We start from the raw sequence: 57671 nt of genomic DNA, 5'->3' as shown, positions 1-57671 counted from the left end.
GCCAGCGCGGCCGCCGCCTCGACGCCGTCCGCGCGCCGCTGCACGCGAAGAGCCGCGTGCCGTTCCTCGTGCTGTGCGCGACCCTGATGATCTGCTCGCTCGTGGCGGTGCTGGTCCTGAACACCACGCTCGCGCGTGGCTCCTACGAGATGTCCAAGCTGCAGGGTGAGGTCGCGCAGACCGCTCAGGACGTGCAGGGCCTCCAGGAGGAGCTGAGCGCCGCCGAGACGAACCTGGACGACAAGGCCCGCAGCCTCGGCATGATCCCGGCGGAGAACCCGACGATGGTCAGCATCGAGACTGGCAAGGTGGTGAAGGGAACGGGTCAGTGACCCGCCCGACGTCGGACCCGGGCCGGCAGCGCACCCCCACGGGGCGCGCTGCCGGCCCGCGTTCCACGCAGCCGCGCGCTACCCAGCCCCGCTCTGCGCAGCCCCGTTCTGCGCAGCCCCGCAAGCCGCAGGGCGGCAAGCCTCAGCTCAAGAAGGCCCAGCCGAAGCCCCAGGCCAAGAAGCCTCAGGCCAAGAAGCCGCAGCCGAAGGCTCGGCCCAAGGCCCAACCTGAGGTCCAGCCCAAGGCCCAGCCGAAGAAGTCCCAGCCCAAGAAGCCCCAGCCCCGTGCGACGAGCACCCGGCTGGGATTTCAGGCGCCCGCAGGGCCCGGCCGGAGTGCGGCAACGACACGTCCCGCCCAGTCGCCCGCCCGCTCGAGGGTGGCGCGCCCGCTACCGCCCCGGCCGGGCCGACCGGAGGTGCGGCAGCGCTGGCTCGTCGGCATCGCGGCGCTCGTGGTGCTGATCTTCCTGGTGCGGCTGGTCCACGTACAGCTCATCGAGGGCCCGAGCCTCGCGGAGAAGGCGCAGGCGGCCCGCACGGCGACCGCCGTCACCCCGGCACACCGTGGTGACATCACGGACGCCAACGGCGTGGTGCTCGCGACGTCGGTCGACCGGTACACGGTGATCGGTGACCCGGTGGCGATCAAGGAGTTCCGCGGCGCGGCGCGCGGCGTCGAGGACGGCGCGCTCGGCATCGCGCACCTGCTCTCGCCGATCCTCGACATACCCAAGAACGAGCTGGCGGCCCAGCTCGTGGGCAAGTCCCGCTACAAGGTGCTCGCCAAGAACGTGGTGCCGGAGGTGCAGCGTGCCATCGCCGCGCTGGAGGTCCGCGCGTACGTCCGGACCGATCTCACCTCGCGGCGCACCTACCCGTCGGGCACGGTCGCGGGCTCGCTGGTCGGCTTCGTGAACGACGAGCAGACCGGCCAGGGCGGCATCGAGATGGCGTACGACGACATGCTGGCAGGCACCGCGGGGTCGGACACCTACGAGCGCAGCCTCGACGGCCTGCGGATCCCGGCGGCGGGGCAGGAGTCGGTCCCTGCGGTCCCGGGCAGCGACGTCATGCTCACGCTGGTGCACGACATCCAGTGGAAGGCGCAGGACGCCCTCGACGAGGCCAAGCGGAAGACCGGCGCGGCCTACGGCATGGCCATCGTGGAGGACGTCCGTACCGGCGAGATCCTGGCGCTCGCCGACTCGGGCTCGGTGGACCCGAACGACCGCTCGACCGCGGCGGTGGCGGACGGTTCGCGCGTCGTGAAGGACGTCTTCGACCCGGGCTCGACCGGCAAGGTGATCACCACGGCAGCAGCGCTGGAGGGCGGCTACTGGACCCCGGAGAGCAGGTTCACGGTGCCGGACACGTACACGGCGCCGAACGGCCAGACCTTCCACGACTCGCACGACCACCCGGTGCAGCGGCTCACGCTGACGGGGATCCTTGCGCAGTCGTCGAACACCGGGACCGTCCAGGCGGGCGAGAAGATCCCCCTCGAGGAGCGGCAGGAGTACCTGGAGAAGTTCGGTCTCGGCCAGCCGACGGGCCTGAACCTGCCCGGCGAGTCGGTGGGCTTCATGCCGCCCGACGACGTGGACGACTGGGACGGTCGCACCCAGTACACGGTCCTGTTCGGCCAGGGGCTCTCGGTGAACGCCATGCAGGCCACCAGCGTCTTCTCGACGGTGGCGAACGGAGGGGTGCGGATGACCCCCACCCTGTTCGAGGGCTCGACGAGCCCGGACGGCACGGTGACACCTGCCGAGCGGGAGCCCGGGAAGCGCGTCATCTCCGAGAAGACCGCCGACATGGTCGTCGAGATGATGGAGACGGTGACCGAGGACGGCGGTACCGGCACCAACGCCGACATCCCCGGATACCGGATCGCCGGCAAGACCGGTACCGCGCAGATGCCCGCGGGGAACGGCTGGACCATCATGGCGTCGTTCATCGGCGTCGCCCCGGCCGACGACCCCCGGTACACGGTCGCCGTCTTCCTCAAGAGCCCGAAGAGCTCGATCTTCGGCGGCGACGTCGCGGCGCCGGTGTTCAGCGACATCATGGGGTTCACCCTGCAGAAGATGGACGTGCCGCCCAGCAAGAACGAGCACCGGCGGCTCAAGACCGAGTGGTAGCCCTTGGGCTCACCGGCCCGTGATCAGGCGTCGCTGATCAGGAGCCGGTGATCTCCACGGTGCTGCCCAGCGTCGCCGTCAGTATCGACTCGATGGCGAACCGGGTGGCCTCGGCGAGGTCGACGGCGTCCGGGTCGAGCAGCCACTGCAGCTGAAGGCCGTCCATCAGCGCGATGACGGAGCCCGCCGCGCGCTCGGCCTCGCCGTCGGGCAGCCGCACGTCCCGTTCCGTGGCCAGCTCCACCACCGCCTGCGAGATCTCGCCGCGCAGCACCGAGAACCGGTGGGCCACCCAGCTCGACGCCGGGTGCCCGTCGGTCACCGACTCGCCGGTGAGCACCGCGTACGCCTGCACGATGCCGCGCCGGTCGGCGTTCAGGCGTGCGGTCGTGACCAGGTGCCGGAACAGGTCCATCCCGCCGGGGATGTGCTTGCCCTCCAGGTGCTGCACGTCCACGCGGTCGCGGTACTCGAGCACCTCCCACAGCAGCTTGTCCTTGCTGCCGAAGTGGTGCAGCACGCCGGCGTGCGTGATCCCTACCTGCGCGGCGACGTCGACCAGCGAGCCCTGGTGATAGCCCTTGGACCCGAAGACCCGCGTGGCCGCGGCGAGGATCTCCTCCCGCCGGTGGGCACGGGTGGGTCGCTTGGTCTTCGGGGCAGCCTGCTCGGTCGCTTCGGACATGCCCATACGATACGGGGTGAACTGGCTTACTAACCAGTAAGTAAGTGTGGTTGAATGCGTGGCAGCCGTCCGACGCTGAACGGAGCACACGTTGTCATCGCAGGCAATCACCAGGCAGGCCAGCACCACGCAGGCAGCCGCCACGCAGGCCCCCACCGCGCAAGCCATCGCCCCGGAGCCCGAGCTGCTCCGCCTTCTCGACGCGCTGTCCGCCGAGGAGAAGGTGTCGCTCGTCGTGGGCGCCTCCATGTGGGCGACCACCGCAGTGCCGCGCCTCGGCCTGGAGCCGGTGGTGATGTCCGACGGTCCGGTCGGCGTGCGCGGCCCGGGCGGCGGGACGTCGGCGATGTTCCCCGCGCCGTCCGCCCTCGCGGCTACCTGGGACCTGGACCTGGCCCGCCGGTCGGGTGCCCTGTTCGCCGCCGAGGCGAAGCGGCACGGCGTCGACGTCGTGCTCGCCCCGCAGGTGAACCTGCAGCGCACGCCGGTGGGCGGCAGGCACTTCGAGTGCTACTCCGAGGACCCGCACCTGACCGCCGAGATCGCGGTGGCTCTCGTGGGCGCAGCGCAGGAGCGGGGCGTCGGGATGTGCGTCAAGCACTACGTCGCCAACGACTCCGAGACCGAGCGCACGCGCTACCTCGCGCGCCTCGACGAGCGGACCCTGCGCGAGGCCTACCTTGCGCCCTTCGAGCGGCTCGTGCGCGACGTCGGCCCGTGGTCGGTGATGGGCGCCTACAACGGCGCCGACACCGGCGGCGTCTCCGCCAGGCTCCTCGAGCACCGCCCGCTGGTGGTCGACCTGCTCAAGGAGGAGTGGGGCTACGACGGCCTGTTCGTCAGCGACTGGGTGGCCACCCAGTCGGTGGCGCCCGCGGTGCGCGGCGGCCTCGACCTGCAGATGCCCGGACCCGACGGCGCGTGGGGCGACGGCCTGCTGGACGCCGTCCGCTCCGGCGAGGTCGCCGAGTCCGAGCTCGACGACAAGGTGCTGCGCCTGCTGCGGCTCGCCCACCGCACGGGGCGGCTCACGCTGCCCGACGACGGGGCGGGCGACCGCACGGGTGCGGCCGCTGCCGGTGTCCACGCCGCGATCCACCTCGCCGCCGCGACCACCGGCGAGCCTCCGGCCGAGCTGCTCCTGCGCGAGCTCGCCGCGCGGTCCGTCGTCGTGCTCAAGGACGACGCCGGGCTGGTGCCGTTCGGGCACGACCCGGCCCGGCCGCTGCGTGTCGCGCTGCTCGGACCCGCGGCCGTGGAGCCGTTCTTCCAGGGCGGCGGCTCGTCGTTCGTGCACCCCGACCGCCTCACGTACCCGGCCGACGAACTGCGTGCCGCGCTGCCGCAGGGCTCAGAGGTGACGGTGCTGGCCGGCGCTCGCGCTCTGCACAACCCGCCGGAGCTCGACCTCGCCCGGTGCACCGACCCGGCGACGGGCGAGCCCGGCCTCCACGTCGAGCTGCTCGCCGCCGACGGCAGCACGCTCGAGGAGTACACGGCCCGCGAGTGGACCGGCTGGCTCCACGACGTCCGGCCCGACGCCGACGCCGTCCGGCTGCGGGCGCTCGTCCGTCTCGACGAGGCGGGCGAGCACGAGCTCGGCGTCGGCACGGTCGGGGTGCACAGGGTGCAGGTCGACGGCGCCAGCGTGGCCGAGGGGGACACCCGGGTGGACGAGGGCATAGTGCTCTCCTCGGGGCACAACCACCCGATCGCGGAGCTGGTCACGGCGAGCGGAGCCGCAGAACTCGACGCGACGCTCCAGGTGGTGCACGCGGTGGGCTACGGGCACTTCGTGCGCGCCGCCCTGGTGCACCGGCTGCCCGGCCCCTCGGTAGCGGACGAGCTGGCCCGGGCGGTGACGGCCGCCGCGGCCGCTGACGTCGCCGTCGTCATCGTCGGTACCACCGCCGAGGTCGAGTCCGAGGGTTACGACCGCCCCGACCTGAACCTGCCGGGCAACCAGGACGAGCTCGTGCGCCGCGTCGTCGCGGCCAACCCGCGCACCGTCGTCGTGATCAATGCCGGGGCCCCGGTGCTGCTGCCCTGGCTCTCCGACGTACCGACCGTGCTGTGGGGCTGGCTGCCCGGGCAGGAGGCGGGCACCGCGCTCGCCGACGTGCTGACCGGCGTCACCGAGCCGTCCGGGCGCCTGCCGTGGACCCTTCCCGCGCGCTTCGAGGACGTCCCGGTGCCGCACGCGCGGCCGGTCGACGGGGTCGTCGACTACGCCGAGGGCACCGACATCGGCTACCGGGCCTGGGAACGGCGGCTTGCAGCTACGGCCGACGGCGGCCCTGCCGCCGGGGGCGCGGACGCCCCCGTCCCGGCCGCCCCGTTCGGGCACGGCCTGGGCTGGACCACCTGGGACTACGAGGACGCGGTCCTCGCCCGGGGCGAGGCCCACGACTCCCCGGCGACCCTGACCGTGTACGTGACGGTCCGGAACACCGGACGCCGCGCGGGCCGTGAGGTCGTCCAGGTGTACATCGAGGCGCCCGACGGCGGCCCGAGCCGCCCCGTGCGATGGCTCGGCGGCTTCGCGGTCGCCGACGTCCCCGCCATGGGGAGCGCCACCGTCCGCGTACCCGTCCCGGCCCGGGCGCTGCAGGTCTGGGACCCGCAGACCAAGGACTGGGTCACGCCGCCGGGTGTCTACCGGCTGCGTACCGGCAGGTCCGTCGCGGACCTGCGACTGACCAACGAACTGACCACATAACCATCCGTCCCGCACACGCGGGAGGAGTGCAAGGAGGCACACCGTGAGGATTCACAAGCACGTCGCCGCGGCGGCAGCCGCGGCAGCCATCGCGCTGCTGGCCACGGCCTGCGGCGGGGGCGGCGGAGGCGAAGGCAGCACCCAGACCGGAGGCGGGGAGACCCTGACCGTCGGCATGCCGAACGGCGTGCAGACGGAGAACCACAGCCCGTTCGCCACGGGCTCGTCGGCGCTGTCGCTCGGCTACGCGTTCACCATCTACGAGCCGCTGATGATGCGTAACCAGGCACGGCCGTCGGAGGAGCCGTCCCCCTGGCTCGCCGAGAGCGTGGTGTGGAACGAGGACTTCACCGAGGCGGTCATCACGCCCCGCGAGGGCGTGACCTGGTCCGACGGCGAGGAGTTCACCGCGGACGACGTCGCCTTCTCGATCCAGCTGCGCAAGGACTTCGACGCGCTCAACGCCGCGGCCCTGCCCTACGACACCATCGAGACCGACGGCACCACCGTCACGGTGACGTTCACGGCCGGGCAGTTCGTGAACCAGTCCAAGCTGTACGACCTGGTCATGGTCCCGGAGCACATCTGGGCCGACGTCGAGGACCCGACCACCGACACCAACCCCGAGCCGGTCGGCACCGGCCCGTACACGCTCGAGTCGTGGACGCCGCAGGCCGCCACCGTCGTCGCCCGCGACGACTACTGGGGCGGCGAGCCTGCCGTGCCCGAGATCCGCTACTCGTCGTACAACGACAACAACGCCCTGACCACGGCGCTCACCACCGGTGAGGCCCAGTGGGGCTGGACGTTCATCGCCGACTTCGAGAACGTCTACATCGCCCAGGACCCCGAGCACTACAACCAGTACGCCGCGGGCGGCCTCGGCATCGACGTCCTCTACCTGAACAACGAGACCAAGCCGTTCGACGACAAGGCGTTCCGGCAGGCGCTCAACATGGTGATCGACCGCCAGGAGCTCGTCGACGTCGCGACGTCCGGCGTGAACCCCCCGCTGACCAGCGTGACCGGCCTGCCCCTGCCCGCCGGTGAGGAGTTCCTCTCGCCCGAGTACGCCGGCCAGGAGTACGAGGTCGACGTCGAGGGCGCCCGCGCCCTGCTCGAGGACGCCGGGTACACCTGGAAGGGCGAGAAGCTCGTCGACCCCGACGGCGAGGACGTCACGTTCGAGCTGGTGAACCCCGCCGGCTGGAACGACTACCTGACCGCCCTCGACCTCATCAAGAACTCGGCAGCCGAGCTCGGCGCCACCGCGACGGTCAACCCCGTCAACCAGGACGGCTGGTTCGCCGACGTCATCCCCGGCGGCGACTTCCAGGCCACCCTGCACTGGACCGACGGCGGCGCCACCCCGTGGGACATGTACTCCGACATCATGGACGGCGCCCACTACAAGAAGCTGGGCGAGCCGGCCACGTGGAACTTCGGCCGGTTCCAGAACGACGACGCCACCCAGGCGCTCGCCGACTACGCCGCGGCGCCCGACGAGGCCGCCCGTGCCGCCGCGCTGGAGACCGTCCAGAAGGTCTTCGTCGAGGAGGTGCCGGGCATCGCCATCTGGACCCGCCCGGCCACCGCGCAGTACTCGACGCAGAACTACGTGGGCTGGCCCTCCGAGGAGGACCCCTACAACCAGCCGCAGCCGACCGGCGTGCAGGCCGCCCAGATCCTGATGAACCTCGAGCCCGCGGAAGGCTGATGAGTCAGAGCACACCGGTGCTGGCCGCGCACGGCCTCACCAAGCACTTCCGGGCGGGTGGACGCCGCATCGCCGGCCGTCCGCCCGCCCGGGCGATCCACGCCGTGGACGGCGTCGACCTCGAGCTCCACCGCGGCCAGGTCCTGGCCGTCGTGGGGGAGTCGGGCTCCGGCAAGTCCACGGTCGCCCGGCTGCTGGCCGGGTTGATCCCGATCACGGCCGGCCACGTCCTGCTCGACGGCACCGAGGTCCAGGTGCGCGGCCGGCGGGCATTCCGCGCGTACGTGCGACGCGTGCAGATGATCTTCCAGGACCCGTTCGCCTCCATCAACCCCGTGCATCCCGTGCGCTACACCCTGACCCGTGCGCTGCGGCTGCACCGGGGCAGGCTGCAGGGAGCGCAGCTGGAGGCTGCCCTGACCGAGCTGCTGGAGCGCGTGCACCTCACGCCCGCCGCGCGGTACGTCGACAAGTACCCGCACGAGCTGTCCGGCGGGCAACGGCAGCGCATCGCCATCGCGCGGGCGCTCGCGGCGGAGCCCGAGGTGCTGCTCGCGGACGAGCCCGTCTCGATGCTCGACGTCTCGATCCGGCTCGGCATCCTCAACCTCCTGGCCGATCTCCGTGACCGGCTCGGGATCGCCGTCCTGTACATCACGCACGACATCGCCTCCGCGCGGTACTTCGCCGACCGGACCACCGTGCTGTACGCGGGGCAGGTCATGGAGACCGGGGACAGCGAGTCGGTCACCCAGGAGCCGCTGCACCCGTACACCCGGCTGCTCGTGGCCTCAGCGCCCGACCCGGACGACCTTGCCGGCGCCGGTGCGGCGGCCGTGCGGGACCAGGGGACCGGCGGCGAGCCGCCGAGCCTGGTGGACCCGCCGCCCGGGTGCCGGTTCGCGCCGCGCTGCCCGTACGCAACCGACCTGTGCCGGCGCGAGACGCCGGAGCTGATCGAGGTGTCGGCCGGCCGGTCGGCGGCCTGCTGGGGGTACAGCGACCGGGAGGACCGGCCGTTGGTGCCTGCGGGTTCGGGGGTCGCAACAGGCTCGACCGGCGGTGCGGGCTCGATCGACGGTGGGGTCTCGACCAGCGGTGGGGAGGGGAACGCATGAGCTTCCTGCTGCGCCGGGTCGCGTTCTACGCGCTGACCGCGTGGGCCGCCATCACTATCAACTTCTTCATCCCGCGCCTGCTGCCGGGCGACCCGGTGACGGCTCTGCTGGGCCGCATGCAGGGCCGCATCGACTCCAATGCCGAGCACTCGCTGCGCGTGCTGTTCGGGCTGGACCAGGACACCAGCCTGTGGCAGCAGTACGTCGACTACTGGGGCCTGCTGTTCCGGGGCGACCTGGGCCTCTCCTTCACGCACTTCCCGACGCCGGTCGCGGACATCGTGAGCCAGTCGCTCCCGTGGACGGTCGGGCTGGTCGGCGTGGCGACGATCATCGCGTTCGTCATCGGCTCGCTCATCGGCACGTTCCTCGGCTGGCGCCGCGGTACATGGGCCGACGGGCTGCTGCCCGTGGCGACTTTCTTCCAGGCGGTGCCGTACTTCTGGCTCGGCCTGATCACCATCGCGGTCCTGTCGGTGAACCTGGGCTGGTTCCCGTCCAGCGGCAGCTACGACCGCGGCCTGGTGCCCGCGTTCACGGGCGAGTTCATCGGCTCGGTCGTCTACTACGGCTTCCTGCCGGCCCTCACCGTGGTGCTGTCGTCGGTGGCGGGCTGGGTGCTCGGCATGCGCAACATGATGGTGACGGTCTCCTCGGAGGACTACGTCACCGTCGCGCACGCCAAGGGCCTGCCCGAGCGCCAGGTCATGCTCGGCTACGCGGCCCGCAACGCTGTGCTGCCACAGGTCTCCAGCTTCGCCCTGTCCCTCGGCTTCGTCGTCGGTGGCACGCTGATCATGGAGATGGTCTTCTCCTACCAGGGCATCGGCTACACGCTCTACCAGGCGGTCTCCACGCACGACTACCCGCTGATGCAGGGCTGCTTCCTGGTCATCACCCTGTCCGTCCTCGTGGCGAACATGGTGGCCGACCTCGCCTACGCCCTGCTCGACCCCCGCACCCGGACGGAGGACCGATGAACAACCGGCTGATGTTCCTGCGCAACGGCAAGGTGATCACGGGCCTGGTCATCCTCGGCTTCTTCACGCTGCTCGCGCTGCTGGGCCCATGGATCGCGCCGTACGACCCGAACCAGGTGAGCGACGCGCTGCTCAGCCCGCCGTCGGCGGCGCACTGGCTCGGGACCGACCACACGGGCCGCGACATCCTGTCGCAGCTCGTGGTCGGCACGCGTGGCGTGCTCGTCGTCGGCCTGGTCGCCGGCGTGAGCGCCACGGTGGTGGGCGTGCTCGTCGGCGTGACCGCCGGTTTCGTCGGCGGCATCGGCGACGAGTCGCTGTCCGCGCTGTCGAACATGTTCCTCGTGATCCCGCAGCTGCCGCTGATCATCCTGATCGCCGCGCAGCTGCCGTCTGCGGGCGGGCTCACGGTGGCGCTCGTCATCGGCGCCACCGGCTGGGCGTGGGGCGCACGTGTGCTGCGGGCCCAGACGTTGTCGCTGCGCAAGCGCGACTTCGTCGAGGCGGCACGGGCCAACGGTGAGCGCACGTGGCGCCTCGTGCTCGCCGAGGTGATGCCCAACCTGACGGCGGTGATCGCCTCCGGCTTCGTCGGCACCGTGACGTTCGCCGTGCTGTCCCAGGTCACGCTGTCGTTCATCGGCATCACGCCGGTCAGCGAGTGGAACTGGGGCACCATCCTGTTCTGGGCGCAGAACAACCTCGCGCTGCAGCGTGGCGCGTGGTGGTGGTTCGTGCCCGCCGGCGCGTGCATCGCCCTGCTGGGTATGGCCCTGACGCTGGTCAACTTCGGTATCGACGAGATCGTCAACCCCCGCCTGCGGTCCACCGGCCTGCACGCACGCTCGCTGCGCCGCCGGGGCATCCGACCGCGCGTGGGGTTCACCCCGGTGGTGCGGGAGGCACGGTCATGAGCCAGACGGACATCAGTACCCAGACGAGCGCGCAGGCCCAGGCGCCGACGCCGTCGGACCCGGTCCTGGAGATCCGGAACCTGAGCGTCGACTACGGGTTCGGCGACGATCCAACGCACGTGCTGCGGGAGGTCTCGCTCACCCTGAACCGCGGCGAGGTGCTGGGGCTGGCGGGGGAGTCGGGCTGCGGCAAGTCCACCCTCGCCTACGCGGCTACCAGGCTCCTGTCGCCGCCCGGTCTCATCACGGGCGGCGAGGTGTGGCTCACGGGCCGCGACGGCAAGCGCGCGGACCTGCTCTCCCTGTCCGACGCCGAGCTGCGGGCCGCCCGCTGGCGCGACATCGCCATCGTGTTCCAGGGCGCGATGAGCTCGCTCAACCCGGTGTTCCGGGTCGACCGCCAGCTCATCGACGGCATCCTCGCGCACCGGCCCAGGATGCGGCGCGAGGAGGCCAGGGAGCGGGCGGCCGAGCTGCTGCGGCTCGTCGGCATCTCGGCGGACCGGCTGCGGTCCTACCCGCACCAGCTCTCCGGCGGCATGCGGCAGCGCGTCATGATCGCGATGGCGCTCGCGCTGGAGCCGCAGGTGCTCATCATGGACGAGCCCACGACGGCACTCGACGTCGTCATGCAGCGCCAGATCCTGGAGCAGGTCATGGAGCTGCGCGAGCGGCTGGGGTTCTCCGTCGTGCTCATCACGCACGACGTGTCGCTGCTCGTCGAGGTCGCCGACCGGATCGCCGTCATGTACGCGGGCGAGATCGTGGAGACGGCGGTCGCGCGGGACGTCTACGCGAAGCCCCGGCACCCGTACTCGGCAGGGCTGCTCGGGTCGTTCCCTCCGCTGCACGGGCCGCGGCGGGAGCTCACCGGCATCCCGGGCGCGCCGCCGGACCTGTCCCAGCGTCCGCCGGGCTGCCCGTTCGCGCCCCGGTGCCCGCACGCCATGGACGTGTGCCGCACGGAGCTGCCCGTGCTGGGGCGGACGGCGCAGGCCGAGGAGGGGCGGTTGGTGGCGTGCCACCTGCACACGTCCGGGCTGGTGGACGGCGAACTGCCGGACCTGGTGTCGCGGTAGCGGATTGCCTCCGCCGGGACCGACCGGCAGAAGGTGTTGGTCTGCGAGGTGTGTTGCTGTGAGTAGACATCGTCTACTCACAGCAACACACCTCACCTGCGTAAACAGTGCTGGGTCAACAGTGCCGCCAGCTCCGGACCGCCGCTAGCCTGCAGCCATGTTCGAGACCCCCTTGTTCTGGCTCGTGATCCCGCTGGGCGCGCTGCTCGCGGTGATCTTCGGCGGCGTGCTCATCAGGCGTCTGCAGAAGAAGCTCCGTGAGCCGCTCTTCCCGAGCGGTACGGAGCCGACGGGCGCGGGCAGCCGCCCGGAGCCGACGGGCTGGGACGCCAGCCCCAGCACGTTCCAGCAGGGAGCCGGGGAGAGCCGTGAGGACTTCGTCCGGCGGCACCGCCACCGGCCGGGCGTCGTTGCCGACGGCGTGACCCTGGTGGACCTGTACGACCGGATCAGGCGGCTCGAGCACCGCATCGCGGTGCTCGAGGGCGACCGGGACGAGGGCCTGCGTGGCCCTCGTCCGTAGCCTCGAAACATCACCCTCAGCGGGTAATAGTTCACCCGCAATTCGGTAAGATTGGTTCCTTCTTACCCCTTAATCTCCCCTATGCGGATGTTTTGGGCATGGGTGGGGCGCGTCGAACGGCGAGTGCGGTGTGGGAGCGTTCGGCGCGAGGGATCCGGACGCGTGCCGGCAGCGCGGTAGCCGCGATGACGGCACTGTTGGTGCTCGCGACGGGTGCATCAGCTCTGGTCGCGACCGGCGCTGCCGACGGGATGCTGTCGGCGATGAGCCTGGGCGACGAGCCCGTGCTGGAGTGCCCCGTCGAAGAGCCCACGATGTCGGACGCCCTGGCCACCGCCGCCCGGTGCGGCCACGAGGTCGAAGCGCTCGACGAGAAGACGCCCTGGCAGTCGTTCTTCGGTCAGCCGTCGGGGCAGGTGAGGCTGGAGGTCGGGAGTGACCACGGTGCTCAACGGGCAGACCGGGGTCTCCAAGACGATCACCATCCCCGAGGCAGAGGAGACGGCGAGAACGGGTAGTGCCGGGACGGATGACCTGCTGGTCGCCACCCGGACCACCCGGATGGACGTCTACACCGCGTCGTACACGGCCGACGGCTCGCAGGAGTACGTGACGCGCACCGATACGGAGTACGGCGAGCACGGAGAGGTCACCAAGGTCAACGACTACGGGGCGTTCTCGGAGACGGCTGACGACAACACGACGTCGGACGACATCTGCACCACCACCGGCTATCTGAAAGACAGCGCCAAGCACTTCGTGGTGCCGATTACGACCAAGACGGTCAGCGTGCGCTGCGCCATCACGGAGACCACTCCCGACCAGTTGATCGGGGCGTCAGAGATCAGCTATGACGATCCTGGCGACCGAGGGCTGCCGACGAGCGTCAAGACGAACGACAAGGATGGTGCTCTCAACAACGCGTCTCCGACCGTGCACACGGTGTATGACGACCGGGGCCGTGTAGAGAGCTCGACCGACCCGTTGGGGCGGGTATCCGAGACTCGATATGCGGAGTCCTATGGTGTCCCTGCCACGGTGACCACCAAGAGCCCGGATCCGGACGGCACGGGCGATGGCGACGGTGACGGCGTCACCCTGACAGCACACGAGTCGACGACCACCCTGCACCCACTGCTCGGTGTACCGACCAAGGTGAGCGACCCGAACGGCCACCTGACTACGGCGACCTACGATGCCGCCGGCCGCCTGCTGTCGGTGACGTACCCGGACCGCCAGGGCAAGTCGGCGAACGTCACGTACGCCTACTCGACATCGCGCACCGGTGTGAACGCGGTGACCACCAAGACGCTCGCCGCGGACGGGGTCAAGTACCACGTGTCCGTGGCCCTGTACGACGGTCTGCTGCGGCCCATCCAGACGCAGACCGAGTCGCTGGACGGCGACGAGGAAGCCGTCAACGGCCGGCTCATCACCGACACGGAGTACGACGGGAACGGCCGGGTCTGGTTCACCACCTCAGGCTGGCTCGCGACCGGGAAGCCGAGCACGACCCTGGTGGGTGCGGCCGTCGAGCCGGACGCCACCACGGTCTTCACTTACGACGGCCTAGGACGAGTCCGGACCGAGGCCCTGTTCACGGGGACCATCTCGAATGCGGCCTACGAGCGGTGGCGCACGACCACGCACTACGACGGTGCCACTACGACCGTCATTCCTCCGGACGGCGCGACCCCGACCCAGACCAAGGTCGACGCCCGTGGCCGGACCGTGGCGCTGAGCCAGTTCCTCCGTGACCCGGTCAAGGACCTGTCGGTCCGCACGCTGGCCGGCGTGCTGGACCTGGACGAGCAGACCACGAAGTATGAGTACGACAAGGCGGGACGGCTGTCCAAGGTATTTGACCCCGATAGCAACAAATGGGAGTACCAGTACGACAAGCTCGGCCGACAGGTCGTGGCCATCGACCCGGACGCCGGCAAGACGGAAACGGAGTACGACGCCGCAGGTCAGGTCACCTGGGTGATGAACGGCGCGAACCAGAAGCTGCACTACACCTACGACCAGCTGGGGCGCCGTAAGACGGTCCGGCAGGACACGGCCGGCACAGGCGCACTCCGCGCCAAGTGGACGTATGACGTCTTGACCTCCTACGCCGGCACGAACCCGCCGTCGGCCAAGGGCCAGGTCACGAGCTCGACCCGCGTTGCGCCGTCGGCCGACGGGAGCGGCGAGTTCGTCACGGCCCTGACCGGGTTCGACGCGGCCTATCGTCCGACGCGCACCGTGACCGTCATCCCAGACACCAACACCAAGATGGCGGGCCTTTCGGGGACCTACGAGCAGAAGGTCACCTACACGGCGGACGGGCAGGTCGCCTCGACCACGTATCCGGCCGCCGGTGGGCTGAGCAAGGAGACGGTGACCACCCACTTCGACGACGAGACGAGCGTCGCCGAGTGGATGGGTGGCGGGTTCGGGTGGGGTACGTACGTCGCCTCCAGCCGCACCGACGTCTTCGGCCGGTTGTCCTATCTCGACCTCGGTAACACCTACGGCACCGTCGTGTCCTACGGCTACGAGGTCGGCACCAGCCGGCTGATGAACGTGAAGCTTGACCGCGAACGGATCGGCGGAACCGAGCTCGACATCAGGTACGCGTACGACGACGCCGGCAACGTCCTCAGCGCCAAGGACAAGCCGACCACGGCGGGCCGCGCCGCGGACCAACAGTGCTATCAGTACGACGCGCTGCGCCATCTGACCGAGGCATGGACGCCTGCTACGGGCAACTGTGCGCTGGCGAAGTCGACCGCCGCACTGGGCGGGTCTGCTCCGTACTGGGCGTCCTTCCAGTACGACGACGTTCTTGGCAATCGCACCGACGAGACTTACAGGACTCGCGGACTTGCTGGCGACGTCGACGGCGGAGTGACGACCCAGAGGGGCTACGACTACGAGGGCAGCAGGGACCTCAACGCGGACGGTGACTCCACGGACGCGGGTGAGTTTGCCGGGTCGCATGCGGTCACGTCGATCACCACGAGCGTGGACAAGCACTACACGCTGCCGTTCGGTGAGCAACGTGGCGGAGTCTCGGCTCCTGGCGACCATGAGTTCCTCGGCAAGGTCCGGGACGGTGCCACGGGCCTGACCCTGGTGGGGGCTAGGTGGTACGACGAAACGGTTGGCAGGTTCCTGACCGTGGACCCCGTTATGGACCTGGCCGATCCACAGCAGTGGAACGCGTACACGTACGCCAACAACAACCCAACTACGTGGTGGGACCCTGACGGGCTCGAACCACGACCGTGGCACCAGGACGGCGTGAGCTTCAGCCACCCCAAGTCCAAGGCGTACCTCCGCAGTGAAGGCTCCAACAGTGACGGGTGGAACACCGGCTGGGGCACAGGCACTTACTCCGGACCTATGACCATCTCGACAGGGATTCCTGATGTGGTCGATGGCTCGGAATGGAACTGGGGCGATGATGCCGTGGACCTGCATAGTGATTACAAGGGCCCGCAGCACACTCTCGCCTATGACTTGCTCCTGGCCGGTTTGTATTCGCCGGGATCCGAACAGGCCCTCACGAATGCCAGCTGGGTCAGCCCACTTGCCGAAGCAGCAAACCTGGGCCTGGACCTGGCTTGCAAGCAGAAGGGCTGCTCCGCCTACGAAGACAGCAGCAACGGTGACGCTGCCCTGTCGGCGGCTACCCTTTTCATCCCCGGGCCCAACGTCGCCAGCCACGGCGACGAAGTCGCAGACGCTACAAAAACTGCTGACGAGATCCCCTGGGGAGCTGCATGCAGCTTCGCTGGTGCTACGCCTGTGCTCATGGCCGATGGATCACGTAAGCAGATCAAGAACATCGAGGTTGGTGACGAGGTCATCGCGACCGATCCCGAGGGTGGCGAGGAGGCCGCGCGCAAGGTCACGCACGTGTGGGTCCATCAAGATGACCTGTTTGAGTTCGAGGTCGACGGCGAGCTGATCGTCACGACCGAGGACCATCCGTTCTGGTCGGTGACCGATCAGGCGTGGGAAGGTGCGCAGGAACTAGATGCGGGGGAAGAGGTGTTGGGTGCCGATGGTAGCGCTCTGACTGTTACCCGTGTTCTCGACCTGGGGTCAATTAAGTCGGATGCGGCTTATAATCTTACAGTTTCCGGCCTGCACACTTACCACGTCGGTGTACAAGACGTCCTGGTCCACAATGCTGGTGGTGGCGGTCCGTTCGATGGGTTCGATTGGGACAGCGTCCTCGGTGATTGGGATGCGGAAGATGTTGACGATGATGGTTATCATGCACCACGAGGCAATCAGGCAGAGAATAAGCAGTTCAACGATGCGATCAAGGAAATTGAGCACGGTCTAGGGCAGAAGGTCACGCCAGATCAGCGTCGCCAGTTGCACGACCGAATTACGGGAAAGGGATACGACTATCACAGGATCGTTAGGGAGGGGCGGCAAATTTTTGGATGCGGATAACTGGTCAGCGAAAATCGACTCGCGCCTTCTCGGTGTTTCAGTAGCCTCGATCGGGCGGGCGCTTGATCTGGTTGTGCTGTCTTTTGACCCTCGTGGAGGGCCGCCTGGGAGTCTTCGACTCCACGTACAGTGCCCGTCGAGGCTCGTCCGGCAGGAAAAGATCCTCGTAGGGAGCCGAGATCTTCTCTACCCGGCACCAGGAGGAAAATCGACCGATATGACGATGTTCGACCAGAGGATTTCCGTGATAAATGGAGCCTTTCGATCGCGCAACATTCGCGTTAAAGAAATTATTCATGGAGCTGCAGGTCACCTCCGGCTTGCGCTCGCGGACGATCTGATTTTTGAGGCATTTCCAGACACGTCTGGAAACATTGAGGCATGGAGGTTGGTGAGCGAGGGGGGTGAGCACTTTGGGTTCCCTGAGGGGGTCATTTGAATTCGGCAAGCTGTTGGAAACTCGGTGATCTTTACTCTGGAGTTCGCGTGGGTTGTGGCGTTCGTTGAGTACCCGAATGAAGGGCGCATTGCTTCTCGCCGCGGACCGAGGGTTTTACGCCCACGTCGAACGGGTCTTGGTGGGGCTTGGTGCGACAACTGCGTCGGACGCAACGGTTCAGTTCGTCGACGAAGCTGGCTGATACCTGACTGTGTTTGGGGACATGGGCCCGGAGTTCGAGGCAGATCTTCGCGCGGAACGGGCTGACGTGCGATCTGGGGAAATTTGGCCGCCGGTAGTGGCGACGTTGACGCCATGTTGGGTTGAGTGTTGCTGGGAGTCACTGTTCGTACAGACGGGGCGCCGGATCGCCGCTGAGCGACATGGTGAAACATGGGTTCTCGACGGAAATGGTGTCCTCTGGTTGGTGGATGAAATCGACGAGACCAGCGTCGTCCTGTGACGTGACATCCGACGTCGCTGTGTTCAGGCATCGAACCTGTCGAACTAGGTCAGCAGTTGCAGGATCCAAGAAGGACGACGTGGCGACGTTCATGGAGAGGCGATCGGGATCGCTACCGGAAGCTGTAACCCTCGCGCGGTGAGCCTGCCCAAGGTGCCATAACAACCGAGGCGATGAGAGCTCTACTGATCTCTGGACTTCATGACTGGTTCATGCTCGATGAAGTGACGTGGGAGGTAGTGGACGGCGACCTCTCAGAAGAGAACCAGGCGAAGACTATTGCGGTCCTGCGTCGTCTCCATGGTGAGGAAACGATGGTTCCTAGCGACCTCACTCCACGAGGCTTTGAGGACTGGCCGGGCGGGCCTGCCGACTGGCTGCTCCGGTCGAAACGGGAGCTGGAACGTCTTGACTGGAAGCCGATGGGAGCAGGTTTCTACTTGCGACTTGCTGATGGCGTGATGCTGCACTGATGGCCAAGTTCAACTGGGTGTGCGGCTACATCATTTCAACGAGCGGGGATATCCCGCACCCCTACCAGTGGAATCTGATCGCGGACTCCGTGTTCGACGACCCTTCCGACAGCGTGGCGGTCGATCAGCTCTACACGCAGGCAACTGTCATGTTCAGGTGCCCTCGGAGCGGGCATCTCTGGATCTACTGGGATCGCCTGGGGGCCCCGCCTGCAGGGGAGAGTCTCGTTCCGTTCGAGTCTAGAGCGAGGGGTGCCCGCTGGCAGTGATTGGAGCAATTGGTTCTACTGATCCATCGGAGTCGGAGATTAGAGTCGAGATGTTCTGCGTTGGTGGGGATAGGCGATGAATTACGAAGACGCGGACGAGTCACTTCTAATAGGTCCAATCATGGAGATTTTGACGTCACTCTATTCATTGGCCCCCATCTCTGATATTGCCCTGCTTTTAAAGGGGGTTGGATATCACTTTGCTTCATACGATGCGGTTCGCAATGTGTGTGAGAACAGCGACGAGATTTCGTTTGCTATTGATATTGATTCGGGCGAGATTTCTGATGAATTCGCGTCGTTGACTGAACTGTCGGTTTTCTATCGACTGGTCGATCGTGTGTTGTCCGAGTATCAGGAAATTGCGTTGCTGCAGGGGCTTTGCGAGTACTACATGAGGTCTGTCGAGGTCGGTGGTCCACCGGACGTCATCGCCGAGATTTTCGGCGAGATAGAAGACCTGTCGATCAACTTGCCGGCAGACCAGGTGAGAGAACGCGCTGCTAGATCTGGTGCTCCCATCGACTGGGTCGAGGTGTATCGGAACGTTGCCGAGGACGTATATGGCGAGGTCAAACGCCGTGATCGCGCGCGGATGGCGAAGAGATTGGCCCACGACGATCGGTACGATTTCTAGCCTTGCCCTTCTCTGGACAGAGTCCGCCGGGTGGTTTTTCGGCCCGGCTCGCCGAAGGTGCACGAGCCCCTGCTGACCACCCCACAACCACCACCCAAGCCCCACAGACAGGACAGGCCCCTACCCCCGGACGCGGTAGGTTCTACCCCGTGACATCCCCGTTCGACCGGATCCGCCCGGCGGCCACCACCGCGCGCCAGGTCTCCGACCTCGCCGCCGCGTTCGGCCTCACCATCGCCCCAGGTCATCCCGCTGATGCCGCGGTCACCTGCGTGGCCTCGGACAACCGGGTCGCCAGGCCGGGAGACCTCTTCGTGGCAGTCCCCGGTGCTCGCTCGCACGGCGCGCAGTTCGCCGCCGACGCCGTCGCGCGCGGGGCCAGCGCCATCCTCACGGATGCGCGCGGAGCCGAGCTGATCGACACCGGCAACGAAGTCCCGGTGCTCGTCGCCGACGAGGATCCCCGCGCCATCCTCGGCCAGGTCGCCGCCTGGGTACTGGGCAACCCCGCCGAGGACCTGATGACCTTCGGCGTCACGGGCACGAACGGCAAGACCACCACCACCTACCAGCTCGACCACCTGCTCCGGGCGCTCGGCTGGAAGGGCGGCCTGATCGGCACGGTCGAGACCCGCTCCGGGGACCGCGTCATCCCGAGCGTCCTGACGACCCCCGAGGCCGCCGACCTGCAGGCCCTGCTCGCCGCGATGCGCGAGGACCACGTGCGCACGCTCGCCATGGAGGTCTCCTCCCATGCACTCGCGCAGCACCGGGTCGACGGCGTCGTGTTCGGCGTCGCCGGGTTCACCAACCTGACCCAGGACCACCTCGACTTCCACGGCGACTTCGAGTCGTACTTCGCGACCAAGGCCGACCTGTTCACGCCCGCCCGCGCCCGCCGCGGCGTCGTCACCATCGACGACACCTGGGGCGAGCGCATGGCGCAGGCCGCGCAGATCCCCGTCGCGACGCTCACCACGCTCCCCGGCAAGGACGCCGACTGGACCGTGACCGACGTCGCGCCGTCGGGCACCGGATCCGCCTTTACCCTCACCCACCGCGACGGGCGCACCCTGCGCACCTCCACCTCGCTGCCCGGCGGCTACAACGTGGCCAACGCTGCACTCGCGGTGACGATGGTGCTCGAGGGCGGCTCGGACATCCGCGACGTGACCGACGCGCTGGCGGCGGGCGACGGCCTCAGCGCCACCGTCCCCGGCCGGATGGAGGTGCTCGCCACCGCACCGCGCGTGGTCGTGGACTTCGCGCACAACACCGAGGCGCTCGAGCTCAGTCTCGCCGCCCTGCGCCCGACGACGCCGGGCAAGCTCTCCGTGGTCTTCGGCGCCACGGGCGACCGCGACCCGGGCAAGCGGCCGTTCATGGGCGCCGCCGCCGTCCGCGGCGCGGACGTGGTCTACGTGACCGACGACGACCCCCACGACGAGGACCCCGCGAAGGTGCGGGCAGAGGTGCTCGCGGGCACCGGGATCGACGGCACGCCGAGCCGCACCGTCGATGCGGCGGACGGCAGCGGCTCGCGTACCGTGGAGGTCCACGAGGTCGCCCCGCGCGCGGACGCCATCCGCGCCGCGATCCTCGCTGCCGGCCCGGACGACACGGTGCTGGTCGCGGGCCGCGGGCACGAGACCGTCCAGGAGATCGCCGGCGTGGACCATCAGCTCGACGACCGCGTCGAGGCGCGCGCAGCGCTGGCGGACCGGGCAGTCGTACCCCAGCAGAACGTGTAACCCCAGCAGTACGTGCAAGCCCAGCAGTACCTGTAACCCCAGCAGTACCTGTAACCCCAGCAGGCCCCAGCAGTACGCGTAGCCAGAGCAGGACCCCGTGCAGGAGAGGACACCACAGGCATGATCGAGCTGACTGCGGCCCAGGTCGCTGCAGCCACCGGCGGGCGGCTGCACGCCGACCCGGACGTCACGGTCACGGGGGCGGTGATCATCGACTCGCGCGACGCCGCGCCCGGTGTGCTCTTCGTGGCGCTCCCGGGCGACCGGGTGGACGGTCACGACTACGCGGCCACCGCGGTGGCCGCTGGTGCCGCGCTGGTGCTGGCGTCCCGCGAGCTGGACGGCCTGCCGACGGTGGTGGTGGACGACCCCCAGGCGGCTATCGGTGAGCTGGCGCGCTACGTCCTGGCGACGGCGCGCAGCGGCGCCCACGGCGGCGTCGTGCCTCAGGTCGTGGCCGTGACCGGCTCGGTGGGCAAGACGACCACGAAGGACCTGCTGGGCCAGCTCCTCACCCCGCAAGCGGGTGGCGAGGACGCGATCGTCTTCACCAAGGGCTCGTTCAACAACGAGATCGGCCTGCCGCTGACGGTCCTGCGGGTCACCGCAGCCACGCGCTACCTGGTGCTCGAGATGGGCGCCGACCGACTCGGCAACATCGCCTACCTCACGGGCATCGCGCCGCCCGACGTCGGTGTCGTGCTCGCGGTGGGCGTCGCCCACATCGGCCACTTCGGCAGCGTCGAGATCATCGCGAAGACCAAGTCCGAGATGGTCTCCGGCGTCGTCGACGGTGGTTCCGTGGTGCTCAACGCCGACGACCAGCGGGTCGTCGCCATGGCGAGCCTGGCCGGTCCCGGCACCACCGTCCAGACCTTCGGCACCATCCCGTCCGCCGACGTCCGCGCCGAGGACATCACCATCGACCCCATGGGCAGGGCGAGCTTCACGCTGCGCGTCGCCCGCGGCGGTGAGGCCGACGAGCAGCGCGCCGACGTCGCGCTGAAGCTCGTCGGAGCGCACCACGTGAGCAACGCGCTCGCTGCCGCGACGGTGGCGCTGCGGCTCGGCGTGCCGGTGGCCGACGTCGCGAAGCGGCTCTCCGAGGCCACCGCGCTGAGCCCGCACCGGATGGCCGTGACCGAGCGGCCCGACGGCGTCACGGTGATCGACGACGCGTACAACGCCAACCCGGACTCGATGAAGGCCGCGCTGCGCACCCTCGCGGTGGTGTCCGGCCGGACCCGCCGCTCCGTTGCGGTGCTGGGCGAGATGCTCGAGCTCGGCGACAGCGCCCGTGCGGCGCACGACGAGATCGGCCGGCTCGTGGTGCGGCTGAACATCAAGCAGCTCGTGGTGGTCGGCCAGGGCGCCTACCACATCCATGAGGGCGCCATGCAGGAGGGCTCCTGGGGTTCGGAGTCGATCTTCGTGCCCGACATCGCCGCCGCCCGCGAGCTGCTGGACGAGTCGCTGGAGCCCGGCGACGTCGTGCTCGTGAAGTCCTCCCTCGGTGCCGGGCTGACCGCGCTCGGGGACCACCTGTCGGGCGCCAAGACCATAGAGGACAACAACAAGTGATCGCGATCCTGGTCAGCGCCACGGTGGCGCTGTTCGTCGCCCTGCTGGGCACACCGGTCTTCATCAAGTTCCTGATCCACAAGAACTATGGCCAGTTCGTGCGCGAGGACGGCCCCACCGGGCACTTCATCAAGCGCGGCACGCCCCAGATGGGCGGCGTCGTCATCATCGCGGCGACCGTCTTCGGCGTCGCTGCCTCGATGCTGGTCTCGCAGCGGCTCCCGAGCGTGTCGGCGCTGCTCGCGCTCTACCTCATGGCGGGCCTCGGCCTGATCGGGTTCCTCGACGACTTCACCAAGATCCGCAAGCAGCGCTCCCTCGGACTGACCCCGCGCGCCAAGCTGATCGGGCAGGGCGTCGTCGGCGTCTCGTTCGCCGTGCTCGCGCTGCAGTTCCCCAACGAGAACTCGCGCACCCCGGCGTCGACCAAGATCTCGTTCCTGCGCGACACGGACTTCGACCTCGACCTGTCGCTCGTCGGCGCCACCGGCGCCACCGTCGGCCTCATCCTCTTCGTGATCTGGGCCAACCTGCTGGTGTCCGCGTGGTCCAACGCGGTGAACGTGACCGACGGCCTGGACGGCCTGGCCACCGGCGTCTCGATCATCACGTTCGGCGCGTACGTGCTGGTCGGGATCTGGCAGCTCAACCAGTCGTGCCAGCTCGTCGCCACAGCCGGACCACGCTGCTACGAGGTGCGCGACCCGCAGGACCTGGCCATCGTCGCCGCGGCGGTCACGGGCGCGTGTGTCGGGTTCCTGTGGTGGAACGCCAACCCCGCCAAGATCTTCATGGGCGACACCGGCTCGCTCGCCCTGGGCGGCGCGCTGGCGGGCCTGTCGATCCTGTCGCGGACCGAGCTGCTCGCGGTGATGCTCGGTGGGCTGTTCGTGGTCATCGTCTCCTCGGTGGTGATCCAGGTCGGATTCTTCAAGATGACGGGCAAGCGGGTCTTCAAGATGGCGCCGCTGCAGCACCACTTCGAGCTGTCCGGCTGGGGCGAGGTCACGATCGTCATCCGGTTCTGGCTGATCGCCGGCCTGCTCGCGGGCCTGGGCATGGGCATCTTCTACGCCGAGTGGGTCGCTTCGTGACGGACGCGGCCGGCTCGGACACCTACGGGACGGTCGAGCCGCGCGTCCCGCTCGCCGAGGCCCGGGTGGTCCTGGCCGGCCTCGGCGTCACCGGCCGCTCGCTGCAGCGCGTCCTGGCGCCCCGGATCGCCTCCCTGGTCACGGTCGACGACAAGGCCGACGACGCCGACCACCGCGGGCTCGACGCCGACGCTGCGGCCGCCGTGCTGGCCGAGGCGGACCTGCTGGTCGCCTCGCCGGGCTTCGCGCCGCACCACCCGGTCGTCGCTGCGGCGCTGGCCGCGGGCGTGCCCGTGTGGAGCGAGCCCGAGCTGGCCTGGCGCCTGCGGGTCGACCGCCTGGGCTCCGACCAGCCCGCCGAGTGGCTGGGCATCACGGGTTCCAACGGCAAGACGACCACCGTCGAGATGCTGGTCGCGATCCTGCGGGCCGCCGGCCTGCGCACCGCCGCCGTGGGCAACGTGGGCAGGTCCCTCGTCGAGGCGGCGCTCGACCCGACGCTCGACGTGGTCGCGGTGGAGCTGTCGAGCTTCCAGCTCCACTTCACGCACACGATGTCGCTGGAAGCGGGCGCGGTGCTCAACGTCGCAGCGGACCACCTCGACTGGCACGGCTCCATCGACGCGTACGCGCGCGACAAGGGCCGCATCTACGAGAACGTGAAGGTCGCCTGCGTCTACAACGCCGCGGACAAGAGGACCGAGGAGCTGGTGCGCGAGGCCGACGTCGTCGAGGGCGCGCGCGCCGTCGGCTTCGTGGCCGGCATGCCGGGCCCTGGGGACCTCGGCCTCGTCGACGACGTCCTCGTGGACCGCGCCTTCCACGCCGCGGGCGACGATCCGGACCGCCGCAAGAGCGCCGCGGAGCTCGGCACCCTCGCCGACCTCGAGCAGCTGGGTGACCACAACGGTGTCGTGCCCACGCACATCGTTGCCGATGCCCTGGCCGCCGCCGCCCTGGCCCGTGCGCACGGCGTGCCCGCGTCCGCCGTCCGCGACGGACTGCGGTCCTTCGGGCCGAGCGAGCACCGCATCCAGCGCGTCGCCGAGGCGGACGGCGTCACGTACGTGAACGACTCGAAGGCGACGAACGCGCACTCCGCGGCCGCCTCGCTGGCCGGTTTCGCGCACGGCACCGTCGTGTGGATCGCCGGCGGGCTGCCCAAGGGCGCCACGTTCGACGAGCTCGTCTCGTCCCGCGCCGACCGGATGCGCGCGGCAGTCGTGATCGGCGCGGACCCCCGGCCGCTGGCCGACACGCTGGCCCGACACGCGCCGAAGATCCCGGTGGTGGTGATCGATCCCGGTGACACTGGGTCCGTGATGCACCGGGCGGTAGCCGCAGCGCGGGACCTGGCCCAGCCGGGGGACACCGTGCTGCTGGCCCCTGCCGGTGCGTCGCAGGACCAGTTCACCTCGTACGCCCAGCGCGGCGAGGAGTTCGCACGCGTGGTGCGTGAGCTCACCGCCTGAGCCGGAGGGACGGGTATGGCCACGACGAGTACGAACCGCGGCGCTCCTGCGCGTTCCTGGCTGGGCCAGTGGAACTCGAACGTCTCCAGCTACTACCTCCTGGTGGGCGTCACGGGGCTGCTGACCGTCATCGGCCTGATCATGGTGCTGTCCAGCTCGACGGTGACGTCGATCGCCGCGGACGAGTCGCCGTACGCGGCGTTCCTGGTCCAGGCGCAGTACGCGCTGATGGGTCTGCCCGTGCTGCTGGTCGCCGCCCACCTGCCGGTCCGCTGGTACAAGCGTCTCGCGCTGCCCGGTCTCGCGATCGCGCTGGTGCTGCTCGTCGCGGTGATCTTCATGGGGGACGTCACCAACGGCCAGCAGAACTGGCTGGTGTTCGGGCCGGTGCGTTTCCAGCCGTCCGAGCTCGCCAAGCTGGCGCTCGCGATCTGGCTCGGCACGGTGCTCGGTCGCAAGCAGGCCCTGCTCGGCAGCTGGTCGCACGCGATCCTGCCCGCCGCGCCCGGGGCCGTGCTGGTGCTCGGGCTGGTGCTCGCCGGGGGAGACCTCGGCACGGCGCTCGTGATGGGCCTCCTGGTGGCCGGCGCCTTCTTCGTGTCCGGCGTGCCCATGTCCCTCATGACGCTCGGCGGAGTGCTCGCGGCCTTCGTCGTGGGCTACGTCTTCATCCTGCAGCAGGACGGCGGCGACCGCCTCCAGCGCATCATCGCGACCTACGGCGCCGAGTGCGACGCGGCCTCCGACTGCTACCAGTCGCTGCACGGCCTGTTCGGCCTGGGCACCGGCGGGCTGTGGGGCGTGGGCCTCGGCGGGAGCCGCGAGAAGTGGAACTACCTGCCCGAGGCGCACAACGACTTCATCTTCGCCGTCATCGGCGAGGAGCTCGGCCTGTTCGGCACGGTGCTGGTGCTCGCGCTCTTCGCGGTGCTCGGGCTGGCGATGAGCCGGGTGATCCGGCGGCACACCGACCCGTTCGTCAAGGTGACCACCGCCGCCGTCGGCTGCTGGATCGTGGGCCAGGCGTTCGTGAACATCGGCGTGGTGATCGGCGTCCTGCCGGTGATCGGGGTGCCGCTCCCGCTGGTGTCAGCGGGTGGGTCCGCGCTCATCACGACGATGGCGGCGCTCGGGATGGTGATCTCTTTCGCCCGGACCGAGCCAGGGGCTGCCAAGGCACTGGCTGCACGCGGTAGCGTCGTCCGCAAGTCACTGGCTGTGCTGGGCGGCGCGGTTCGTAGACGGTAGAAATGTGCACGGCGGCCCCATCCGTGACGAGATCCAGCACCTCAGGTCTTGTCGCGGCGGGGTGGCCGCGCACCGATCCGCCCGCGCCGTTCGGCCGGGCGACGACGAGAAGGTGATGATGAGCTCAGCAGTTGTGTCGGTGGTGCTCGCCGGTGGCGGTAGCGCAGGACACGTGAACCCCCTGCTCGCGGTGGCCGACGAGATTCGGCGCAGGGAGCCCGGCGCGCGCGTGCTAGCGCTCGGCACCACCACCGGTCTGGAGGCCGAGCTCGTGCCGGCCCGCGGCTACGAGCTGCGGCCCATCCCGCGTGTGCCGCTGCCGCGGCGTCCCAGCCCGGACCTGCTGCGGCTGCCGGGCAGGCTGGCCGCCGCGGTGAAGTCGGCGGAGGACGCGATCGACGAGATCGACGCGCAGGCGGTCATCGGGTTCGGCGGTTACGTGTCCACGCCGGCGTACCTCGCGGCCCGGCGCAAGGACATCCCGATCGTGATCCACGAGCAGAACATGCGTCCCGGCCTGGCCAACCGCCTGGGTGCCCGGTGGGCGGCCCGGGTCGGGCTCACCTTCGCCGGCACCCCGCTGCGCGGCGGCGTCCTGACGGGACTGCCGCTGCGGCAGGCGATCGCGGGTCTCGTGCAGGAGCGCGAGGCCGACGCAGCGGGCGTCCGCGTCCGTGCCGCCGCCGAGCTGGGTCTCGACCCGGCGCTGCCGACCCTCGTCGTCACCGGCGGTTCCCTCGGTGCGGTGAACCTGAACCGCGGGGTGTCCGGCGTCGCCGCCCAGATCCTCGCAGCTGGCGCGCAGGTGCTGCACCTGACCGGCAAGGGCAGGAGTCCCGAGGTGCTCGAGACGCTGGCGGCGGTCCCCGACCTCGACCGCCGGCGCTACCAGGTCCGCGAGTACCTGGAGCAGATGGAGCTCGCCTACGCGGTGGCGGACCTGGTGGTCTGCCGCTCCGGTGCGGGTTCGGTGGGCGAGCAGGCAGCGCTCGGCATCCCCGCGATCTACGTTCCGCTGCCCATCGGCAACGGCGAGCAGCGGCTGAACGCCGCGCCGCTCGTTCAGGCCGGCGGCGGCCTGCTGGTGGACGACGCGGACCTGACACCCGAGTGGGTGTCCACGAACGTTCCCCCGCTGCTCGCGGACCGCGAGCGGCTCGGTGTCATGGCGAAGGCCGCTCGGTCGGCCGGCACCACCGACGGCGCCGCACGTGTCGTCGATCTCGTCGAGCAAGCCGTACGGTCAGCAGGTACCGACACCACGGAGGTCAGGTCATGAGCACCACGGTCACGGATCAGATGACGGATCAGGTCGCGAAGCTCGGACGCGTCCACATGATCGGGATAGGCGGAGCGGGCATGTCCGTGGTGGCGCGCCTGCTCGCCGGGCGCGGCGTGCCCGTGCAGGGCTCGGACGCCGCCGACTCGGAGACGCTGGAGGCCCTGCGGGCCGAGGGCGTCAAGGTGTGGGTCGGACACGACCCGGCCCACCTCACCGGCGTGGACTCCGTGGTGATCTCGAGCGCCGTGCACGAGGACAACCCGGAGCTGGCCGCCGCCCGCGCCCGCCGCCTCAACGTGCTGCACCGCTCGCAGGCGCTGGCCGCGCTGATGGAGGGCCGGCGCGGCGTCGCCGTCGCCGGAGCGCACGGCAAGACGACGACGTCGGCGATGATCGCGACGATCCTGCGCGAGGCGGGTCTCGACCCGTCGTACGCGATCGGCAGCACCGTCCGGACCGCCAACGGCTCGACGCCGGGGGGTCACCTCGGTACGTCCGACGTGCTCGTGGCCGAGGCCGACGAGTCGGACGGCTCGTTCCTGAACTACACGCCGACCATCGCCGTGGTGACGAACGTCGAGGCGGACCACCTGGACCACTACGGCACCCCCGAGGCGTTCAGCGGAGCGTTCATCCGGTTCGCGCGCCGCCTGGTCTCCGACGGCTGGCTCATCGCGTGCGCCGACGACGAGGGCTCGCTCTCTGTGGGCGCCACCATCTGCGCGACCGGTGGCCACGTCATCACCTACGGCACCAGCGACACGGCGCGCGTGCGGGTCACGGACATCTCGACGACGCCGGAGGGCACCACGGCGGTACTGCGCGGCGACATCCTCGGCACCAACGAGCAGGTGGCCGACGGCGCCGGCGTGTCAGGCAACGTGCCTGGCATCCTGATGCGGCTCTCGGTCCCGGGCAAGCACAACGTGCTCAACGCGACCGCCGCCGTGATCGCCGCGGTGAAGCTGGGCGTGGAGCCCGCGCAGGCGGTCGCGGGCGTCGAGGCGTTCGTCGGCACGGGCCGTCGCTTCGAGGAGAAGGGCACCGCCGACGGCGTCCGCGTCATCGACGACTACGCCCACCACCCCACGGAGATCCGGGCCATCCTGACCGCCGCGCGCGAGATCGCCGACGGCGGCCGCGTGCTGGTCCTGTTCCAGCCGCACCTCTACTCGCGCACCAAGTTCTTCGCCGACAAGTTCGCGCTGGAGCTGTCCGCGGCCGACGAGGTGGTGGTCACGGACATCTACGGTGCCCGCGAGGAGCCCGACCCGACGATCACCGCGAGCACCATCGTCGACCTGATGGCCGACCACGGCGCGGTCTACGCGGTCCCGGACCGTCTGGATGCCGCACACGCGATCGCCGACCTCGCCCGGCCGGGCGACGTGGTGCTCACGGTCGGTGCCGGCGACGTGACGCAGCTCGGGCCCGCCGTCCTGGCGCGCCTGAACGGCCGCGTGGCGACGGGGCTGGGCGAGGACTGATGCGACCGCCCGCGCGTCCTCGCGCCGCGGGCACGGCACGGCCGCGCCCCCCAGGTGAGGGTCCGGCACAGCACGAGTACGACGGCCAGGAGGCCACGGGGCCGACCGCTCGTGGCGCCAGGGGTCCGGCGCAGGAGTCCGCTCAGCGGCCTGCTGCGCCGGGCGGGCCCGGCCGCAGGCCGGCCGGTGCGAAGGCACCGGCCCCGCGGCGCTCGGTCGAACAGCCGGCACCGCGAGGGCCGGCGCCGGAGCCGCTCCCGGCGAGCCGCCCCGGCACGGCTCGCCCGACGCCGTCGGGCAGCCGCGACGCCGTGGTGTCGGACCAGCTGGCCGACCGGCTCGCCGAACGTACGGCGATGGCCCGCTACCGCATGTGGCGCCGGATCGGCTGGACCGCCCTCGCGCTGGCGGTCACCGCCGGCCTGGTGTGGGTGACGTTCTTCTCGCCGCTGCTCGCGCTCGACCCGGCGCAGGTCCAGGTGTCCGGGCAGGGCACCACCGTCGACGTCGAGCAGGTGCGCGAGGCCGTGACCGACGAGGCGGGCATACCGCTGCCGCGGATCGACACCGTGGGTCTGCGCGAGGAGATCCTCGCGATGAACGCCGTCAAGAACGTGGCGATCACGCGCGCGTGGCCGGACGGCCTGACGGTGCGGCTCACGTCCCGCGAGCCGGTGGCCGCCGTCCCGCAGCCGGGCGACGTGTACGCGCTGATGGACGCCGAGGGTGTGCGGGTCGGCACGGTGGAGGACGTCCCCGACCGCCTGCCGTCGATAGTGGTCTCGCTCACCGACGACGAGGCCGGCCGGCGCGCCATGAACGCTGCGCTCGAGGTGCTGGGCGCTCTGCCGCGGAAGTTCGCGGGCCGCGTCCAGACGGTCAGCGCGGCGACGCAGGACGACGTGCGGACAACGCTCTCGGACGGACGGGTGATCCGGTGGGGGAGCGGGGCGCAGGTCGAGCTCAAGATCAAGGTGGCCCAGACCTTGCTGCGCGCGGAGCCGTCGGCCAGGACCATCGACGTGTCGTCGCCTGCCCTGCCGGTCACGCGCTGACCAGCACCTGCCGGTTTCGCCCCCGCTGGGGTGAATGACGCCGAGGTCGGACTCGTGACGTCGCAGGTCAGGCGCGGAACACCGCAGATCGGGCTTCTGACGTCCCTGGTCAGACTGGTCGCGTCCCAAAATGACATCCGTGTGATTTCTCGCGTGCATCGGTGCGCGACACGCGCAACGATGTCTTCGACACACCTCGACGACGCACCTACCGTCGAACTCAGCAGCAACCTGACATAACTCTAACCCTCTACCTCAACCTGAGGGTTCTGGGATGAGAGTCGGGACTCGGGACCCGATCGAAAGGCAGACGACGTGGCAACTCCGCAGAACTACCTGGCAGTAATCAAGGTGGTCGGTATCGGCGGCGGTGGTGTGAACGCCGTCAACCGCATGATCGAGGTCGGCCTCAAGGGCGTCGAGTTCATCGCGATCAACACAGACGCACAAGCACTCCTGATGTCGGACGCCGACGTCAAGCTCGACGTCGGGCGGGAGCTCACGCGCGGCCTCGGCGCCGGCGCGGACCCCGAGGTCGGCAAGAAGGCGGCGGAGGACCACGCGGAGGAGATCGAGGACGTCCTGCGCGGCGCCGACATGGTCTTCGTGACGGCGGGCGAGGGCGGCGGCACCGGAACGGGCGGCGCGCCCGTCGTCGCACGCATCGCGCGCTCGCTCGGCGCGCTGACGGTAGGGGTGGTCACCCGGCCGTTCACGTTCGAGGGCCGGCGCCGCGCGGTGCAGGCCGACAGCGGCATCGAGAACCTCCGCGAGGAGGTCGACACGCTGATCGTCATCCCGAACGACCGGCTCCTGTCGATGTCGGACCGGAACGTGTCGGCCATCGCGGCGTTCCACTCGGCCGACCAGGTGCTGCACTCCGGTGTGCAGGGCATCACCGACCTCATCACCACGCCCGGCCTGATCAACCTGGACTTCGCGGACGTGAAGTCGGTGATGCAGGGTGCGGGCTCCGCGCTCATGGGCATCGGCTCGGCCCGCGGCGAGGACCGTGCGGTCCAGGCCGCGGAGCTGGCGATCTCGTCGCCGCTGCTCGAGGCCTCGATCGACGGCGCGCACGGCGTGCTGCTGTCGATCCAGGGTGGCAGCGACCTCGGTCTCTTCGAGGTGCACGAGGCCGCTCGCCTGGTGCAGGAGGCGGCGCACCCCGAGGCGAACATCATCTTCGGTACGGTCATCGACGACGCCCTGGGCGACGAGGTCCGCGTCACCGTCATCGCGGCGGGCTTCGACGGCGGCCTGCCCAAGGAGCGCAAGGACAACCGCGCGCTCGGCCAGGTGGCCGGTGCCGTCACGAGCCCCGCGGCGACGCGGAGCCCCGCGACCGCGCCGGTGCCGCTGCCCGACGTGTCCGACGCGGCGCGCCGCGCACCGGAGCACCACCACGGCAACGGCATGCCGCCGTCAGTCCCGCCGGTGCACCAGCCCTCGCCGGTCTCCACGCTGCCCCGCATCATCGACGACGAGGGTTCGGACGACGTGCCGCGCACGCTCGACGAGCCCGCCGTCGTGGTGCACGGCTCGTTCAACCGGCAGGAGGTCTCGCGCGAGCAGGGCGAGCGTGTGGAGGTGCCGCCGCTGTACGACGAGAACCCGCGCCGTATCTCGGAGGACCTGGACGTCCCCGACTTCCTGAAGTGATCCGGCCCGGAGTCGGCCGCCGGGTACTCTCGCACCCGTGAGCGACAGCCGGACATCTTCAGGCGTGCACCCCGTCGAACTTGGCGACGGGGTGCACGCCTTTTTCACCACCGGCGCGGGCGGCGTCTCGCCGGCCCCCTGGAGCACGTCGGACGGTGGCGGCCTGAACCTGGGCCTCAACGTTTCCGACGACGCGGCCCGGGTCGCGGTCAACCGTTCCCTGGTCGCCGAACGGCTCGGCGCGCCGGTGGCCTTCGCCACGCAGGTGCACGGTGACGCGGTGCTGGAGCTCGGCCCGGGCGACCGTGCCGCGTGGGCCGCCGGCCATCCGCCGGCGTCGACGGGGGAGGGTGACGCGCTGGTCACCGCGGAACGCGGGCTGGGCCTCGGCGTCCTGGTCGCCGACTGCGTACCGGTGCTGCTCGCCGATCCGGAGGCGCGCGTGGTCGGGGTGGCGCACGCGGGACGCAAGGGCGTCCTCGTCGGTGTGGTGCACAGGGCCCTGGACGCGCTGGTCGCACACGGCGCGGACCCCGCGCGCGTGCGCGCCGTCGTCGGGCCCGCCGTGTGCGGGCGGTGCTACGAGGTGCCCGCCGCCATGCGTGACGAGGTGGCCGGCGTAGTACCCGAGGCCTACGCGACGACAAGGGACGGCACACCCGGGCTTGACCTGCCGTCCGGGGTGCTGGCGCAGCTGGCCGCGCGCGGTGTCGCGGCGAGCCGGGTGCATCGCTGCACGTTGGAGGATCCGGACCTGTTCTCCCACCGCCGGGCCAGCAGGGCCGGTACCACAACGGGCAGGCAAGCCGGGATCATCGCGCTCATTTGACGCCAGCGCCCGGATCGTCCTTCCGCGACACGCCGGTGGCAACGCTCTGACCTGCGAAATCACACGGATGTCGTTTTTAGCGAGCATTCGCTGAACAACTTTGGCAAAGTTGTTCGTGGCACGGCGTGTCGCACTTCCGGGTCGGATTGCGCCGGGCTACTTTTGTCAAGGCGACCTCGACCAGGGGTCAAGGTCGGACCTGCTTGCGGGCCCGCTGGACACCGAGACAGAAGGACGCACAGCAGGCGACGAACGGAGAATGAGCGATGGCCGGAGCGCTTCGCAAGACCATGCTGTATCTGGGCCTCGCCGACGATCAGGGCGAGCAGGAGTACCTCGACGACTACGACGAGGGCCTGGAGGAAAACGTGGAGGATCACCGGCACGCGCAGGTCACGCCGCTGCACCGCGATGGTGTGCCGCGTGAGGCACTGTCCTCCTCGGACCTACGCCGGATCACGACCGTGCACCCCCGGTCCTACAACGACGCACGGAACATCGGCGAGGCCTTCCGCGCCGGTACCCCCGTCATCATGAATCTCTCCGACATGGACGACGCCGACGCCAAGCGCCTGGTCGATTTCTCCGCCGGCCTGATCTTCGGTCTGCACGGCTCGATCGAACGGGTGACCAACAAGGTCTTCCTGCTCTCGCCCGAGCACGTGGAGATCGCTGCCGAGGAGCAGGCTCCGGCCGAGAAGCCGAACGGGCGCGGCGGCTTCTACAACCAGAGCTGAGTCCGACAGGGCTGACGGTGTAGCCGGACGATGTATGAGGGGCGGTCGCTACGGCGGCCGCCCCTCACATGTCCCTCGACGGCCGCGGTTGCGGCCAGGATCCTTGCTCTCGTGTGCTTCCCAGTTCAGACAGGTTAGGTTGTGCCTTGTGACTGTGATCTGGCAATTCATCGGCTTCGTTCTGTGGCTGTTCCTCCTGTTCCTCATCGGACGGCTGGTCTTCGACTGGGTGCAGTTCTTTGCCCGGGACTGGCGGCCGCGTGGCGTGCTGCTCGTGATCGCGGAAGCGATCTACACGGTCACCGACCCCCCGCTGAGGTTCCTCCGTCGCCTGATCCCGCCGCTGCGGCTGGGTCAGGTCCAGTTGGATCTCGCCTTCATCGTCCTGTTCTTCGGCGTCTCGCTGCTCCAGGGCCTGGTCGGGTTCCTCGCGAGTGCGTGAAGGTGTCGAATCTGTGCCGGTTCGTGGCGGGTCTGATTGGGGCTGTTGCGCCAATCCCCGGAAACATTGACCAGAGCATGGATATGGCCTGGGGTGACACGGCACACTCTGTGAGGAAATCGTGCCCGGCAGTGCTCCCGGTGTCCCACGCCGATCTCGTCCGCTACCGTGGGCTTCGACGGAGGGCGCGCGGCTGGGCAGCGCCGACGTCCGAGTTCTGCGTTCCTACGTTCTAACTTTCGAGGTGACACGATGGCACTGCTTACTGCAGAGGACATCCTCAACAAGAAGTTCTCCGCGACGAAGTTTCGCGAGGGCTACGACGTCGAGGAGGTCGACGACTTCCTCGACGAGGTCGTGCGGACCCTGACCAACGTCCAGGAAGAGAACGAGGGTCTCCGGCAGAAGGTCGCCGCCGCGGAGCGACGTATCGCCGAGCTCTCGCGCAACGAGGCCGCCGGTTCGGCCCGGGCGCAGGCCGCGCCGGTCGCGGCTCCGGTCATGCCGACGGGACCCGCGGGTGGCCCCAAGGGCAACGGCCCCGAGCCGGAGTCGGCGACCGGGATGCTCCAGCTGGCCCAGAAGCTGCACGACGACTACGTGCGCTCAGGCCAGGAGGAGGGCGACCGGCTCATCACCGAGGCCAAGACCGAGGGCGCGCGTATCGTGCGCGACGCCGAGGAGACCTCGCACCGCACGCTGTCCCAGCTCGAGCAGGAGCGCTCGCTGCTGGAGCGCAAGATCGACGAGCTGCGCCTCTTCGAGCGCGACTACCGCACCCGTCTGAAGAGCTTCCTGCAGAACCTGCTCGGCGATCTCGACGCACGTGGCTCGGCCCTGCCGCCGCGCAACAACCAGCAGGCCGGCCGTCCGGCCGAGATGGCGCAGGGCATCTGACAGCACTGTCTGTCGAGCACGACGGCCGGGCGTCCCCACCTCACGCCCGGCCGCCGTGCGCGACGAGCCAGACGCACTCATGATTGGGGCACGCCACATCGGCGTGCCCCGTTGTGCGTCCGGCCGCTTGTGCTTACGCTTCGTTGACTTGACCACCGGGGGCGACCGTGAAGGGGAACCCATGACCAAGATCTCGACCGCGACGCGAGCCGCGATCAAGCAAGAGTTCCCGAACCTTACGCGCGACGTGAAGAAGTTCCCCGTCCGCGAAGGCGAAGAACCCTGGACCGTACGCGAGGCCGAAGAGCTGGCCGCGCTGCTTGTCGAGGACAAGGAGCGGCTCGAACGCGAGCTGGAGTCCGCCGACCGCGAGCTGTCGGACCTCCTGCGCAACTCGGGCGACGGGGCGGGCGACGACCAGGCCGACTACGGCTCGAGCGCGCTCGAACGCGAACAGGAGCTCACGCTCGTCAACAACATGCGTGACCTGCTGGACCAGACGAACCACGCGCTGGACCGGATCCGCAAGGGGACGTACGCCACGTGCGAGCTCACCAACCTGCCGATCGGCAAGGCGCGGCTCCAGGCGTTCCCCAGGGCCACGCTGTCGGTAGAGGCCAAGGCGCGCGAAGAGCGTCGCGGCGCCTAGCCGCCGGGGCGCCGGAGCCCCGCGGTCGACCGCCTCGAATATCCGATATCAAGGTTGTGATGTCTGGGTTACGGGTATTCCTGGCGGAATGCCGCGGGGTTCGGTCCGGGAATGTCTTGTTTTATTCCCTGTGTGCCGCGTCACGTTCGAATTGACAGGGTGAATTACTCATCGGATGCTCGTCGAGGTGAATCACACGTGTGTGGTTCATCGCTAATTCGTCTGAGCTATTCGAGGGGGAAAACACAATGATCCGAGGATTCCGTGCAACCTGCCGTGCAGGGGCAGCCGTTGTCATGTCGGCCGGTCTGGTCGTCGCCGCTGCTTCGGGTGCGAGCGCCATGGTCATGGGCGACACGCCCGAGCTGATCAGCGCACCCGCCGCCAGCGCAACGGACGCGGCCGCCGCGGCTGAGCTGCTCGGCACCACGGACCCGCTGGGTGTCGTCACCGCTGACGGTGCGTTCGACCAGCTCGAGGGCTACGGCACGACCGAGCTGCCCGCGGGCGTCGACGGTGCGATGGTCCCCGAGGAGGTCGCCACCGCTGGTGAGGTCGTCTCCTACGAGGAGAGCGACGGCAGCTTCAACGCTCTGAACAACGTGTGTGTCGCTCCCTGGTACTGGGAGGGTCCGGGCAACGTGGGCAGCACCGCCAACGTGACCGAGTACAAGGCCTGCAACGACGGCGACTACGAGCTGGGCGGCGACGGTTCGGTCAACATCCTGAACAACGTGTGCGTCGCGCCGTGGCACTGGGACGGCCCGCTGAACCTGTTCAACACGGGTAACTTCACGAAGTACGCGGCCTGCAACTGACGCTCGCGTCAATTGACTGCCGTCGTGCGGTGACGCGACGGTAGTGCTGCACCAGGTGAGGCCCTTTCCCGGATTTCCGGGAAAGGGCCTCGCTGCTTTACCGGTCAGCGTGCCTTTGATCGAGAATCAATTGTTGAGTGCCGAGAAGGGGCCTGAGGCCCAGCAGCACGGCGCCCGTCGTCCGGCCTCCGGGCGGGCGGGCTCGGTACCGTCCGCGGCATGGGAGACTTTGCCTGATGTCTACTCCCGCTGAACCTTCCGCCGTGGCCGGCGGCGAGACGGATCCCGCAGCAGCCACGCCCCCGTCGTCCGGCAGCCGTGTGCTGGTTGTCTGGACCGGTGTCCTCGCGGCCTTCGTCCTTGCCGCCGACCAGCTCACCAAGTGGTGGGCCGAGTCCGCGCTGGACGTGAACGCGCCGACCATCCCGATAGTGGGTGACCTGCTCGGCCTCCGGCTGATCTACAACCCCGGTGCCGCGCTGTCGATCGCCTCTGGCATGACCTGGCTCCTGACCATCGTCGTGACGGTGGTCGTGGTCTTCATCGTCCGGGCGATCGGCCGGCTCGGCTCGCGTGGCTGGGCGGTCGCGCTCGGCCTGCTGCTCGGCGGCGCCGTCGGCAACCTGGTGGACCGCCTCGTGCGCGAGCCCGGGTTCGCGCGCGGCCACGTGGTGGACTTCATCGACTACGCGGGCTTCTTCGTCGGCAACGTCGCCGACATCGCCGTCGTCTCCGCGGCCGTGCTGATCGCGCTGCTGTCGCTGCGGGGCATCGGCCTGGACGGCAAGCGGCACACGGACGACGCACAGCCCGCCGAGCGGCCGGCGGACCGGCCGGACGACCAGAACGACCCCGCCTGATGGCGCTGCGCACGCTGCCGGTGCCCGACGGGCTGGCAGGCGACCGCGTGGATGCCGCCCTTGCGCGCATGCTCGGCTTCTCCCGCACCCGCGCGGCCGAGCTCGCCGAGGCGGGCGCCGTGCGCCTCGACGGGCGCCAGGTGCGCAAGTCGGACCGCGTGGTACCCGGCGGCTGGCTCGAGGTCGACCTGCCGGAGGAGCGTCCCGCCGTCGAGGTGGTCGCGGAGCCCGTGCCCGGCATGGGCATCGTGTACGACGACGACGACCTGGTCGTGATCGACAAGCCGGTCGGCGTGGCGGCGCACCCCTCGCCGGGCTGGACCGGACCCACCGTGGTCGGGGCGCTCGTCGCGGCGGGCTACCGCGTCTCCACGTCGGGCGCGGCGGAGCGGCAGGGCATCGTGCACCGGCTCGACGTCGGCACGTCGGGCCTGATGGTCGTCGCGAAGTCGGAGCTCGCCTACACGGGCCTCAAGCGCGCCTTCAAGGAGCGCACCGTCGACAAGATCTACCACGCGCTCGCCCAGGGCCACCCGGACCCGACGTCGGGCACCGTGGACGCGCCGATCGGCCGGCACCCGAGCTCGGACTGGAAGTTCGCGGTGACCGCGGACGGCAAGCCCTCGGTGACGCACTACGAGACGCTCGAGATGCTGTCGTCGGCGTCGCTGCTGGAGGTGCACCTGGAGACCGGGCGCACCCACCAGATCCGCGTGCACCTCGCCGCGCTGCGCCACCCGCTCGTCGGCGATCTGACCTACGGCGCGGACCCCGTCCTTGCCGCCAAGGTGGGGCTGAAGCGGCAGTGGCTGCACGCGCACCGGCTGGGCTTCGAGCACCCGACGACGGGCCGCCGGGTTGAGGTCGAGTCGCAGTACCCGCAGGACCTGGCGGACGCGCTCGAGGTCGTACGGGGCGCGTACAAGTGATGTGAGAAGAGGCTCGGCGCGGGTCGCGCCGAGTGTCAGGGAGCAGTCTTAAGATCGTGGACATGCCCACCGCCACCGCTTCGAAGAGCGACGACTTCGTCCATCTCCACGTGCACACCGAGTTCTCGATGCTGGACGGGGCGGCGCGGATCGGCGACCTCATGGAGGAGGTCGCGCGGCAGGGGCAGCGCGCCATCGCGACGACCGACCACGGGTACCTGTTCGGGGCGCACGAGTTCTGGGCACAGGCGCAGAAGGCCGGCATCAAGCCGATCATCGGGGTCGAGGCGTACGTCACGCCGGGCACCAGCCGGTTCGACCAGACGCGGGTGCGCTACGGCGAGGCGGGCCAGGAGTCCGACGACGTCTCGGCGCGTGGTGCCTATACCCACATGACGCTGCTGAGCAAGAACAACACCGGCATGCACAACCTGTTCCGGGCGTCCTCCCTGGCCTCCCTGGAGGGCCAGATGGGCAAGTGGCCCCGCATGGACCGGGACCTGCTGGAGAAGTACTCCGACGGCCTCATCGCGACCACGGGCTGCCCGTCGGGCGAGGTCCAGACCCGGCTGCGGCTGGGCCAGTGGGACGAGGCGGTCCGGCAGGCCGGCGAGCTGCAGGAGATCTTCGGCAAGGAGAACTACTACGTCGAGCTGATGGACCACGGGCTCGACATCGAGACCCGGGTGACCAAGCAGCTCCTCGAGCTCGCCAAGACCATCGGCGCCAAGCTGGTGGCCACGAACGACCTGCACTACGTGCGCGAGGAGGACTCCACCAGCCAGGAGGCCCTCCTGGCGATCAACTCCGGCTCCACGCTGGACGACCCGAACCGCTTCAAGTTCGACGGCTCGGGCTACTACGTGAAGTCCGCCGCCGAGATGCGCAAGGTCTTCAAGGAGCTTCCCGAGGCGTGCGACAACACGCTGCTCATCGCCGAGCAGTGCGAGGTCTCCTTCGACACCTCGGCCAACTACATGCCGCGCTTCCCCGTCCCCGAGGGCGAGGACGAGATCTCCTGGTTCATCAAGGAGGTCGAGGCGGGCCTGCTGCGGCGGTACCCGAACGGCTACTCGGACGCGGTCCGCAAGCAGGCCGACTACGAGGTCGAGGTCATCATCCAGATGGGCTTCCCGGGGTACTTCCTCGTGGTCGCCGACTTCATCAACTGGTCGAAGGCCCAGGGCATCCGGGTGGGGCCGGGGCGCGGCTCGGCGGCCGGGTCGATGGTCTCCTACCTGATGGGCATCACCGAGCTCGACCCGCTGGAGCACGGCCTGATCTTCGAGCGGTTCCTCAACCCCGAGCGCGTCTCCATGCCCGACGTCGACGTCGACTTCGACGAGCGTCGGCGCGGTGAGGCCATCCGGTACGTCACGGAGAAGTACGGCGACGACCGCGTGGCGCAGATCGTCACCTACGGCACCATCAAGGCCAAGCAGGCCCTCAAGGACTCCGCCCGGCTGCTCGGCATGCCGTACGCGATGGGCGAGAAGCTCACCAAGGCGATGCCGCCCGCCGTCATGGGCAAGGACATCTCGCTGAGCGGCATCTTCGACCCCAAGGACAAGCGCTACTCGGAGGCGGCGGAGTTCCGCCAGGTGCACGAGGCCGACCCCGAGGCGCAGCGCGTGGTCGAGCTCGCGCGCGGTATCGAGGGTCTGAAGCGGCAGTGGGGCGTGCACGCGGCCGGCGTCATCATGTCGAGCGACCCGCTGATCGACATCATCCCGATCATGAAGCGCCCGCAGGACGGCGCGATCATCACCCAGTTCGACTACCCGACGTCCGAGGGCCTCGGCCTGATCAAGATGGACTTCCTGGGCCTGCGCAACCTCACGATCCTCGACGACGCGCTCGAGAACATCGTGATGAACGGCAAGGACCCGGTCGACATCGAGAACGTGGCCCTCGACGACAAGGCCACCTACGACCTGCTGGCCAGCGGCAACACGCTCGGTGTGTTCCAGCTCGACGGCGGGGCCATGCGGTCCCTGCTGCGGCAGATGCGCCCCGACAACTTCGAGGACGTCTCCGCCGTCATCGCCCTGTACCGGCCTGGGCCGATGGGCATGAACTCGCACATCAACTACGCGCTGCGCAAGAACAAGCAGCAGCAGATCGAGGCGATCCATCCGGAGGTCGTCGAGCCGTTCGCCGAGATCCTCGACGAGACCTACGGCCTGATCGTCTACCAGGAGCAGGTCCAGCGCGCCGCCCAGATCATGGCCGGCTACTCGCTCGGACAGGCCGACCTGCTGCGCCGCGCCATGGGCAAGAAGAAGCCCGAGGTGCTGGCCAAGGAGTACGTCAACTTCGAGAAGGGTGCCAAGGAGAAGGGGTACAGCCCCGCCGCCATCAAGGCTGTCTGGGACACGCTCGTCCCGTTCGCCGGCTACGCCTTCAACAAGGCGCACTCCGCCGGCTACGGCCTCGTCGCGTACTGGACCGCCTACCTCAAGGCGAACTACCCCGCCGAGTACATGGCCGGCCTGTTGCAGTCGGTGGGTGACAACAAGGACAAGATGGCGCTCTACCTCAACGAGTGCCGTCGTATGGGCATCACGGTGCTCCCGCCGGACGTCAACGACTCCTCCGCCAAGTTCACGGCCGTGAAGGGCGACATCCGCTTCGGGCTCACCGGCGTGCGGAACGTGGGCCGCAACGTCGTGGACGCGATCGTGGAGAGCCGTGAGGAGAAGGGCACCTTCACGTCCTTCCAGGACTTCCTCGACAAGGTCCCGGCGCCCGTCTGCAACAAGCGCACCATCGAGTCCCTCATCAAGGCCGGCGCGTTCGACTCGCTCGGCCACACCCGGCGCTCGCTGCTGGTGGTCCACGAGCAGGCGGTCGACTCCGTGATCGGCGTGAAGCGCAAGGAGGCCGAGGGCCAGTTCGACCTGTTCGCGGACTTCGGCGGCTCGTCCGACGACGATGCGGGCATGGGCTTCTCCGTCGAGGTGCCGGACCTGCCCGACTGGGAGAAGAAGCAGAAGCTGCAGTTCGAGCGCGAGATGCTCGGCCTCTATGTGAGCGACCACCCGCTGTCCGGGCTGGAGCACGTGCTGCAGCGCGCCGCCGACACCTCGATCGCGTCCCTGATCGCCGACGAGGGCCGCCCGGACAACTCGCAGGTGACCGTGGCCGGCCTGCTCACCTCGGTGCAGCGCAAGATGAGCAAGAACGGCAACCCCTGGGCGGCCGTGACGGTCGAGGACCTGGAGGGTGCCGTCGAGGTCATGTTCTTCGGCGAGACCTATCTGGCGTACTCGACGATGCTCGTCGAGGACCAGGTGGTGGTGCTGCGGGGCAGGGTGCGCCGTCGCGACGAGACCCTGTCGCTGCAGGCCATGGAGGTGGCCATGCCCGACATCACCGTGGGCTCCGACTCGCCGCTGGCCGTGACGGTGCCGCACACCCGGGCGATCGAGGCCACGATGGTGCGGCTGCGCGAGGTGCTCGCCACCCACCCGGGCTCGGCGGAGGTCCATGTGGTCGTGGCCGAGCCGGGCAAGAAGACGCTGGTGCGGGCCTCCGACAGCCTGCGGGTCGAGAAGTCGCCCGCCCTCTTCGGAGACTTGAAGGCGCTGCTCGGCCAGGGCTGCCTGTCGTGACCGAGGCACCCGGCGTAGCTCCGGTCGGGAGCGACCGGTACGACGAGCGGGACCACGAGCGGTTCACGCTCGTCCCCGCCGCGTACCTGTACCTCCGGCGCGAAGGACAGGTCCTGCTGCAGCTGCGGCAGGGCACCGGCTACCGCGACGGGTTCTGGGCGTGCGCGGCAGCGGGTCACGTCGAGGAGGGCGAGTCGGTGATCGACGCCGCCGTGCGCGAGGCGGCCGAGGAGCTCGGTGTGGTCGTGGCCCCCGAGGACGTGCGGCCGCTGACCGTCCTGCACCGCGGTGAGCCGGGCGGGCCCGCGATCGAGCAGCGGGTCGACTTCATGTTCGAGGTCACCCGCTGGACCGGGACGCCGTCGATCCAGGAGGCGGACAAGGCCGCCGACCTGGCGTGGTTCCCGTTCGTCGCGCTGCCGGAGCCGCTCGTCCCGCACGAGGCCGCGGTGCTGCGCGCCGTGCACGACGCGGGCCGGCACGGCACCGAGATGCCGCGCCTCATGACCTTCGGCTTCTGACCGGACGCGTCGTCGCGGGTAGACGTCATGCCGCCCGGTCCACCTCCAGGGACTCCCGTTCCGCGCGCCGATCGGCCCGGCGCCTCGCACGGATCGCGACAAACGCTCCGAGGAACAGTCCCGCACTCCACGCTGAGCTCAGATCGAGACGGGTCACGGGAGTACTCACGATGTTGACCGCCACGATATAGACGGCTCCGGTGACTGCGAGTAGCGGAAGCCCGACGAACCAGCGAAGTCTCAACACCTGGGCCATGCCGAATCCGTAGATCGCGGCGGTCACGAGCCAGAACAGGTCGGACAAGAACAAGCCTCTATCTCTCGGGAGTAACTCTCGGGCGGAAGGGGTTCGCGCGACCGCCGCCGCGGTGCAGCCCCACGTGAGGGCTGCGCCGCGGCGGCGGTCGGCGCCTGGTCAGTGCCTGTGCGTCACAGGCCCTTGCACTGGCCCAGCTCCTTGCCCTTGGTCGTGTTCGGCGACCCGTTGTTCACAGGCGGCGGGTCGTTCTGAAGGCAGGTGAGCACGCCGGTGATCCGGTTGCCACCGATGACCGGGCCCTCCGACCTGGTCACGGTGACGGGGCCGGCGATCCGGTTGCCCGCACAGTCCGCAGCCGGGTCACCGATCATGACCCCGGAACTGCGGGTCACGGTCAGCGTGCCCGTGATGCTCGTATCGCAGACTCGTACCTCGGACGCCTCCGTGGCCTGGACGACCGCGAGGATCCGCGAGTCGGTGACCCGCAGCCCCGCGCCGTCGGACACGGTGACCCGGCCTGTGACGGTCGCGCCGTCGATGCAGGTGGTGCCCTCATCGACGACGATCCGTCCGTTGTGCCGGCCGGTGATCGTCTCGTCGCACGGCGCCAGACCCGTCACGGCGACGTTGACCGCCGCCACGGCGGGCTCGTCGAACGGGTCGGACGTGACGTGCTCGGCGGAGTTGACGTAGACGCCGGTGAGCGCGTCGGGATCGACCGTGACCTCGTACGAGAGCTCGACCGGGTCGAGGTTCGGGCCCACGTAGTCGAAGCAGACGCTGCTGCCGTCGGAGATGGCCGAGGACGGGTCGCCCGCGTTCACGACGGCGGTGCCGAGCGTGCCCGCGAGGTTCTCGATGCCGATGGTGGCCGTGGCCGGCAGCGCTCCGACGTCGCCGTACTCGAAGGTGATCTCAGGACGGTCGTCCGCCACCGAGTTGTAGATCCAGGCCTGGAACGTGCCGACAGAGTTGGACAGGTCGGCCGGGTCGGCGTCGAAGGGGAACGGGTCGTCCCACTGGACCACCGCGACCGTGCCATCAACGTCAGTCGCAAGCCGCACGCCGCGGTCGTTCGCCAGCGAGAGCTCCAGGTCGGACCAGAGCGGCGCGATCACTCCGTTGGGAGCTGCCGAGCTGGGCACCTCCTGCGGCGTCCACGGCTCGCCGGCATAGCCGCCGGCGATCGTGATGAGGCCGTCGTCGGAGACGATGAGGCCCGGCGTCTGCTGGTCGTAGTGCGGGAACGGCCCGATGTTCGCAAAGGCGTTCACGGCGACGCTGTCGCCGTCGAGCGAGCTGAACCCAACTCCAGCCGCCCCTAGGTCACGGAACCCTGCCCACGCCGCGCACTGCGGGTCGTCGGCGGGAGTCGACGCCTCGTAGGTGCCGGTGGCGCCCACCTGCGTCGGCATCTCGACCTCCCACGTGATCGTCTGTCCCTCGACCACGCCGCCGCCGGTCACCGACGCGGGGTCGATGGTCAGCCCGTCAGGCACGGTGTCGGTGACCGTGTAGGTGAGGTCCTCCGGTGTCACGTTCGGGGCGACCGATATGTCGTACCCGATCGTCTCCCCGATGACGGCGGTCTCCGTCGACGCGGTCTTGGTCACGTCGTCGGCCACCCGGCTCAGCCGGATCGGGATCTCACCGATGTCGCCCGCGTTGTCCGGCGAGGTACCGAGCACCGCGGTGCCGAAGTACAGGTCGCCCTCGGCGGCGTCGGGCAGGTTCCAGTGCACGCGCACGTCGTACGGCTCGCCCACGGGCACCTCACCCTCGGGTCCGGCCACGCCCGCGTTACCGAGGTCCTCGGACGGGACGACGGCGGTCGCGAGCGTGTGCGCGTCCGGCTGGCTGGTGCTGCCGCCCCAGTTCTGGACGACCACCCACCACGTACCGGCCTCCGGGTCGGGGACGTCGCACGCCTCGGCGGAGGACGACGTGGTGGAGGCGCACACCTGGGTGGCCGCGCTCGGCGTGTCGCCGGTGCCCACGAACATGTCGAGGTCAGGCGCCTCGGCCGCGGTGATCTCCGCGACGAGCCGCTCCGCGTCGTCGGGCACCTCCAGGGTGGTGACGTGGACCTGGCTCAGGTCGTCGAACGCGTCACCGTTGGTGGGGTCCTGGCTGAGCGAGGCCTCGTGGAGGTCGGCCTCCACCAGGCCCTTCACCGAACCGGTGAAGTCGCTGACCGTTGTGGACCGGATGTCGGTCACGGCCTGCGAACCGGTGTTCCGGCGCGTGGTGATGTCGATCTCCTCGGGCAGGATCGCCCCGGACGGGACGACGGCGACCGGGAGGGTCACTGCCGGGACGTCCGGGTTGCTCGGGGTGAGCGTGATACGTCCGAACAGCGTCTCGCCCTCGGGCGCGTCCGCTACGTTCGCGGTGACGGAGATGCCGAGCGCGTCACCGGGGGAGACGGTGTCCTGCGAGAGCGTCACGTCGAGCGAGAGCCCGTCGTCGGCGACCGCTGCGGCCGTCCACGTGACGTCAGCGGGGGCTGACGGCGGCGGGACCGCCGTGCGCTCCCACGAACAGGTGGACAGGCACTGGGTGTCGGCGAAGGACGGCAGGTTGAGCGACTTGGGGTCGCCGCCCGCCTCCGGGTCCGCGGCCAGGTAGTTCGCCGGCGTCTCGTCGAACAGCAGACCCGCCTGTGCGGCGGCCCCGATGTCCATGTGGCCGCTGCCCTGCTCGTACGGCGTGGCGGGGGAGCCGTCGAAGTCCTTCACACCGGTGCGGGCAGTGGTCATGAGCGCCGACTGCTGCTGCGCAGGGGTCCAGCTCGGGCGGGCCTGCGTGAGCAGGGCTCCGGCGCCGGCCACGTGCGGGCTCGACATCGACGTGCCCGAGATGATGCCGTACTGGACGTGGTCGTACGCGCCGTCGGCCACGCCGTTCGCGGCGAGGATGTCGACGCCGGGCGCCGTGATGGACGGGACGATCGTGTCGACTGCCCGGTTGGGTCCGCGCGAGGAGAAGCTGGCCATGGTGTCGCCCAGCGCGTCGTCGATGGTGAAGTTGGTGCCGGAGATCGCGCCGGTGTGCTCGGAGCCCTCGGCCAGCCAGGCCCGCAGCGTCTGGCCGTCGGCGTAGCTGATGGCGACGCCGGGGACGGCGAACGCGTCACCGAGCAGGGAGCCGGCGTTGGCCTCGTCGTTCGTCAGCACGAAGCCGGCAGCGCCCTGCGCCGCGACGTTGGACGACTTCTCCACGCGGCCGTTGCCGCCGCGGGCACAGACCACGATCTTGTCGGCGTAGTCCGCCTCGTGGCCGGTGGTCGTGGTGCACTGCGGGTCGCCCACGGAGCTCGCGTCGATGATCGCCGTGGCGGGCAGGGGCCCGGTCAGCGACTTGCCGGTCAGGTCGGGCAGGTCGGTCGTGCTGCTCGTCAGGTTCGTCAGGGCGTTCAGCGCGTGCCGGTTGTGGGTCGAGGCGCCCACCGACGTGATCCACGGGGCGTCGGCGGGGGAGCCGGTGGTGGCGAACCCGGGGCCGTCGTTGCCGTTGGAGGTCGCCACGAAGATGCCGGCGGCCCGCGCGTTGAGGAACCCGATCGAGTCGAAGTCGTTCCACAGATCAGACGGCGAGGACGAACCGATCGAGTAGTTGATGACGTCGACGCCGTCCGCGATGGCCTGGTCGATCGAGGCCACCAGGCCCGCGGTGGTGCAGCAGCCGCGGTAGCTGATGACGTTGGCGTGCGGCGCGACGCCGGAGATGTCGAACGGCGGCGGATTCGTGCCCTCGGGGGCTGTCGGGGTGACGTCGTCGACGACGTTGCCGCCCGACGTCGAGGCGGTGTGCGAGCCGTGCCCGTCCTCGTCCAGGGCGCTCCGGTCGTCGGCGGCCAGGAACCCGTAGGCGCCGATCAGCTTGCCGTTGCAGGGGAACTCGGGGTCGTACTGGTCGGTGTTCGCGGGGTCGCACGCACCGAGGTAGTTGCCGGCGCCGAGCGGGTTGGTGTGCGTGTAGCCGTCGTCGCCGGTCTCGGCGAAGGAGGGGCTGCTCGGGTGGATACCGGTGTCGATGGTGCCGATGACGACACCCTCACCCTGGTAGTCCTCCGGCAGGCCGAGCTCCTCGACGGCGTTCCACAGCGCGTCCGCGTTGCTCCAGACCGGGCCGGCGTCCGTGTGCAGCTCGTGCTCCTTGTCGAGCGCGATGTGCGCGACGGCGGGGTCCTTGGCGACCTTCGCGGCCTCGGCCGGCGTCAGCACGGCGGTCAGGCCGTTGACGGCGAACTGATAGGTGAACGGCACCTCGACGTCGTGCCCCACCGCGCGTTCCATGCGCGTGACGAAGTCGTCCTGCTCCGCCTCGAGGAACTCGGTGTACTCCCGCACGCGGGCGGCGGACGGGTCGAGGGTGCGGCCGGCCCGGGCGCGGTGGCGTCCAGCCCGGCGACGTCGCCGGAGTAGGTCGGCACCGCGGCGTCGGTGAGCCGGATCAGGTAGGTGCGCTCCGCCTTGCCGCGGCCGAGCGACAGCTTCTGCAAGGTGGCCGTGCGCTCGACGCCGGGCTGCGGCGTGGTCTCGGCCGGTACGAGGTTCTCGGCGAGCAGGTCGCGGGGGTCGATCTTGTCCGCGGCTGGTGGTGCCTGGGGGACCGCGACGGCTGCCGGCGCGACCGCGGCCGCTAGTGCCGTGACGGCCGCTATGACGAGCATGGGCGTTCTGGACCGGTGTGACATCTACGGCTCCCTCGATACAGCAGCGATGGATCGAGCACATAACGAGCACATGCAGTTGCTCGTTATTCCTCGCGCACGGTGGGGACCATGTCAATGGTTCCGGGCGGGATTCACCCAGTGAACGGTCATACCTGTCACAGATGCGCGCGGCTGCCGGTCATCACTGGCACACCGATGTCTACGAGAGGCGCAGCGCGATGACAGTGTCAGAGAACCAGGCAGCACACGTGCACGGGAGCGGCGAGCACGCGGGGCCGGAGGGCTGGAAGACCGCGGCCACGATGCTGCAGGACGCGTCGCCCTTCACCGTCCCGGACGGTGCCTCGGCGATGACCGTGCACGTCGGGTGGGAGCCCGGCGACCCGGGAACTCCGCCGCACCGCCACTCGGGGCCCGCCTTCGGGTACGTCGTCAAGGGTGCGGTCCGGTTCGAGATCGAGGGTGAGCCGGAGCGGGTCATCGAGGCCGGCGGGACGTTCTGGGAGCCGGGCGGCGACGTCATCCACTACCAGGACGGCAACGCGCTCGCCGATGCCAGGACGGAGTTCGTGGTCGTCATGCTGTGCGCGCCGGGCAAGCCGATGCTCGAGCTGGTCGACGAGGCCGAGCTGGCGGAACGCGCCCACCTGCGCGCCCCGAGGCCCACGGCCTAGACCGCGAAGCAGAGCGCTTGTCCGCGTCTTTCCGGGGTAAGCCCGGGGAGACGCGGACAAGCGCTCTACCTCGCGGTACCTCGTGGCCTCAGTGGAAGCGGCCCCGGACCGCCTCGCCGTGGGCGGGCAGGTCCTCGTCGTTGGCGATGGCGACGATGCGGTCGGAGATCTCCTCGAGGGCGTCCCTCGTGTACTCGACCTGCTGCACCGACTTCAGGAAGCTGTGCACGCCGAGGCCGCTCGCGAAGTGCGCGGTGCCGCCCGTGGGCAACACGTGGTTGGACCCGGCCATGTAGTCGCCCAGCGACACCGGCGACCACGGCCCGACGAAGATCGCGCCGGCGCTGTGCACACGCGAGGCGACCCTGGCGGCGTCGGCCGTCTGGATCTCGAGGTGCTCCGCGCCGTAGGCGTTGACCACGGCCACGCCGGCGTCGATGTCGTCCACCAGGACGATCGCCGACTGCGGTCCGTCGAGGGCACGCGCCACGCGGGTGGAGTGCTTGGTGGCGGACGCCAGGTCCAGGACCCGCGCCTCCACCGCGGAGGCCAGCTCGACTGAGTCGGTGACCAGTACGGACGCCGCCATCGGGTCGTGCTCGGCCTGGCTGATCAGGTCGAGGGCCACGTGCCCGGCGTCGGCGGTGCTGTCGGCGAGGACGGCGATCTCGGTGGGCCCGGCCTCGGCGTCGATCCCGACGATGCCGCGCACCAGCCGCTTCGCCGCGGCGACGTAGACGTTGCCCGGGCCGGTGATGACGTCGACGGGCTCGCACAGCGTCTCGCCGTCCTGCGGCTCGGCGCCGGCGGCCCCGTAGGCGAACATCGCCACGGCCTGCGCGCCACCGACCGCGTAGACCTCGTCCACGCCGAGCAGCGCGCACGCGGCGAGGATCGTCGGGTGCGGCAGGCCGCCGTTGTCCTTCTGCGGCGGGGACGTCACCGCGAGGCCGGGCACGCCCGCCTCCTGCGCCGCGACGACGCTCATCACCACCGACGACGGGTACACCGCGAGCCCGCCGGGCACGTACAGGCCCACCCGCTGGACCGGGATCCAGCGCTGCCGCACGACGGCGCCCGGTGCGACGTCGGTCACGTGGTCGGCGGGGAGCTGCTCGGCGTGCACCCGGCGGACGCGGCGGATCGACTCCTCCAGGGCCCGGCGCACCAGCGGCGCCAGCCCCTCGAGAGCATCGGCGAGGGCGGCCTGGGGGACCCGCAGGTGCTCGGGCGCGATCCCGTCCAGCCGGAGCGATATCTCGCGCAGCGCGGCAGCGCCGCCCTCGCGGACCTGGCGCAACAACGGCTCGACCACATGGACGGCCTCGTCCACTCCGACCTCGGCACGGGGTAGGACGTCGAGGAGGGCGCGGCGCCCGAGGGACTGGCCGCGCAGGTCGATGCGTTGGATCACCTTGCCAGTCTATGGCGGCAGGCGGGGGACAATGGTGTCGTGTCCAACTCTGCAGCCGAATCCGGTCCCGTATCCAGCTCCGGCGCGGTACCTGAGGTACCGATCCGTGACGACGTCATCCGCCTGGGGCAGTTCCTGAAGCTCGCCGATCTCGCCGAGGACGGCGCCCAGGCGCGCGACCTCATCGCCGACGGCGAGGTGCGCGTCAACGGCGAGGTCGAGCTCCGCCGTGGCCGCCAGCTCGTGCGCGGCGACGTGGTGGAGGTCTCCCTCCCGACGGGCGAGGAGTCGGCCCAGGTCGGCTGACGCCCCCCGGGCAGGGCGTGCTCGGTGGGGCGGGTCAGGACGCCATGTAGGTCGAGGCCATCACCTTGTCGACCGTCACCCGCAGCACTATGCGGTCCGGGTTCGGGCCCAGCTCGCGGTAGCGGCGCGCGTACCGCGCGACGGCGTCGGCGATCTCCGCCTCGTCCTCGCTGACGGCGATGGTGCCCTCGAGCGTGATCCAGCGGCCGCCCGCGACCTGGCAGAGCGCGGCGCGCGGGGCTCCGCCGTCGGGCAGGGGTGTGGCGTGCCGGGCCTTGAACGAGTTGCGGTTCGTCGTGATCCGCGCGACCCCGGCCTCGGTGTCCCAGGTGAAGGCGACCGGGACCACGTGCGGGGTGCCGTCGGGACGCAGGGTGGTGAGGGTCGCGAGGTGGCGCTCCGTGACGAAGACGAGCTGTTCGGGGTTGAGTCGGATCACTGCCTGAGTCTAGGTCGGCGGGGACGCGCGCCCGGCGCCGCTCGGCTGCTTGGTGTGGGTTCCCCGTATTCCCCGTCGGACGGTATTTGGCTAGCGTCCCTGACAAATGTCGAAGCCTGGGGAGTGGTCATGAGACGACGTACAGCGTTCCTGGCGGCGGGCGTCACCGCCCTGCTCGTCACCGGACTTGCGGTCCCCGCGGTCATCGCGCAGCCCGGGCCGGTGGCCCAGGCCGCTGCTGCCGACTGCACGGCTCCGACCTGGGCAGAGGGCAGCACCTATCGCACCGGCGACCACGTGACGCACCTCGGCCGCGGCTACACCGCCCTGGTCGGCCACACCGCACACGTCGGCGCGGGCTGGACGCCCGGCACCACGCCAAGCCTGTGGACCGACGACGGCGCGTGCGCCACCCAGCCCGACCCGGACCCCACGGACCCGACGCCGGACCCCGACCCCACCGACCCCACGCCCGACCCGGAGCCCACGCCCACCGACTGCGGCCAGCGGCCGCGCCCGTCGGGCAAGGTGCTGCAGGGCTACTGGGAGAACTGGGACGGCGCGAGCAACGGCGTGCACCCTGGCATGGGCTGGATCCCCGTGACCGACTCCCGCATCACGCAGCACGGGTACAACGTGGCGACGCTGGCGTTCCCGGTGATCCGGTCCGACGGCACCGTGCTGTGGGAGAACGGCATGGACGCCGGCGTACGGGTGCCGACGCCCGAGGAGATGTGCGCCGCGAAGGAGAGCGGCCTGACCATCCTCATGTCGATCGGCGGCGCGACCGCAGGCATCGACCTGTCCTCGCAGGGCGTGGCGGACCGGTTCGTCGCGACGATCGTGCCGATCCTGCGCGAGTACAACTTCGACGGGATCGACATCGACATCGAGACCGGCCTGACCGGCAGCGGCTCCATCACGCAGCTCTCGACGTCCCAGGCCAACCTGATCCGGATCATCGACGGGGTCCTCGCCGCCATGCCCGCCGGGTTCGGGCTGACCATGGCGCCCGAGACGGCCTACGTCACCGGCGGCAGCGTCGTCTACGGCTCGATCTGGGGCTCCTACCTGCCCATCATCAAGAAGTACGCCGACAACGGGCGGCTCTGGTGGCTCAACATGCAGTACTACAACGGGTCGATGTACGACTGCTCGGGCAACTCCTACGCGGCGGGCACCGTCGCGGGGTTCCGGGCACAGACCGACTGCCTGAACGCCGGGCTGAACATCCAGGGCACCACCGTCCGGGTGCCGTACGACAAGCAGGTCCCTGGCCTGCCCGCCCAGCAGGGCGCGGGCGGCGGGTACATGACGCCGTCGTTGGTGAGCCAGGCGTACGGCTCCTACAACGGGTCGCTCAAGGGCCTCATGACCTGGTCGATCAACTGGGACGGGTCGCGCGGCTGGACCTTCGCCGACAACGTGCGAGCGCTGCAGGGCCGGTAGCCGGGCGGGCGTCGTCAGCCCGGCCGGCTCGTCAGCCGGCCGGGCCGGGCGTGCGCACCACGGCGTACTGATAGCGGTGGCTGCTGCCCGGGCTGCTCGGCCGCGTCCACCAGGACTCGATCTCACCGTGCTCGCCCAGGCGCTCGCGGACCATCGTGTCGGTGCGGCGGTGGAAGTAGCGGGGCGGCCCGTAGTCCTTGCCGGGTCCTGCGGCCGGTTCTGCGGCGGGTCCGGCGAGCGTGCCGACGGTCAGCTCCGCCGCGCCCCACATCCCCACCGCGAACAGCCCGCCCGGCACCAGCACCCTGACGATCTCGGACAGCGCCGCCTCCAGCTCGGCGTCGTCGAGATGCATCAGCGTGCTCATGGACCAGACGGCGTCGAAGGCGTGGTCCTCGAACGGCAGCTCGGTCGCCGACGCGACGTGCGCGTCCAGGCCGGCCGCCCGGGCGACCTCGACCATGCCGGGGGACAGGTCCACACCCGTGTACGCGAGACCCGCAGCGGAGATCGCCTCGCCGTCACGGCCCGGGCCGCAGCCGACCTCCAGCACGGTGCCCGAACGCTCCTCGGCGAGCCGGGCCAGGAACTCCTGCTGTGCGGCGACGCGCCACGGCGGGACGGGCCTGCGGGCCCGGTCAGCGGCCTCCGCGTCGTAGTAGGCAAGGAAGTCCGCGCGGCGCGCTTCCTGGTCCGACGGCGGTTCGCTCGCGTTCGCGGTGGAGGTCACGCGCCGGATTCTAGGTACCTCCGGTGCGATCGGTGTGGATAACCCGCTCGCGGTGTCGGTGGCTCCTCATAGGATCGACGACGTGACCAAGGACCCCTTCGCAGATCTGCCCTTCGACGTGGAGGAGCCGCCGGACGACGCAGCGTTCCTGACCGAGGTCGGTGACCCGGTGCCTCCGCCGTCCGCCCGGAACACGCCGGAGGCGCAGGCGGCCAAGCTGCAGATGCTGCGCGGCCTGCTGGACGAGGACGCGGCCGCCGCGGCTGCCGCCCCGCCGCTGCGCAGGCGCAAGCCCGAGCCGACGCCGGAACCTGTGCTGGAGCCGACGCCGGAGGCCGAACCCGAGCTCGCCGAGCCGGCAGCGCGTCCGGTGGCCGCGGCCTCGCCGGGGGCGTCGCTGCGCGAGGAGGCGGAGGCGGCGCTTCGCGAGCTCGTCGGCCGCGACGAGGCGCGCCTGCGGGACGACCAGTGGACCGCCATCGAGGCGCTCGCCGCCTTCCACCGCCGGGCGCTGGTGGTACAGCGCACCGGGTGGGGCAAGTCCGCCGTGTACTTCGTCGCGACCAAGCTGCTGCGGGCGCGCGGCGCCGGGCCGACGGTGATCGTGTCGCCGCTGCTGGCGCTCATGCGCGACCAGATCTCGGCTGCCTCCCGTGCGGGTATCCGTGCGGTGACCATCAACTCGGCCAACATGACCGAGTGGGACGAGGTGCACGCGTCCATCTCGCGCGGTGAGGTCGACGTGCTGCTGTGCTCGCCGGAGCGGCTGAACAACCCGGGGTTCCGGGACGAGGTGCTCCCACGCCTGGCGGCCGACGCCGGGCTCGTGGTCATCGACGAGGCGCACTGCATCTCCGACTGGGGGCACGACTTCCGCCCGGACTACCGGCGCATCCGCACGCTGCTGGCCGACCTGCCCACGGGGATCCCCGTGCTCGCCACGACGGCCACCGCGAACGAGCGCGTCACCCAGGACGTCGCGGAGCAGCTCGCCGTGCACGCGGACGGCGCGAGCGACGAAGAGGTGCTGGTGCTGCGCGGTGGGCTCGACCGCGAGTCGCTGCACCTGGCAGTGCTGGAGCTCGGCGACCAGCCCACCCGCGTGGCGTGGCTGGCCGAGGCTCTGCAGGACATCGACGGCTCCGGCATCGTCTACTGCCTCACGGTGTCGGCGGCGGAGCAGGTCGCCGAGCAGCTGCGCGGCTACGGCCTCGCGGTCGCCGCGTACACCGGCCGGACCGAGCCCGCGCAGCGCGAGCAGCTGGAGGTCGACCTCAAGAACAACGAGGTCAAGGCGCTGGTCGCGACGTCAGCGCTGGGCATGGGCTTCGACAAGCCGGACCTGGCGTTCGTGGTGCACCTGGGCGCGCCGTCGTCGCCGATCGCGTACTACCAGCAGGTCGGTCGTGCCGGACGTGGTGTCGACCAGGCGCTCGTCGTGCTGCTCCCGGGTGTCGAGGACAAGGCGATCTGGGACTGGTTCGGCGAGCAGGCGTTCCCCGCAGAGGGTCAGGTGCGGGCGACGCTCGAGGCGCTGCGCGGCGGCGGCACCATGTCGACGGCGGCGCTGGAGACGCAGGTCGACCTGCGCCGTTCCCGCCTGGAGACCATGCTCAAGGTGCTCGACGTCGACGGTGCCGTCCGGCGGGTGCGCGGCGGCTGGGAGTCCACCGGCCAGGAGTGGTCGTACGACGCCGAGCGGTACGCCAGGGTCTCGGCCAGCCGCGCCGCCGAGCAGCAGGCGATGGTGGACTACGTGGGCACTCAGGGCTGCCGCATGGCGTACCTGCGGGCACAGCTCGACGATCCGGACCTGGCACCGGGCTGGCGCTGCGGCCGTTGCGACCGGTGCGGCGGGATGGAGCTGCCGGAGGCCCCCGACGCCGAGGCGGTCGCCGCGGCGCGTGCCGAGATGGACCGTCCGGGGGTCGAGGTCGAGACCCGCAAGATGTGGCCCACCGGCCTGGCCTCGATAGGCCTGGACCTCAAGGGCAAGATCCCGCCGGCCGAGCTGGCCGAGCCGGGGCGGGCGGTCGCCCGGCTCGACGGCCTCGGCTGGTCCGGCCCGCTGCGCGACCTGCTCGCGCCGACGGCGGGCGACGGCGAGCTTCCGGTGCCGCTGCGCCGGGCAGCCGCGCGTGTGCTCGACGAGTGGAGCGCGCTTCGCCCCGCGGCAGTGTCCACCGAGGCGGAGGGCGCGGACGAGGCAGGCACGGGCGAGGCGGAGGCCGGCCCGCTGCTGATCGAGGCAGTGGTGGCGGTGCGGTCCATCACCCGGCCGCAGCTGTCGTACCACCTGGCCACGGGGCTCGCGAAGTACCTGGGTGTGCCGATGATCGGTGCCATCGGTCCGGTCGCCGGACAGGAACAGCCCGGGCGGCACGACGTGAACTCGGCGATGCGGCTCGCCGGGGTAGTCCGGCGGCTGCAGCTGCAGCTCGGTGAGGGTGCGCTCCGTGGCCTTCCGGGCCGGACGGTGCTGCTGGTCGACGACTACACCGACTCGGGGTGGACGCTGACGGTCGCCGCACGGCTGCTCCGCGAGGCGGGCGCGGCAGCGGTGTACCCGTTCGTGCTGGGTGTGCGGTGACACCAGCGGCGACTCCAGCGGTGACGTTGCCCACGCGCCCGGTGGGCGGACTGGCACCGGTCCGGTGCGCCGTGGTTCGTAGACTGGTCCGGTGATGACACACGCCGTCGACCAGCACAGTGCGGAGGACAGCGCTCCCGCGCCCTCGGTGCGGCTGCCGCTGCGCCCCGAGCTGGCGAACGAGAAGCCGTACGGCGCTCCGCAGCTCGACGTCCCGGTGCTGCTGAACGTCAACGAGAACCCGTACCCGCCCGGCGAGGAGGTGGTCGCCACCATCGCCGAGGAGGTGGCGCGCGCCGCCCGCGGGATGAACCGTTACCCGGACCGGGACGCGACGGTCCTGCGTCAGGACCTCGCCGACTACCTCGCGGTGGAGACCGGCGTCGACCTGGGGCATCTCGACGTCTGGGCCGCCAACGGGTCCAACGAGGTGATGCTGCACGTGCTGCAGGCCTTCGGTGGTCCGGGCCGCACCGCCCTGTCGTTCGCGCCGACGTACTCGATGTACCCGGAGTACGCGCGTGACACGCATACGACCTGGGTGGTGGGCCGCCGGGAGGACGACTTCACGCTCGACCCGGCCTACGCCGCCGAGACCATCCGTGAGGTACGCCCGTCGGTGGTCCTGCTGGCCAGCCCCAACAACCCGACCGGCACGGCGCTGCCGACGGCCACCGTCGAGGCGGTCTGCGAGGCCGCGCTCGGCGTGGACCTCGACGGCGCGCACCCCGTCGTCGTGGTGGACGAGGCCTACGCGGAGTTCCGGCGTCCCGGCACGCCGTCCGCCGTCGCGCTGCTGGAGCGGTACCCGAACCTCGCGGTCACCCGCACGATGTCCAAGGCCTTCGCCGCGGCAGGCGCCCGGCTCGGCTACCTGGTCGCCTCCGGCGACTTCGTCGACGCGCTGCGGATCGTGCGCCTGCCGTACCACCTGAGCGCGATCACGCAGGCAGCGGCAGGCGCCGCGCTGCGCCACCGTGAGTCCCTCATGGCCCAGGTCGCCACGCTGCGTGCCGAGCGGGACGCCTGTGTCGCCTGGCTGCGCGAGCAGCGGCTCCTCCCGGACGGCGCCCCGTTCGAGGTCGCCGACACCGACGCCAACTTCGTGCTGTTCGGCAGGTTCGGCGATCGGCACGCCGTGTGGCAGGGTCTGCTGGACCGCGGCGTCCTGATCCGCGAGACCGGCCCCGACGGCTGGCTGCGGGTCTCGATCGGCACGTCCGAGGAGATGGCTGCCTTCCGCGCGGCGCTCACCGAGGTCCTGCAGGAGAACAAGCAGGGAGAGGAACAGCCATGACCAGGACAGCACGCGTCGAGCGCGCCACCTCCGAGTCGAAGGTGCTGGTCGAGCTCGACCTCGACGGCACCGGGCGCACCGACATCAGCACGAGCGTGCCGTTCTACGACCACATGCTCACCGCGCTCGGCAAGCACTCGCTGATCGACCTCACCGTGCACGCGACCGGCGACACCCACATCGACGCCCACCACACGGTCGAGGACGTGGCCATCAGCATCGGCGAGGCGCTGCGCGAGGCGCTCGGCGACAAGGCGGGCATCTCCCGGTTCGGCGACGCCCTCGTGCCGCTCGACGAGGCGCTCGCCCAGGCAGTGGTGGACGTGTCCGGCAGGCCGTACCTGGTGCACGAGGGTGAGCCCGCCGGTCAGGAGTACCACCTCATCGGCGGCCACTTCACGGGTTCGCTGACGCGGCACGTGCTGGAGTCGATAGCCCACCACGCGGGTATCTGCCTCCACGTGCGGGTGCTCGCGGGCCGCGACCCGCACCACATCGTCGAAGCCCAGTTCAAGGCGCTGGCGCGTGCGCTGCGCGCCGCCGTCGCGATCGACCCGCGGGTCGACGGAATACCGTCCACGAAGGGTGCGCTCTAGCAGCCATGTCCGACAGCCCCAAGCCCGAGAACGACGGGTCCAGCAGCAGCATGCCGGCCGGCGACGACCTGCCCGACTTCGATCTCGACTTCGAGATCCCGGACGACCTGTCGTCCCTCACCGGTAGCGGCGAGCCCGAGTTCGCCGCGATCATCACCCAGATCGCCGGGGCGGAGCCGCTCGCAGCGGCCAGCTCCCTCGCACAGCTCGACCTCGACGCCGTACCCACCTCGGTGGGCGCCGTCGGAGTCCTCAAGGACCTCGCCGGCGACGCGCCCGAGCAGGCCGCCGCCGCGATCTCCCAGCTCGTGCGGGGCGTCCCGCTCGTCCTGGTGACCCGCACCGGCGAGCAGATGACGGCGGTCCGGTTCGCCGACGGTGTCCGCGGCGACGAGCTCGCTCCCGGCCTCGTGCTGGGTGGCGCCCCCGAGAACGTGGTCGACCTGCTGACGGGCGCCACCAGCGTGGCCGACCTGGACGGCGTGGTCGGGTCCACCTCGATCAGCAAGTTCAAGGCGGTGCGGATGCTCACGTCCGCTGCCCGCAAGGCCCGCAAGGGCATGGGCAAGGGCGAGCCCGGCCAGAGCAGCACGGACGGGGCCTGAGCGTGGGCGCGAGGGTCGTCGTCCTCGACTACGGCTTCGGCAACGTCCGGTCCGCTGTCCGCGCTCTGGAGCGGGTCGGCGCGGACGTCACGCTGACCGCTGACCGGACCGCCGCGCAGGAGGCCGACGGCCTCGTGGTGCCGGGTGTCGGCGCGTTCGCCGCGTGCATGGCGGGGCTCAAGGCCGTCCGCGGGCACGAGGTGGTCGGCCGCAGGCTGGCCGGCAACCGCCCGGTCCTCGGCATCTGCGTCGGCATGCAGGTCATGTTCGACGCCGGCGTGGAGCACGGCGAGCGTGCCGAGGGCATCGGCGAGTGGCCGGGCGTCGTCGAGCGGCTGCAGGCTCCCGTCGTGCCGCACATGGGCTGGTCGCCGGTCGAGGCGCCGGAGGGCTCTACCCTCTTCGAGGGAATCGCCGACGAGCGCTTCTACTTCGTGCACTCGTACGCCGTGCAGACCTTCACCAAGGGCTACGACGAGAACGCGGTGGGGATCTTCTCGCCGCCGAAGGTGACCTGGGCCGAGCACGGCGGACGCTTCGTCGCAGCCGTCGAGGACGGCCCCCTGGCGGCCACCCAGTTCCACCCGGAGAAGTCGGGCGATGCGGGATCCCAGCTCCTGCAGAACTGGGTCCGCACCCTCAGCTAGTCCGCCGCCTCGTGGGGGGGGGGGGGCGGGGGGGGGGGGGGGCCGCGCCCCCCCCCCCCCCCCGCCCCACCCAAGGGCCAACACAAAAAAGGGGGGCGAGAGCGAGCCCCCC

At 70.1% G+C, this 57671-nt stretch carries 48 protein-coding genes (1 of these 48 running past the window's edge); 41 read left to right on the top strand and 7 right to left on the bottom strand.

Features of this window, described 5'->3' with window-relative positions:
- A protein-coding gene (locus tag AB0I32_RS00240; RefSeq protein WP_357501639.1) for a hypothetical protein crosses the window boundary here: on the top strand, positions 1 to 332 show its 3' portion. The gene continues 100 nt to the left of window position 1, outside the view; only the last 332 of its 432 coding nucleotides appear in the window; its start codon lies beyond the left edge, outside the window; the stop codon is at positions 330 to 332.
- On the top strand, positions 329 to 2476 hold the full coding sequence (locus tag AB0I32_RS00235; protein WP_357501637.1) for a penicillin-binding transpeptidase domain-containing protein: 2148 nt from the start codon (positions 329 to 331) through the stop codon (positions 2474 to 2476). The genes AB0I32_RS00240 and AB0I32_RS00235 overlap by 4 nt, the downstream gene beginning before the upstream one ends.
- Before the next feature lie 37 nt (positions 2477 to 2513).
- Here AB0I32_RS00235 and AB0I32_RS00230 read toward each other — a convergent pair whose 3' ends face one another.
- Positions 2514 to 3161, bottom strand: coding sequence for a TetR/AcrR family transcriptional regulator (locus tag AB0I32_RS00230; RefSeq protein ID WP_357501635.1), 648 nt, complete (start codon positions 3159 to 3161; stop codon positions 2514 to 2516).
- A 91-nt stretch (positions 3162 to 3252) separates the two neighbouring features.
- Between AB0I32_RS00230 and AB0I32_RS00225 the strand changes: the two genes are divergently transcribed.
- The 31 genes from AB0I32_RS00225 to AB0I32_RS00075 all read left to right on the top strand — a co-directional run bounded on the left by AB0I32_RS00225 (position 3253) and on the right by AB0I32_RS00075 (position 41875).
- Positions 3253 to 5880: a glycoside hydrolase family 3 C-terminal domain-containing protein gene (locus tag AB0I32_RS00225; RefSeq protein ID WP_357501633.1), complete on the top strand. Its 2628-nt coding sequence runs from the start codon at positions 3253 to 3255 to the stop codon at positions 5878 to 5880.
- 43 nt (positions 5881 to 5923) lie between these two features.
- Positions 5924 to 7597 carry an ABC transporter substrate-binding protein gene (locus tag AB0I32_RS00220; protein ID WP_357501631.1) on the top strand — a complete coding sequence of 558 codons (1674 nt, stop codon included), beginning with the start codon at positions 5924 to 5926 and terminating at the stop codon, positions 7595 to 7597.
- Positions 7597 to 8715 carry an ABC transporter ATP-binding protein gene (locus tag AB0I32_RS00215; protein ID WP_357501629.1) on the top strand — a complete coding sequence of 373 codons (1119 nt, stop codon included), beginning with the start codon at positions 7597 to 7599 and terminating at the stop codon, positions 8713 to 8715. Before AB0I32_RS00220 ends, AB0I32_RS00215 begins: the two co-directional genes overlap by 1 nt.
- The gene (locus tag AB0I32_RS00210; RefSeq protein WP_357501627.1) at positions 8712 to 9695 is read left to right on the top strand and encodes an ABC transporter permease; all 984 of its coding nucleotides are present in this window, start codon (positions 8712 to 8714) and stop codon (positions 9693 to 9695) included. Before AB0I32_RS00215 ends, AB0I32_RS00210 begins: the two co-directional genes overlap by 4 nt.
- Positions 9692 to 10609 carry an ABC transporter permease gene (locus tag AB0I32_RS00205; protein ID WP_357501625.1) on the top strand — a complete coding sequence of 306 codons (918 nt, stop codon included), beginning with the start codon at positions 9692 to 9694 and terminating at the stop codon, positions 10607 to 10609. Before AB0I32_RS00210 ends, AB0I32_RS00205 begins: the two co-directional genes overlap by 4 nt.
- Positions 10606 to 11688, top strand: a complete 1083-nt coding sequence (locus tag AB0I32_RS00200; protein WP_357501623.1) for an ABC transporter ATP-binding protein — start codon at positions 10606 to 10608, stop codon at positions 11686 to 11688. The genes AB0I32_RS00205 and AB0I32_RS00200 overlap by 4 nt, the downstream gene beginning before the upstream one ends.
- Positions 11689 to 11845: 157 nt before the next feature.
- Positions 11846 to 12211, top strand: a complete 366-nt coding sequence (locus AB0I32_RS00195) for a hypothetical protein (protein ID WP_357501621.1) — start codon at positions 11846 to 11848, stop codon at positions 12209 to 12211.
- 185 nt (positions 12212 to 12396) lie between these two features.
- Positions 12397 to 12729, top strand: coding sequence for a hypothetical protein (locus tag AB0I32_RS00190; protein WP_357501619.1), 333 nt, complete (start codon positions 12397 to 12399; stop codon positions 12727 to 12729).
- Complete coding sequence (locus tag AB0I32_RS00185) at positions 12647 to 16666, top strand: RHS repeat-associated core domain-containing protein (protein WP_357501617.1); 4020 nt, start codon at positions 12647 to 12649, stop codon at positions 16664 to 16666. The genes AB0I32_RS00190 and AB0I32_RS00185 overlap by 83 nt, the downstream gene beginning before the upstream one ends.
- A gap of 1114 nt (positions 16667 to 17780) precedes the next feature.
- Positions 17781 to 18041 carry a hypothetical protein gene (locus AB0I32_RS00180; protein ID WP_357501615.1) on the top strand — a complete coding sequence of 87 codons (261 nt, stop codon included), beginning with the start codon at positions 17781 to 17783 and terminating at the stop codon, positions 18039 to 18041.
- A complete protein-coding gene (locus tag AB0I32_RS00175; RefSeq protein ID WP_357501613.1) occupies positions 18041 to 18310 on the top strand; it encodes a hypothetical protein in 270 nt (89 codons plus the stop codon). Before AB0I32_RS00180 ends, AB0I32_RS00175 begins: the two co-directional genes overlap by 1 nt.
- Before the next feature lie 76 nt (positions 18311 to 18386).
- The gene (locus AB0I32_RS00170; protein ID WP_357501611.1) at positions 18387 to 18947 is read left to right on the top strand and encodes a hypothetical protein; all 561 of its coding nucleotides are present in this window, start codon (positions 18387 to 18389) and stop codon (positions 18945 to 18947) included.
- A gap of 149 nt (positions 18948 to 19096) precedes the next feature.
- The gene (locus AB0I32_RS00165; protein ID WP_357501609.1) at positions 19097 to 20698 is read left to right on the top strand and encodes a UDP-N-acetylmuramoyl-L-alanyl-D-glutamate--2,6-diaminopimelate ligase; all 1602 of its coding nucleotides are present in this window, start codon (positions 19097 to 19099) and stop codon (positions 20696 to 20698) included.
- Between the two features lie 120 nt (positions 20699 to 20818).
- Positions 20819 to 22279: a UDP-N-acetylmuramoyl-tripeptide--D-alanyl-D-alanine ligase gene (gene murF / locus AB0I32_RS00160; RefSeq protein WP_357501607.1), complete on the top strand. Its 1461-nt coding sequence runs from the start codon at positions 20819 to 20821 to the stop codon at positions 22277 to 22279.
- Positions 22276 to 23373, top strand: a complete 1098-nt coding sequence (mraY, locus tag AB0I32_RS00155; protein ID WP_357501605.1) for a phospho-N-acetylmuramoyl-pentapeptide-transferase — start codon at positions 22276 to 22278, stop codon at positions 23371 to 23373. Before murF ends, mraY begins: the two co-directional genes overlap by 4 nt.
- The gene (gene murD / locus AB0I32_RS00150; protein ID WP_357501603.1) at positions 23370 to 24845 is read left to right on the top strand and encodes a UDP-N-acetylmuramoyl-L-alanine--D-glutamate ligase; all 1476 of its coding nucleotides are present in this window, start codon (positions 23370 to 23372) and stop codon (positions 24843 to 24845) included. The genes mraY and murD overlap by 4 nt, the downstream gene beginning before the upstream one ends.
- A gap of 15 nt (positions 24846 to 24860) precedes the next feature.
- Complete coding sequence (ftsW, locus tag AB0I32_RS00145) at positions 24861 to 26093, top strand: putative lipid II flippase FtsW (RefSeq protein WP_357501600.1); 1233 nt, start codon at positions 24861 to 24863, stop codon at positions 26091 to 26093.
- A gap of 115 nt (positions 26094 to 26208) precedes the next feature.
- Positions 26209 to 27372, top strand: a complete 1164-nt coding sequence (gene murG, locus AB0I32_RS00140) for an undecaprenyldiphospho-muramoylpentapeptide beta-N-acetylglucosaminyltransferase (protein ID WP_357501598.1) — start codon at positions 26209 to 26211, stop codon at positions 27370 to 27372.
- Positions 27369 to 28862: a UDP-N-acetylmuramate--L-alanine ligase gene (murC, locus tag AB0I32_RS00135; RefSeq protein WP_357501596.1), complete on the top strand. Its 1494-nt coding sequence runs from the start codon at positions 27369 to 27371 to the stop codon at positions 28860 to 28862. Before murG ends, murC begins: the two co-directional genes overlap by 4 nt.
- Positions 28862 to 29917 carry an FtsQ-type POTRA domain-containing protein gene (locus AB0I32_RS00130; RefSeq protein WP_357501594.1) on the top strand — a complete coding sequence of 352 codons (1056 nt, stop codon included), beginning with the start codon at positions 28862 to 28864 and terminating at the stop codon, positions 29915 to 29917. Before murC ends, AB0I32_RS00130 begins: the two co-directional genes overlap by 1 nt.
- 315 nt (positions 29918 to 30232) lie before the next feature.
- Positions 30233 to 31579, top strand: a complete 1347-nt coding sequence (gene ftsZ, locus AB0I32_RS00125) for a cell division protein FtsZ (protein WP_357501592.1) — start codon at positions 30233 to 30235, stop codon at positions 31577 to 31579.
- A gap of 37 nt (positions 31580 to 31616) precedes the next feature.
- Positions 31617 to 32408 (top strand): polyphenol oxidase family protein, encoded by a 792-nt coding sequence (locus tag AB0I32_RS00120; RefSeq protein WP_357501590.1) that lies wholly within the window; start codon positions 31617 to 31619, stop codon positions 32406 to 32408.
- A 266-nt stretch (positions 32409 to 32674) separates the two neighbouring features.
- On the top strand, positions 32675 to 33145 hold the full coding sequence (locus AB0I32_RS00115; protein WP_357501588.1) for a cell division protein SepF: 471 nt from the start codon (positions 32675 to 32677) through the stop codon (positions 33143 to 33145).
- A 148-nt stretch (positions 33146 to 33293) separates the two neighbouring features.
- The gene (locus AB0I32_RS00110) at positions 33294 to 33587 is read left to right on the top strand and encodes a YggT family protein (RefSeq protein WP_357501586.1); all 294 of its coding nucleotides are present in this window, start codon (positions 33294 to 33296) and stop codon (positions 33585 to 33587) included.
- A 252-nt stretch (positions 33588 to 33839) separates the two neighbouring features.
- On the top strand, positions 33840 to 34484 hold the full coding sequence (locus AB0I32_RS00105; protein ID WP_357501584.1) for a DivIVA domain-containing protein: 645 nt from the start codon (positions 33840 to 33842) through the stop codon (positions 34482 to 34484).
- A gap of 181 nt (positions 34485 to 34665) precedes the next feature.
- Positions 34666 to 35133 carry a TraR/DksA C4-type zinc finger protein gene (locus AB0I32_RS00100; protein WP_357501582.1) on the top strand — a complete coding sequence of 156 codons (468 nt, stop codon included), beginning with the start codon at positions 34666 to 34668 and terminating at the stop codon, positions 35131 to 35133.
- A 296-nt stretch (positions 35134 to 35429) separates the two neighbouring features.
- Positions 35430 to 35951 (top strand): hypothetical protein, encoded by a 522-nt coding sequence (locus AB0I32_RS00095; RefSeq protein WP_357501580.1) that lies wholly within the window; start codon positions 35430 to 35432, stop codon positions 35949 to 35951.
- A gap of 236 nt (positions 35952 to 36187) precedes the next feature.
- The gene (locus tag AB0I32_RS00090; RefSeq protein WP_357501578.1) at positions 36188 to 36811 is read left to right on the top strand and encodes a signal peptidase II; all 624 of its coding nucleotides are present in this window, start codon (positions 36188 to 36190) and stop codon (positions 36809 to 36811) included.
- Complete coding sequence (locus AB0I32_RS00085) at positions 36811 to 37740, top strand: RluA family pseudouridine synthase (RefSeq protein WP_357501576.1); 930 nt, start codon at positions 36811 to 36813, stop codon at positions 37738 to 37740. Before AB0I32_RS00090 ends, AB0I32_RS00085 begins: the two co-directional genes overlap by 1 nt.
- Positions 37741 to 37802: 62 nt before the next feature.
- Positions 37803 to 41354 (top strand): DNA polymerase III subunit alpha, encoded by a 3552-nt coding sequence (gene dnaE / locus AB0I32_RS00080; RefSeq protein WP_357501574.1) that lies wholly within the window; start codon positions 37803 to 37805, stop codon positions 41352 to 41354.
- Positions 41351 to 41875, top strand: a complete 525-nt coding sequence (locus AB0I32_RS00075; RefSeq protein WP_357501572.1) for an NUDIX domain-containing protein — start codon at positions 41351 to 41353, stop codon at positions 41873 to 41875. The genes dnaE and AB0I32_RS00075 overlap by 4 nt, the downstream gene beginning before the upstream one ends.
- A gap of 25 nt (positions 41876 to 41900) precedes the next feature.
- On the opposite strand, the gene AB0I32_RS00070 is transcribed toward AB0I32_RS00075, so the two are convergent.
- The 3 genes from AB0I32_RS00070 to AB0I32_RS00060 form a co-directional block, all read right to left on the bottom strand.
- Positions 41901 to 42179 carry a hypothetical protein gene (locus tag AB0I32_RS00070; protein WP_357501570.1) on the bottom strand — a complete coding sequence of 93 codons (279 nt, stop codon included), beginning with the start codon at positions 42177 to 42179 and terminating at the stop codon, positions 41901 to 41903.
- 125 nt (positions 42180 to 42304) lie between these two features.
- Positions 42305 to 46432 carry a S8 family serine peptidase gene (locus AB0I32_RS00065; RefSeq protein WP_357502153.1) on the bottom strand — a complete coding sequence of 1376 codons (4128 nt, stop codon included), beginning with the start codon at positions 46430 to 46432 and terminating at the stop codon, positions 42305 to 42307.
- On the bottom strand, positions 46366 to 46833 hold the full coding sequence (locus tag AB0I32_RS00060) for a hypothetical protein (protein WP_357501568.1): 468 nt from the start codon (positions 46831 to 46833) through the stop codon (positions 46366 to 46368). The genes AB0I32_RS00065 and AB0I32_RS00060 overlap by 67 nt, the downstream gene beginning before the upstream one ends.
- 197 nt (positions 46834 to 47030) lie before the next feature.
- Here AB0I32_RS00060 and AB0I32_RS00055 point away from each other — a divergent pair, with 197 nt between their 5' ends.
- Entirely contained in the window at positions 47031 to 47486 is a 456-nt protein-coding gene (locus AB0I32_RS00055; protein WP_357501566.1) for a cupin domain-containing protein, read from the top strand.
- A gap of 88 nt (positions 47487 to 47574) precedes the next feature.
- Here AB0I32_RS00055 and hisD read toward each other — a convergent pair whose 3' ends face one another.
- Complete coding sequence (gene hisD / locus AB0I32_RS00050) at positions 47575 to 48900, bottom strand: histidinol dehydrogenase (protein WP_357501564.1); 1326 nt, start codon at positions 48898 to 48900, stop codon at positions 47575 to 47577.
- A 39-nt stretch (positions 48901 to 48939) separates the two neighbouring features.
- Between hisD and AB0I32_RS00045 the strand changes: the two genes are divergently transcribed.
- The gene (locus AB0I32_RS00045; protein ID WP_357501562.1) at positions 48940 to 49206 is read left to right on the top strand and encodes an RNA-binding S4 domain-containing protein; all 267 of its coding nucleotides are present in this window, start codon (positions 48940 to 48942) and stop codon (positions 49204 to 49206) included.
- A gap of 34 nt (positions 49207 to 49240) precedes the next feature.
- Here the strand turns inward: AB0I32_RS00045 and AB0I32_RS00040 are convergent, their stop codons facing one another.
- Positions 49241 to 49645, bottom strand: a complete 405-nt coding sequence (locus AB0I32_RS00040; RefSeq protein WP_357501560.1) for a TIGR03618 family F420-dependent PPOX class oxidoreductase — start codon at positions 49643 to 49645, stop codon at positions 49241 to 49243.
- A 129-nt stretch (positions 49646 to 49774) separates the two neighbouring features.
- On the opposite strand from AB0I32_RS00040, the gene AB0I32_RS00035 reads away from it, so the two are divergent.
- Entirely contained in the window at positions 49775 to 51094 is a 1320-nt protein-coding gene (locus AB0I32_RS00035) for a glycosyl hydrolase family 18 protein (protein ID WP_357501558.1), read from the top strand.
- 31 nt (positions 51095 to 51125) lie between these two features.
- Here AB0I32_RS00035 and AB0I32_RS00030 read toward each other — a convergent pair whose 3' ends face one another.
- Complete coding sequence (locus AB0I32_RS00030) at positions 51126 to 51824, bottom strand: class I SAM-dependent methyltransferase (RefSeq protein ID WP_357501556.1); 699 nt, start codon at positions 51822 to 51824, stop codon at positions 51126 to 51128.
- A gap of 82 nt (positions 51825 to 51906) precedes the next feature.
- Between AB0I32_RS00030 and AB0I32_RS00025 the strand changes: the two genes are divergently transcribed.
- The 5 genes from AB0I32_RS00025 (at position 51907) to hisH (ending at position 57559) form a co-directional block, all read left to right on the top strand.
- Entirely contained in the window at positions 51907 to 54414 is a 2508-nt protein-coding gene (locus AB0I32_RS00025) for a RecQ family ATP-dependent DNA helicase (protein ID WP_357501554.1), read from the top strand.
- Between the two features lie 94 nt (positions 54415 to 54508).
- Complete coding sequence (locus AB0I32_RS00020; protein ID WP_357502151.1) at positions 54509 to 55711, top strand: histidinol-phosphate transaminase; 1203 nt, start codon at positions 54509 to 54511, stop codon at positions 55709 to 55711.
- Positions 55708 to 56307, top strand: coding sequence for an imidazoleglycerol-phosphate dehydratase HisB (gene hisB / locus AB0I32_RS00015; RefSeq protein WP_357446306.1), 600 nt, complete (start codon positions 55708 to 55710; stop codon positions 56305 to 56307). The genes AB0I32_RS00020 and hisB overlap by 4 nt, the downstream gene beginning before the upstream one ends.
- Positions 56308 to 56312: 5 nt before the next feature.
- Positions 56313 to 56912: a hypothetical protein gene (locus tag AB0I32_RS00010; RefSeq protein WP_357501552.1), complete on the top strand. Its 600-nt coding sequence runs from the start codon at positions 56313 to 56315 to the stop codon at positions 56910 to 56912.
- Positions 56913 to 56914: 2 nt separating this feature from the next.
- The gene (gene hisH, locus AB0I32_RS00005; protein WP_357501550.1) at positions 56915 to 57559 is read left to right on the top strand and encodes an imidazole glycerol phosphate synthase subunit HisH; all 645 of its coding nucleotides are present in this window, start codon (positions 56915 to 56917) and stop codon (positions 57557 to 57559) included.
- Positions 57560 to 57671 lie beyond the last annotated feature (112 nt).

Source organism: Promicromonospora sp. NPDC050249, from assembly GCF_040656015.1.
Classification (GTDB): Bacteria; Actinomycetota; Actinomycetes; order Actinomycetales; family Cellulomonadaceae; genus Promicromonospora.
Note: the sequence above shows the minus strand (reverse complement) of the source record. Positions and strands in the feature narration are given on the sequence as shown.

Coding starts and splice junctions, on each gene's coding strand:
- AB0I32_RS00230 (WP_357501635.1), bottom strand. CDS start 3,161: ATGTCCGAAGCGACCGAGCAGGCTGCCCCGAAGACCAAGCGACCCACC.
- AB0I32_RS00215 (WP_357501629.1), top strand. CDS start 7,597: ATGAGTCAGAGCACACCGGTGCTGGCCGCGCACGGCCTCACCAAGCAC.
- AB0I32_RS00210 (WP_357501627.1), top strand. CDS start 8,712: ATGAGCTTCCTGCTGCGCCGGGTCGCGTTCTACGCGCTGACCGCGTGG.
- AB0I32_RS00205 (WP_357501625.1), top strand. CDS start 9,692: ATGAACAACCGGCTGATGTTCCTGCGCAACGGCAAGGTGATCACGGGC.
- AB0I32_RS00200 (WP_357501623.1), top strand. CDS start 10,606: ATGAGCCAGACGGACATCAGTACCCAGACGAGCGCGCAGGCCCAGGCG.
- AB0I32_RS00195 (WP_357501621.1), top strand. CDS start 11,846: ATGTTCGAGACCCCCTTGTTCTGGCTCGTGATCCCGCTGGGCGCGCTG.
- AB0I32_RS00190 (WP_357501619.1), top strand. CDS start 12,397: ATGACGGCACTGTTGGTGCTCGCGACGGGTGCATCAGCTCTGGTCGCG.
- AB0I32_RS00180 (WP_357501615.1), top strand. CDS start 17,781: ATGCTCGATGAAGTGACGTGGGAGGTAGTGGACGGCGACCTCTCAGAA.
- AB0I32_RS00175 (WP_357501613.1), top strand. CDS start 18,041: ATGGCCAAGTTCAACTGGGTGTGCGGCTACATCATTTCAACGAGCGGG.
- AB0I32_RS00170 (WP_357501611.1), top strand. CDS start 18,387: ATGAATTACGAAGACGCGGACGAGTCACTTCTAATAGGTCCAATCATG.
- murF (WP_357501607.1), top strand. CDS start 20,819: ATGATCGAGCTGACTGCGGCCCAGGTCGCTGCAGCCACCGGCGGGCGG.
- ftsW (WP_357501600.1), top strand. CDS start 24,861: ATGGCCACGACGAGTACGAACCGCGGCGCTCCTGCGCGTTCCTGGCTG.
- murG (WP_357501598.1), top strand. CDS start 26,209: ATGATGAGCTCAGCAGTTGTGTCGGTGGTGCTCGCCGGTGGCGGTAGC.
- murC (WP_357501596.1), top strand. CDS start 27,369: ATGAGCACCACGGTCACGGATCAGATGACGGATCAGGTCGCGAAGCTC.
- AB0I32_RS00130 (WP_357501594.1), top strand. CDS start 28,862: ATGCGACCGCCCGCGCGTCCTCGCGCCGCGGGCACGGCACGGCCGCGC.
- AB0I32_RS00115 (WP_357501588.1), top strand. CDS start 32,675: ATGGCCGGAGCGCTTCGCAAGACCATGCTGTATCTGGGCCTCGCCGAC.
- AB0I32_RS00105 (WP_357501584.1), top strand. CDS start 33,840: ATGGCACTGCTTACTGCAGAGGACATCCTCAACAAGAAGTTCTCCGCG.
- AB0I32_RS00100 (WP_357501582.1), top strand. CDS start 34,666: ATGACCAAGATCTCGACCGCGACGCGAGCCGCGATCAAGCAAGAGTTC.
- AB0I32_RS00095 (WP_357501580.1), top strand. CDS start 35,430: ATGTCGGCCGGTCTGGTCGTCGCCGCTGCTTCGGGTGCGAGCGCCATG.
- AB0I32_RS00090 (WP_357501578.1), top strand. CDS start 36,188: ATGTCTACTCCCGCTGAACCTTCCGCCGTGGCCGGCGGCGAGACGGAT.
- AB0I32_RS00085 (WP_357501576.1), top strand. CDS start 36,811: ATGGCGCTGCGCACGCTGCCGGTGCCCGACGGGCTGGCAGGCGACCGC.
- dnaE (WP_357501574.1), top strand. CDS start 37,803: ATGCCCACCGCCACCGCTTCGAAGAGCGACGACTTCGTCCATCTCCAC.
- AB0I32_RS00065 (WP_357502153.1), bottom strand. CDS start 46,432: ATGGAACGCGCGGTGGGGCACGACGTCGAGGTGCCGTTCACCTATCAG.
- AB0I32_RS00060 (WP_357501568.1), bottom strand. CDS start 46,833: ATGTCACACCGGTCCAGAACGCCCATGCTCGTCATAGCGGCCGTCACG.
- AB0I32_RS00055 (WP_357501566.1), top strand. CDS start 47,031: ATGACAGTGTCAGAGAACCAGGCAGCACACGTGCACGGGAGCGGCGAG.
- AB0I32_RS00035 (WP_357501558.1), top strand. CDS start 49,775: ATGAGACGACGTACAGCGTTCCTGGCGGCGGGCGTCACCGCCCTGCTC.
- AB0I32_RS00020 (WP_357502151.1), top strand. CDS start 54,509: ATGACACACGCCGTCGACCAGCACAGTGCGGAGGACAGCGCTCCCGCG.
- hisB (WP_357446306.1), top strand. CDS start 55,708: ATGACCAGGACAGCACGCGTCGAGCGCGCCACCTCCGAGTCGAAGGTG.
- AB0I32_RS00010 (WP_357501552.1), top strand. CDS start 56,313: ATGTCCGACAGCCCCAAGCCCGAGAACGACGGGTCCAGCAGCAGCATG.